The sequence below is a fragment of the Myxococcus sp. CA051A genome (assembly GCF_013336705.1).
Classification (GTDB): domain Bacteria; phylum Myxococcota; class Myxococcia; order Myxococcales; family Myxococcaceae; genus Myxococcus; species Myxococcus llanfairpwllgwyngyllgogerychwyrndrobwllllantysiliogogogochensis.
On sequence record NZ_JABUMS010000001.1, the window covers coordinates 1,322,081 to 1,373,247 of the forward strand.

Sequence of the window (51,167 nt, forward strand, 5' to 3'; positions counted from 1 at the left end):
GTCCTCCTCGTCCTCGTTGCCCGCCACGCTGGGGACTCCGCCGGAGGGCGGGCTCTTCACGGACGTGGAGGAGGACGAGATTGGAGCGGTGTTCGACCAGGTCCTCAGCTCTGGCACGCACAAGATTCCGGCGGGTGAATCCGTCGGAGAGGCCGCGGCGCGCGACGCCACGGCGGAGAACGTGCGCAAGCTGGCCGAGGCCGAGGACGAGCCCGACAAGGACGAGGCGAAGGCCCCGGCTTCTTCTCACGACTGGTACGTGGCCATCGACGAGAAGCAGGTGGGACCGCTCTCCGTCGAGAAGGTGAAGGACGCGTGGGACCGCGGGGAGGTGGGACCGGACAGCCTGTGCTGGCGCTCCGGTTTCAGCGATTGGATTCCCCTGTCGGAAACGGCGGAGCTGGCGTCGGTGCTGGCCCCGCGTCCGTCGAAGCCGACCATCGTCGCGCCGGAGCCGGTGTCGGGCTCTTCGCCCACGGTCCAGCCCGGGCCGGTGCAGTCGGCGTTCAGCGCGGGCAAGGCCTCCAAGGGCGACAGTGCCCCGCCGCCGTCCGCTTCTTCAGAGGCCCCCTCGGGTTGGAAGCCCTCCGCGGCCAGCGTGCTGGCCTCGCTGGTGAAGGAGGAGAACGACGCGTTCTCCAAGCCTCCGCCGACGCCCGCGCCGCCATTGGGCCGGGAGCCCGTGTCCCAGTCGAGGTTGCTCGACGTTCCCATGCCTCCGCCCGAGCCGGTGTCTTCGCCGTCGCTGATGGGCGCGAGCGCGGCCATGGCGGCGCAGATGGCGCCCCCTCAGGCGCAGCAGCCCTACCCGCAACAGGCGATGGCGCCCTACGGGCAGCCCTCGCAGATGCCCTATGGGCAGCAGCCCGCGCCGTATGCGCAGCCCGGTCCCGCGCAGTATTCGCCCGCAGGCTATGCGCCCACGTATGCGCAGCAGGGCGGGACTTCGCAGGGTGGCAAGAATCGGATGGGCCTGATGGTGGGCATCGCCGTCGGGGTGCTGGGGCTCGGTGGTGGCGTGCTTGCGTTCACCATGAAGGGGGATAGCAAGGTCGAGGCTCCGGCCACCTCGCAGGTGGCCTCACCGCCTGTCGCGGCGGCGACTCCTCCGCCGGTCGCGGCTCCCGTGAATCCGCCGCCCGTGGCCGCGCCGGTCCAACCGCCTCCGGTGGTCGCGGGGGCGGCTGCGACGCCAACGCCTCCGCCTGTCGCTGCTGGAACGCCTGAGGCGAACCCGGCCGTTGCCGCGGGGACGCCTGCGCAGCCCGCTGCGACTCCGCCGCCCGTGGCGACGCCTCCAGCGGTCGCACAGGCTCCGGTGTCGCCCACGCCTCCCGTGGAGACGGCGAAGCCACTCGACTCCGCCGTGGCGAAGGTGGAACGGACGACGCCCCGGAAGAACAATGGTTCCTCCGCTGCGGGTCGCAGGGAAGAGCCGGAGGAGCGGCCGGTGGCGCGCGCGGAGAAGCCCGCGGCGAGCGAGGGTGACAGCGACGACTTCGACGAGCTGTTCGGCACGAAGAAGCCGAAGAGCGAGCCGAAGCCGAGCGAGAACCGGCCGCCGACCGCCTACATCCCTCCCGAGCCTGGGGGCGGTGGTGTGCGCGATACCCTTCAGCGTTCCGACATCATGGAGGTGGTGCTGAACAACAAGCCCGCCATCGTGAAGTGCGTGAACGAGCAGAAGAAGAAGGACCCGATGTTGAGTGGCAAGCTGGTGATGCGGTGGACCATCCAGACGAGTGGCAAGACTGCGAATGTCACGTGCAAGACGGATGAGTACCGCACCACGTACATGGCGAGCTGCATTTCGGGGCTCATCAAGAGCTGGGCTTTCCCTCGTCACAAGAAGCAGGGCGAGCCCATCGACTTCCCGTTCACCTTCTGAGTGGGCGAGGGTGTTTCCGGGTCCAGTGCGACACGTGGGTCACGCCTGGGTCCGATGTGAGTGTTCGCTTTCGTGAGGGCTGAATTTCCTCGAAGGCCGAGCGTCAGTGGGCGTGTCGACACTCGTTGACACGTCAGGACGGGCGGGACTAAAGCCGAGCCGCTCGCATGGACGTCGGGGTCTGAAGTCAGTGGCCGGAGGCCCCCAGAGAGACGTTCCAAGCAGACTCACGGAGGGATTCTCAACATGCAGCTTCGCAAGATGATGCTGGTGCTCACGGCGCTGGGCGCGATGAGCGGTTTGATGGCCGGTTGCGGTGACGACGACACGGGCGGCCAGGGCTGCACCTCGAACGATGACTGCGCGGGCACGGAGATCTGCCACCCGTCCGCGGGTGTCTGTGTGACGACGTGTGAGTCTGGTTCCGACTGTCCGGACACCGCCAAGACGTGCGCGCCCCTGGGTGGTACGAGCACCCAGGCCAACACGCGGATCTGCCAGTGCTCCACGGACGTGCTCTGCAATGGTGGCACGGACTCCGAGTCGACCGACCTGGTCTGCTCCGACCTGGACACTGTTTGCGTGCCGAAGTGCGACTCGAACGATGACTGCGGCACCGGTCGCGTGTGCGACACGGCGTCCGGCCAGTGCGAAGAGGACGACACCACGGGCGGCACCTGCACGGGCACCGGCCAGAGCACCTGCCAGTACGGCCAGTTCTGCAGCAGCGGCACGTGCACCGAGGTTCCGGCGCCTACCTGCGCGAACTTCACGCCTGCCCAGGGTGGCAAGCAGCCCGTCTGGACCATCTCGGACACGGGTCCGATCATCTACGACATCACCAGGACGTCCTGGGGCACGGACAGCTTCTGCGCTACGGGCCTCACCACAGTCAAGGCTCGCGTCCGCGCGTACCAGCCTGCGACTGGCACGGCGACCTTCCCGGGGCAGGTCAGCGGTCTGCCCGGCCTGTTCTACGTGCGCGTCAATGGCAGCCAGTTGGATGGCATCCAGACCATTCGTCCTTCTGAGTACTCGACGTCGAACGGTGGGAAGAACGCGGACTTCACCATGAACTTCTGCGTCGACTCCGCCTCGACGACGTTGTCGATCGGCCTTTACTTCACCGATGGCAATGAGATTTGCGCCCAGTTGAACCGCTAGCTTTCTGGCAGCACAGAGCCTGAATCACGTGAGGCCCCATTCCTGTTCGGGATGGGGCTTCATGCGTCTCTGGTGAATTGTGGCAGTCGAGGCGCACTCCCGCAGGCGCACGGCGCGAGAGTGAATAAGGTGCTCAGTCGCTCGTTTGAATGAGGGACGGTGCTCCAGTTACCCGTTGCCACGTGAGAAGGAGAAAGAGATGTCTTTCCGTATTGTTGCCCTGTGTGTGACGTTTGCCGCCTCCCATGCCATGGCCGAGGACACCTCCGTGGGCCGCGAGGTGCGCCTCAACTGCCCTGCGGGAACCCTTCAGAAGGGGACGCGGGTGAGCAAGGACCTTGGCGTCTTCTGCGTGAAGTCGTCGGGGGATGACAAGGGCTCCCACCATGGGCCCTATGTGGACTTCTGGGCCAACGGACAGAAGCAGTCGGAGGGTCAGTACAAGGATGGGCTCCGCACGGGCCACTGGACCTTCTACGACACGAACGGTGTGAAGACGGGGGAGACCCAGTTCGTGAACAACGACTACCATGGTCAGAGGGTTCAGTTTCATCCCAACGGCGCCAAGAAGATGGAGCAGACGTGGGTGAAGGGCCTGCGCGAAGGGGTTGAGGCGACCTACACCGCAGACGGTCAGAAGGTCTCTGAGCTCCGTTATGAGGCTGGAAAGCCGATGGCCTCGAAGTAGTCCTGACAGATTCGTTCCTGCCTGACTCGAAAGGCCCTCGCCTCCTTCTGGAGCGAGGGCCTTTCTTGTTGCTCCCAAGGGACTTTCCCGAATCGTGCTGCTCGGCTAGGAAGCTCAGGCGTGAAGGCTCCTTCGCTAACCCCCGTTCTCCCGGACATCCCTGTTCGCACTGTCGCGGAGATGGGGCTGCGCGAGCTTGAGCGCATCCGCCTCATCCTACGAGGGGGCTCGGTCATCGACTGGAGACGAATGCACTTCCAGGTTCGTGATGAGGTCGACCGATTCCTGCGCCTCTGCCAACTCGATGTCTCCCGCCCTTATGACGAGGACTGGGCCCGCCTCGTGTTGGCGGAGGCGGTGGCGTACCTGCGCAAGACCTTTAATTACCGGGTGGCAGATGCGGTCGCAAAGCCCGAAGAGATCCACGATCTCTTTCTCTTGGCCTCGGGCGCGAAGGGCAATGCTAGGCACCGCCGTATTGCGTGTGTCGTCCTGAAGGTGATGCACGTCATCCAGCATATCGAAGGTCGAGACCTTCTTTTCCGCCTTGCGATTTCGGAGGCAGAGCTGGCTGAGTTGGTGATGGAGAAGGTCCTCGGTGTCGCCCAGGAGATGCAGGCAAAGGGCCTTCCGATTGTGGAGTTCGCGCACTCCATCAAGACGCAGGACTCGCTGGTCACGAAGCTCCTGGCGAAGAAGGAGACGGTTGCAGCCCAGGTTTATGACCGCACTCGATTTCGCATCGTAACCCGCTCACGCGACGACCTCTTGCCCGTGCTGTATTACCTCACGCAGCGACTGTTCCCCTTTCACCTCGTGGTGCCGGGGCAGACTGAAAACACGCTACTCCCCTTCAAGGGAGTGCTTGAGGAACACCCTCACTTTGAGCAGTTCACCTCCAACCTCCACTTGGACCGGAACTATGAGGACCGGGAGGACCGAGGAGGGAACATGTTCTCTGGTAGCAGTTACCGGGCGCTTAATTTCGTGGTCGATATTCCCGTGCGGATGGATGCCTATCTGCCGCTCCCTGAAGAAGACACGCGGCCGCGTAAGGGCCGCGTGGTTATCTCTCTCGTGGAGTTCCAGATTGTCGATGCGGAGACCGCCCATCAGAACGAACTGGGTGAGAACTCTCACGAGTCATACAAGCGCCGTCAGAAGAAGCGCGTGCTGAAGCGATTGAGCCAGGGCTTGGTTGTCCCGAAGCGGCAAGGCTGAACCCTCCCGCTCGTCGGGCAACATTGCTTCTCTGCGCTTACGGATACTCGTAAGTGACTTCCAGTTCAGCCAACTTGGGATCTTCCTCGACATTTGAATCGATGCTGTCGACATTTCCGTCGTTATTTGTCCCAATCTCGAAGCGAAGCCGATACTGGGTTCGCTTGTTTCGAGTTGCACGGTTTGCCCAATCCTGAGCTACCACAGCGGTGACATCGATTCTTCCGGGGCGGCCGAGTGAGTCAGAGGGAACGGGGATTCCAGAGGAGAGGGGCTGAGAATGGTAGGCAGCTTCGAGTCGCGGATCGAAATCGAAACTAGTCGGGAGTTCCTCGCCAACATCCACAGGTTCAAGGAGGAGCCGTCCGAGCTTCCCATAAGGGTCGCCGCGCTGACCAGTCGCCCACCATTTGATTTGTGCTTGGCGGATGAAAACGAGTTCTTCTGGAAGACTGGTCATTTGAAAGCCCAAGAACAGCCGATAACTGAGGTCGCCTGACCAGTCGCCGACGTTGGCCCCATTGTAGAAGGAGGTCTGTCGCGAGAAATCTGGAGCCGACAAGGGACCGCTAGTCCTGAGATCGAAGTCGAAGGTCGTGATCGCCTGACGCATGGTCCGGAAGTTTCGACTCAAGGTTTCCACCAGTGGATTCCCCGCGACGTCACGCGCCGTGGCCGTGACTTGCCAGTGGAGGTTCGTTCCATGAGCAAGGCTCGAGGGCAGGGTGTATGTCATCACCGTTGACGCTGCATTCCATGCGAACGTGCCGGTATTGAAGCCCGCAGGCGATAGAATCGCGAATGCCGTTTCGACGGATCCTCTTTCCATGGGTTCCGAGAATACGACTTCGAGAAGCGTGTTCCGGCCAGCTCCAATGGCTCCATTCACGGGTGTCGTGAACAAGACCGTCGGTGGAGTTGTGTCGGGGGCAGGGCCTTCTGTAGTGAATGAGAGTGAATGAGTCCCGCTCAAGGCATTGCCAACAAGGTCCTCGCCGACGACCGTGACTGTATAGAGAGTGTTTTCACTCAGGGGAGAGGCGACTCCCACGGTGAGCATCGTGCCTTGAAGGCTCCAGGCTGGGTTGCCGAGAGGGTGCTCTGGCTGGAGCGTGACTCGAACGCTGCTCTGCTTCATCGTTTCGGAGAACGTCAGCACCAGGCCCGTATGGATGGAAACCTGAGTGGCTCCTCCTAGCGGTGTTGTCGTCCGAATGGTTGGTGGGAGCGTATCGGCAGGCCCGGCGTCAGGCGTGCCTCCTCCATCCTGTTGTTGGCCGGCATCGGCGGGGGGCTGGCCCGCATCTGGCGGGTCCACGATGTCCGGAACATCGATGCACCCCAAAAGCAGGACGACGGCGGCGAGGGGGACGGAGAGGCGAAGTCGGTTCGTCATGAAGGGCGTCAGTGCAGAGGGCGTTCCACAGCCAGGCACAGTCACGAGTGCCTGGCCCGGCACCCAGATGCCTATCACGGCCGCGTCAGGCCCGCGTGAGCTGGCCAGTTGCCCTCACGGCAGCCCGTCCGCCATCCCGGACCTCCATCCCGCGAACCGCCACACCCCGTGAAACGAGAAGCCCGCGCCTCTCGGACTCCTCCGAGCAGCACGGGCTTCACCGTCGTGGACCTCGAGGCCTCGGTCCTACTTCTTCTTCCGGTTCTTCTTCTTGTTGTCCTTCTCCCGCTTGCGGCGCTCCTTGATGGCGTCGCGGTCCTCGGGCTTCCCACTCGCGGCGGGCGGGGCGTAGCCCATGAGGCGGGCCTTCGCCATGGCGGCCTGCCCCATGGGAGGCGTGTAGCCAGGGGCCACCTGCGGCAACTGCATGGGCATCCCCATGCCGGGCATGCCGCCGCTCATCATCTTCTCCATCATCTTGGGGTCCCCACCAAACATGCTGGAGAGGTCCATGTTCCGCATCTGCGACAGCTGACCCAACTGCTTGAAGCCAGGGATTCGGCCGAGGAGGCCCGGGTTCTGGCCAATGGTCCCCATCACCTGCTGCATCATCCCGAACTTCTGAAGCAGCTCGCGCACGTCCTCCGGCTTGCGACCGCTGCCCTTCGCGATGCGGCCAATCCGGCTGGAGTTGATGAGGTCCGGACGCAGGCGCTCCTTCTCCGTCATCGAGTCGTACATCGACTCAATCTTGGTCAGCTCCTTCTCGTCCGGGTTGAGCTGGTCGGTCAGGTCGCCGAAGAGGGGGAACTTCTCCAGCAGGTCCTTGAGCGGACCCATCTTCCGCACCATGCGGATCTGCTCGACGAAGTCCTTCATCGAGAACTGGCCGGACAGGAGCTTGCGCGCGTCGTCCTCGGCCTTCTTCTCGTCGACGACCTTCTCGAAGTCCTTCATCAGGCCGACGATGTCGCCGAACCCGAGGATGCGACCGGCGAGGCCCTCCGGGCGGAACTCCTCCAGCTTGTCCATCGACTCGCCCATGCCGAGGAACTTGATGGGCTTGCCGGTGACTTCCTTGATGGAGAGCGCCGCGCCGCCGCGAGCATCGCCGTCCAGCTTCGTCAGGATGAAGCCATCCAGGCTCAGTCGCCGGTCGAACTCGGCCGCGGTGCGCACCGCGTCCTGACCAATCATCGCGTCACACACCAGGAGGATGTTGTCCGGGTGGACGTTGGTCTTGATGGACTCCAGCTCGTTCATCAGCGCTTCGTCGATGGCGAGCCGACCGGCGGTGTCGATGATCACCACGTCGCACTTCTGCTCGCGAGCGGCGGCATAACCTCGCTTGGCCAGCTCGGGCGGCTGCACGCCGGGCTCGTGGTAGACGGGCACCTTGAGCCGCTCACCCAGCACCTTGAGCTGATCCACGGCGGCGGGACGGTAGATGTCCGCGGCGACGAGCAGCGGCTTGCGCCCCTGCTGAAGCAGCCGGTTGGCGAGCTTGCCGGCGGTCGTCGTCTTACCGGAGCCCTGGAGGCCCACCATCATGATGCCGGACAGCTGCCCCTTCGGCTTGAGGTTCAGGCTCGTGTCGACCGGCCCCATCAGCGCCTCGAGCTCGTCGTGGCAGATCTTGATGAAGTGGTCCATCGGGCTGACCTTGCGCTTCTGGCCCGAGGCATCGGTGATGGTCGTCTGGACGAGCTCGCCCACGGCCTTCTCGCGGACGCGGGCGACAAACTTCTTCACCACATCGAAGGCGACGTCGGCCTCGAGCAGCGAGACGCGGATGTCGCGCAGCGACTCGTCGACCAGCTCGGGGGTGAGCTCGCTCTTGCCGGCGAGGCGGTTCTTGGCGGCGCGGAAGCCCTTGGTGACGGTCTCAAGCATGGGGGGCGCTTTATAACAGGGGGAAGGTGGGATGCGACCGTGGAGCGCATCCCGGACGTCGAAGAGTGGAGAGCCGGGCACCCGGCCCCGCCCGCCCGGGGCGGCCTGGAGCACGGACCCCGAATTCATCAACGCTCTTGAGGGGTTGGCGCATCCCTGGCCCCCGGAAGGCACCCACCGGGGACCCCATGGGGAAGTGCCCCCGGGTCCGCCGGACCGAGCCTCCACCCTTCGGGCAGGCGCGGATACACCGAGTCCCTTGGGGAGTTCCTCCCGCGCGAAGGCGGTTGTCCCTGTCGCCCGGATGCAGGACTGGGGGGCAAGGGGGCGCGTTCCGGAGCCCAGCCGTCGCGAGGCGGGACTCGCCCTGGGCCAGGTGCGCCGCCGAGCGGAGGGGCGAAGTCCATCCCTCCGCCTCACGGTCGCGCCTGGACGAGCCAGGGGCCTGGTGCTCAGGCGGCGGAGAGCAGGTCCGCCTTGGGGTACTCGCGGACGTACTTGAGGAAGCCGAGCAGTGTCTTGTCCGCTTCGACCATCACCCCTTGGCGGAACTGGATGGTCTGTAGGACACCCTCGTCGTCATCGAGGAAGGCTTGCATGAACTTCGCGGCACGCAGCAAGCGCGGCGCGTCCTTGAGGAAGCTCATCATGGTGCCGCTCACGAGCGCGAACTGCTCCGTGCGGGTCGGCGGCCGGCCCTTGTTCTTGCCTTCCTTTCGAGGCACTCCGGCGAGCAGGTAGGCCCGCGTTCCACCCCCTGGGATGCGCGTGCCGGTGAACATGCCGAAGATGGGGCCCGAGGGCGTGCGGGAGATGGCGGAGAACGTGTTGGTGCCTGTCACCCGGTTCCAGTTCTCCACCTTCAACCCATCACGGGTGGTGTAGTGGACGTCGTGCTCGAGGACGTAGTCCGAGCTGTTCATGTTGATGGGCCCCTCGATGATGCCCAGCTCGTGCAGCGTGTGCAGGTGCTGGTAGTCGTGGGAGTTGCACACCATCACCCAGGGTGGGACGGGGAAGCCCGCCTCATGCACCTTGACGCCGTACAGCAGGTCGCCCTCCTCGTAGCCGCGCACGCCCGGCACGTCGAAAAGCGGCTTCTCGCCGTTGAAGGCCCAGACCATTCCCCACTTCTCCGCCGTGGGAAAAGTCTGGATGCGGGCGCGGTCGGGAATCTTGCAGCCCACGGGGATGTGGGTACAGACGCCCTCCTGGTTGTACTGCCAATGGTGGAAAGGGCAGCGCACCTCGTCGCCAATCACGTCGCCGATGCTCAGGTCCGCGCCAATATGACTGCAATAGGCGCTCATCACCTGCGCCTTGCCGTTCTTCCCTCGAAAGGCAATCACCTTTCCATCCAGGAACCCACGGCCGACAATCTTGCCGGGCTTGAGTTCCCTCGAAAGGCAGACGGCATACCAGTTCTGGTGATAGCCGATGCCGGGGCCTTCGAGGATGGGCCGCGAGTCGCGCACTGCGGGTTCGGTGGCGGGGCGCATCAATGCCGTCATGGGTTCCTCTGGGGGTGGCGGTGGGGGTGGGGAAAGACTGACTGCCGTGGGTCCTCGGCGAAGGCGCGCAGCAGGGCCTGGAGTTCTCGGGCCCAGCCGATGACGGTGTCCGCGTCGATTCGGTCGCTGTCGTGGATGAGCTCTCCACGCAGCCCCGTCGGGGTCTCTTCCAGATACAACGTGAGGTCGAGCAGCGCCGTGTCGTGCGCGAGCGCCAAGGGGGTCGCCTCGAGCGCGGACAGCTCGGGTTGGGGCGCGACGCCCTTCAGGACGAGCATCACGTTGGGCGTCGGGCCTCCAATGGCCTCGGGCGGAACGTCGGGATGGGCATAGGCGCCGAGCGCCACGGCTCGTGCATGCGCGAGCAGCTCCAGGAAGCTCGGTGCGCCCTCGGGGCGCAGGCGCAGCGCCAGTGTGTTGATGAACGTCCCGACGAGCGGCTCGAGGTCCGTGTGGCCCCGATGTGCGGCGGGCGTGCCGATGAGCAGGTCTCGCTGGCCACAGGCTCGCGCGAGGAGCACGTACAGCGAGGACAGCAGCACCATGAAGAGCGTGCTGCCCGCCTGCTGTCCCACCACCCGTAGTCGCTCGACGACCTCGTGCTCCACGCTGAAGTCGACGGAGCCACCGTGGTAGCGCCGCTGCTCCATTCCTTTCGAGCGCGTGGGCCACTCCAGCCGAGGCGGCGGGGCCGCAAGCTGCTGCTTCCAGTACCCGAGCTGTCGTGGAAGGACCTCCTCCTGGACCCATCGCCGTTGCCAGCGCGCGTAGTCCGCGTACTGGAGTCGCAGGGGAGCGAATGGACAGGGCTCGCCCGCGAGGAAGGCCGCATAGAGCACCGTCAGCTCATGCACCAGCGCTCCCCGGGATGCGCCGTCCACCACCGTGTGGTGCATCATCAGCACCATCACATGGTGCTGCTCGGAGAGGAGCAGGAGCCAGGCTCGGAACAGCGGGCCTCGGGCCAGGTCGATTCGCCGCCGATGCTCGTCGTGAAGGAGGCGGCGAAGTGCTTCCTGCTGCGCCTCGGCGTCGAGCGCGCACAGGTCCACGGGCTCCATTGCGGTAGACCCCGGTGGCGCGATGACCTGGACGGGGGTGTCTCCCCGGAGCTCGAACGTCGTCCGCAGCACCTCGTGGCGCTCGACGAGCGTCGCCACGGCACGCGTGAGCGCATCCCGGTTGAGCGGCCCCTCCAGCCGCATGGCGAAGGTGGCGATGTGGGCCGGAGCGAGGTCCGGCTCCCTCACCTCGGCGCGCCACAGACGCTCCTGGGTGAGAGACAGCGGCGGTGGCCCGTTTCGAGGCAAGGGCTCCAGTCGAATGGACTCCGGCGCCCCCCGCGCCTGCTGAAGCAGCTCCAGCAAGCGCGGCTTGTGCTCCACGAGCGCCGAGCGGAGCGTCGCGTCCACGACGCCCTCTTTTGCTCGGACGCGCAGTTGCTGCCCCTCCGCCCAGAGCTGGACGTGGCGCTCCGTGAGGCTGGAGAGGAGCTGCTCCAGGTTCATAGGGTCAGCTCACTCATTCCCGGCGTGGAGTCCGCCGTCAGCGCCTGCGTCGACGCGAGCTGATTGACGGTGAGCTGCTGCTGGGTGAGCTCCGCCAGTTCCTGGAGGCTGGCGCCGTCGATGAACTTCGCGATGGGCAGGTCCACGCCCAGCGCATTCATCAGGTGGTTCTTCAGCTCGATGGCCATCAGCGAATCGAGACCCAGCTCGGTGAGGGGCCGCTCGGGCGCCAGCCGCGATGGATTCTTGATGCGCAGCACCTTGGACAGCCGCTTCTGCAGCTCGGTCACCAGCAGCCGGCGAGCCTCCACGGGGGAGACCTCCGAGAGCTTGCGGAGCAATGCGTCGTCCCGCGCCGAGGCTTTCGCACCACCACCGCCCTCCCGTGCGACGAGCGCGGACAGCAAGAGCGGCACCGCGCCCTGCACTTCGAAGCCACCTCGGGCGATGGGCATGACCGCCACTTGAATCGCGGCGCTCGCCGAGAGCAGCGACGACAGGACGGCGAGCCCCTGGGCCGGACGGATGGGATTCATCCACCGGTCGGCGAGTCGCTCCTGGACGCGCTCGTTCGCCGCGGCTCCCACTTCCGACCAGGCGCCCCAGTTGATGGTCAGCGCGGGCAGGCCCTTGGCGCGTCGGTAATGGGCCAGCGCGTCCTGGAACGTGTTGGCCGCGGAGTGGTTCGCCTGACCGCTGTTCCCCAGCAGCGAGGCGATGGACGAGTAGAGGACGAAGAAGTCCAGCGGCTGTCCCAGCGTCAGTCGATGCAGGTTCCACGAGCCGAGCACCTTCGCCGCGAACACCTTCTTGAAGCGCGCGTGCGTCTGCTGCTCGAGGATGCCGTCGTCGAGCGCTCCCGCGGAGTGGATGACCCCTCTCAACGGAGGCATGCCCTCCAGCCCCGACACCAGGGCCCTGGCAAGCGCGTCTTCCTGCGACACATCCGCGCGGGCCACCACGACGCGCACATTCGCGCTCTCCAGCTCCTGGAGCTGCTCCGAGGCCGCCGCTGTCGGGGCCCCGCGTCCAAGCAACAGGAGGTGACGGGCCCCACGCTCCACGAGCAGTCGGGCCGTGAGCAGGCCCAGTCCGTTGAGTCCGCCCGTGATGAGATACGTCCCATCTTCACGGCACTGGAAGGGCACCTCCGACTCCATCCGCGAATGCCGCATGACGCGAGGCACGCGCCGGATGCCGTCCCGGAAGGCGACCTGCTCGTCGGAGCGCTCCGAGAGCAGCTCGGTCACCAGCCCTTCCAGGTCATCGCGCCGAGGGTCCAGGTCGATGACCGTGCCTCCCAGCTTGGGGTACTCCATCGCGATGCCTCGCCCGAGGCCGTGCAGCGGTGACTGCGCGACGCCCGGGGCTCCATCCCCCAGCACGTCGAGCGCGCCCCGGGTGACGAAGCTCAGCGCGGGTGAGAGCCGCGTGGCCAGCAGCGCCTGGAGCAGGTCGAGCGCGCTGCCACAACCATTGCGGTACGCCGCCTCCAAATCGAGCTGCGCCATGTCGTCCGGTCCCGAGGAGTCGAGGCTCGTGAGGTGGACGACGTGCGTGGGGGCTTGCGTGATTGCGAGCTCTTTCAACAGCTGGGTGAAGTCCGCGACGGTGGCCCCCGTGCCGGAGATCACCGCGCACAGCTCGCCTCGGGCTTCCAGTCGCTCGGCCAGCCTGTACCCCGTGCCTCGCGCGTCCGCGACGATGAGCCACTGACGCCGGCTGGCGCGCGCGTCCTCGTCGGGCAGTCGAGCCAGGATGACCGCCGCCTGGAGACTGGCTTCGTGCTCCTCTTTCGCCAGCGCCGCGCTCGTGGAGAAGCCCTCCTGCGCGAACAGCGTCTTCCACCCCGCGCTCGAAATGAGTGGGTGCGTGGGGCGCAGGTCTGTGTCCGTGTAACGCCACCAGCCAGACGTCAGGCCGAACGTGAGGTCGACCCAGCGCCGCTTGGACGTGGCCTCGACGATGAGCAGCATCCCTGAGGGCGCCAGGAGCCGACGCGCGTTTCTCAGCGTCTCCTTCAAGCTCTCCGTGGCGTGCAGGACGTTGGCCGCGACGATGATGTCGAAGCCGCCGGCCTCGAAGCCCTGGGTGGCCGGGTCCTTCTCGATGTCCAGCGTCCGGTACGTCACGAACGGATGCGCGCGGAACTCCTGCGCGGCGCGCTGGAGGAAGAGCGGTGAGATGTCCGTGAAGACGTACTCGGTGCGCTCCGCGGGCAGCTCGGGCAACAGCAGGGCCGTCGTGCCACCGGTGCCGGCGCCAATCTCCAGCACCCTGATGGTGCGCTCCGCGGGCAATCGCGAGACAGCCTGCGCGAGCGCAGTCTTCGCCTGCGCGTTGAGCTCCCGAGGGCCGGGCGAGTCACGGTACAGGCTGGCCGCGACCTCCATGTCTCCCTTGGGGAACAGCAACTCCAGCGGGTCGCAGCGCCCCCGAAGGGCCTCCGCGAGTCCTTCGCCGCAACGCTGCACCAACGCCTGCTCCGAGCGATGCGCCGGGTAACGCTCCGCCAGGGACGCCATGCGCGCCGCGACGTCCATGGGCGCCGGACAGGTGACGACCTCCAGTGTCTCTCCCGTGGCTCGCAGCAGGCCTTCCTCGGTGAGCATCTCGAGCAGTCGCCGCCACAGCCGTTGGTGCAGTGGAACGACTCCCAGCCGCGCGGCACGCTCATCCGCCTTGAAGCTCGTGCCCGGCGTGAGGTCGCAGCCCAGCCGCTCCATGGCCTGGAGCACGTAGGGGACGCACAGCGACTCCAGCTCCTGGAGGAACACGCCGTAGGCCGCCAGGTCTTCGCGGCCGGACAAGGCCTCCAACTGAGGGAGGACCGCGTCACGCAGCGAGTTCGGCGTGGGAATCCAGGATGGGGGCACGCGGCGCCCATGGGGCAGGGCGGGGTGCCATTCGAGTGCGTAGAGCCACTCCTCGAGCAGCTTGTCACCCTGGCCCAGCAACGCCTCCAGTCGGACCTGACGGAAGCGCAGTCGCTCCGCCTCCGCGAGCAGTCGCCCATCCGTGCTGAACACTCGAAGCGATGCAATCGCCTCCACGCCTTCCTGGCGACGCTGGAGGCTTGCCCAGACCTCTCGCTCCATCGGCGCGTGGAGTCGGAGCCCTTCGACACCGGCGGGGAGATAGGGCACGTCCTTGCGCTTGGGGAACGTCACGCCCAGCGCCTGGAAGCACGCGTCCAACATCACTGGATGCACGGTGTACGGCTCCAGCTTGAGTCCCTCCGGCAGGACGATGCGCACGAGGGCCTCGCCCTCTTGGCCGTACATGGCCTGGAGTGCCTGGAACATCGACCCGTACACCAGCCCTCCGCTGGCCAGATGCGCGTAGTAGTCCGAGGGCGCGATGGCCTCCGTCATCCGCGCTCGCAGGGACGCCAGGGATTCGCCCGCCGCCTTCGACGGTGACGCCGCTCCGAGTCGCCCCGTGGCCACCTGTTCCCAGGTGGTGACCCGGTCTTGCTCCCGACGCATGAACACCTTGAGGACCTGCGTCGCTCCCTCCTCCTTCACCAGCGTCGATTGGAGGACGACGGCGCCCTTCTCCGGCAGGGCGACGGGCCGCTCGAAGGTGAGCTGGAGCAGCTCCAGCGGCTTCTCACCCGCCATGTTGGAGAAGCGACCCGCGGCCAGTGCCAGCTCGACATGGGCCGCCGCCGGCAACAGCGCGGTGCCCGCCGCGCGATGGTGGTCGAGGAAGAAGGGCTCCCTGGCGCCGAGCGCTCCCTCGAAGCGCACATCGTTCGAACCCGCCAGCTCGACGCGCCGGCCGAGCAGCGGATGGAGCACTCCCGCCTGGGAGGGCAGAGGCTGCGCGCCAGCAGTCTCTGGACCTGTCTCCACCCAGTAGCGCTCGCGCTCGAAGGGCGTGGTGGGCAGGCGCACCCGCCCACGAGACGTCTTCCCGTGTACCTGCGACCAGTCGACGGGGACGCCGCGCGTGTGGAGCGTGGCCAGGCTCTCCAGCATCCGTCGACGGTTCCCCATGCCCGTGTGCAGCGACGGAAGCCACTCGCGTGACTCGCCGTCCTCCGGAATGCACCGCTGCGCGAGGCCGAGCAGCACGCTCGCGGGGCCCACCTCCACGAAGTTCCGCACACCCAACGCGTGGATGGACTCCACCGCTCGCGCGAAGTTGACGGGCTGGAGCAGGTGCCGGCACCAGAAGTCCGGCTCCGACAGCTCACCCTCCACGAGCTGGCCCGTCATGTCCGAGACGATGCGCAGCCTCGGCGTGTTGAGCCGCACCCGGGAGAGGTGCTCGCGGAAGCGGTCGACCATCGGATGCATCAGGGGCGAGTGGAACGCGTGCGAGACGTTGAGCTTCTTCGCCTGGATTCCCTCCGCCGCCAGGGCCTCCACCACCGCGTTGACGGCTTCACTCGCACCGGAGATGACCGTGCTCGTGGGGCCATTGATGGCCGCGATGGACAGTCGCTCGCGATAGGGCTCGATGGCCGCCGCCACCTTCGCGTAGGGCGCGAGGAACGAGGCCATCTCGCCCCCCGGTGGCAGCTCATGCATCAGTCGTCCACGCAGGGCGACCAGCGGCAGCACGTCTTCAAGACTGATGACGCCCGCCACGCACGCGGCCGCGTACTGCCCCAGGCTGTGCCCCACCACGACGGAGGGCTCCACGCCCCAGGCCTTCCACTGCTCGGCCAGGGACACCTCCAGCGCCACCATGGCGGGCTGGGTGAATACCGCCTGCTCCAGAGGTGAGCCGCTACCCTCCTCGGCGAACAGCACCTCCAGCAGGGGCTTCGGAAGATGCGGTGCCAGGATGCTCGCGCACCGGTCCATTGCCGCGCGGAACACCGGCTCTCGTGTGTACAGCTCCCTCCCCATGCCCAGGTGCTGCGAGCCCTGTCCGCTGAAGAGGAAGGCGACCTGCGCGGCGCGCGACGCGGCCTCCTCGGAGACGATGAGCCCGTCGATGGGATTGCCATTCGAGAATGCCTGGAGCTGTGCTCGCAGTTCGTCACCCGAGGTGGCGACGGCGGCGAGCCGGTAGGGCATCGTGGAACGGCTCGCGGTCGCGCTGTGACACACGTCGGAGACGTCCTGCTCCGCGTTCCTCGTCAGGTGGGTCGTGTAGCTCCCGGCCAGTGTCGACAGCGCCGAGGCGGTCTTCGCCGAGAGGACCAGGACGTGTTCTCGTCCCGGTTCGGAGGGCGTGGCGCGCTTCTCGGTGATGGGCGCGGCCTCCAGCACCACGTGGGCGTTCGTCCCGCTGTAGCCGAACGAACTCACCCCCACGAAGTTCCGAGGGCCGCCGGGAAAGCCGCGCCGCTCCGTGACGACGGATACGGGCAGCTCGTTCCAGCGAATCTCCGGGTTCGGCGTCTGGAAGTGCAGGTTCTTGGGAATCTGCCGGTGCTGGAGGCTCAGCGCGGCCTTCATCAGCCCCGCCATGCCGGCCGCGATTTCCGTGTGCCCGATGTTCGTCTTCACCGAGCCGATGAGCAGCGGCTCCTCGCGGTGCCGCTCGTCCTGGAAGACGCGGCCCAGCGCTTCGACCTCGATGGGGTCGCCCAGCGCCGTCCCCGTGCCGTGGGCCTCCACGAAGTCGATCTGCGAGGGCTCCACGCCACCGTTGCGGAGCGCGGAGCGGATGACTCGCTCCTGGGCGCTGCCGTTGGGCACCAGCAGACCGCTGCTGTGGCCGTCGTGATTGACGGCGGAGCCTCGAAGCACCGCGATGACTTCGTCACCGTCCGCGAGCGCGTCCGACAAGCGCTTGAGCACCACGACGCCGCAGCCCTCGCCCCGCACGAAGCCGTCCGCCCTGGCGTCGAAGGTCTTGCAGTGTCCCTCCGCGGAGAGCATCCGCATCTGGCATTCGACGATGGTGCTCATCGGCGAGAGCATCAGGTTGACGCCCGCGGCCAGCGCCACGTCGGTCTCTCCGTTGCGCAGGCTCTGACAAGCCAGATGCAAGGCCACCAGCGAGGACGAGCACGCCGTGTCCACCACGAGCGTGGGACCTTCCAGCGCGAGCAGGTGGGCGATGCGTCCCGCCGCCACGCTCAGGCCCGTGCCCGAGCCGGTGTGCGAGTCAATCTCGCCGGAGGCGTGCACCAGGTAGGCGTAGTCGCGGTGCATGATGCCCACGAACACACCGGTGGCCGTGCCCCTCAGTCTCGACGGCGAGAGCCCCGCGTGTTCGAGCGCTTCCCAGCTCGTCTCCAGGAGCAGACGCTGCTGCGGGTCCATCAGCACCGCCTCACGCGGAGAGATGCCGAAGAACAGCGGGTCGAACCGGTCCACCTGGTTCACGAAGGCGCCATGCCGCGTGTACATCTTCCCCGGCGTGCCGGGGACGGGCGAGTAGAGCGCGTCCAGGCTCCAGCGGTCCGAGGGCACCTCGGTGACGGCGTCGCGCCCCGCCGCGAGCAGCTCCCAGTACGCCTCCGGACTGTCCACGTTCCCAGGGAAGCGGCAGCCCATACCGACGAGGGCGATGGGTTCCGCGGGGACGAGCCCCATCTTGTTGCGAAGCTGCTTGGCGGCATACGCGAGCTGCGTCGCGCTCATCTGGGCCAGTTCATGCGCGTTCATCGGTCACCTCGGGGCCCTGCTTCGTTGGACCGCCCGGCGGCGAGCGCCGCGGTCACATCGGCTTCGGACATCTGATTGACCTCCATCAAGAACGATTCGAGCTCGGCGTCTCGCGGGGCCGCGGACACCTCCTGCGCCTCGGGGGCGGGCACCAGCTCGCGCGCGAGGTGATTCGATAGGGCCTGGACACTCGGGTGGTCGAAGATGAGGCTCACCGGCAGCGAGCGACCCAGCGTCCGCTGGAGCGCGTTGCGCAGCTCCGTCGCCATCAGCGAGTCCATGCCCGCCTCGAAGAGGCCTTGCTCCGGGTCCAACGGACGGCTCGCATCCAGCCCGAGCACCCGCGTCGCCACCGAGGCGATGTGCTCCCGCAGGAGTCGAGGCTTGTCACCGGGAGGCGCGCTCTCGAAGCGGCGCAGGAAGTCCGCGCCCGTCGCTCCGCCCGTGGGTGTCACTCCCGCGAGCTCCGAGAAGTACGGCGCCGCGGCGAGCCGCCCCATCGACTGCCAGCCGATGGCCACGACTCCCACCTGGGGCCTTCGCTGACCCAGCAGTTGCTCGAAGGCGGCGAGCCCCTGCTCGGGACTGATGGGGGTGACGCCCATGCGGCGGACTCGCTCCATCACCCGTTCCGTCGCGGCCACGCCCACCTCGGACCAGGGGCCCCAGTTGATGGAGAGCGCCGGCAGGCCCGACGCATGACGGTGATGCGCCAGCGCGTCGAGGAAGGCGTTGGCGGCCACATAGCTGGCCTGCCCTGACTGCCCCAGCAGCGAGGCCACCGAGGAGAAGAGGACGAAGAAATCCAGCGGCTGTCCCAACGTGTGACGGTGGAGATGCCACGCGCCGAGCGCCTTGGGGCCCAGCACTCGCTCGAAGCGCTCCAGGTCCTGCTGCAACAGCATGCCGTCGTCGAGGACCGCCGCCGCGTGGACGATGCCGCGCAACGGAGGCATCGTGTTCGCGAGGTGCGCGAGCAGCTCCGTGACTTGTGCCTCCACGGAGATGTCGACCTGCAAGGTGACGACGCGCGCACCTCGTGCTTCCAACTCGCGCAGGCTGTCCCTCGCTTCAGACGAGGGGGCGCGCCTGCCAAGCAACACCAGATTCCTGGCGCCACGCTCCACCAGGCGGCCCGCGAGCTTCAGGCCCAGTCCGCCGAGCCCGCCCGTGACGAGGTACGTCGCGTCGCCACGGAGCTTGAGCGTCGTGGTGCCTTCCGCTGCCTCGGCGCTCCTCGCGAGTCGCGACACGAGTCGCTGGCCGCCTCGGAGGCAGACCTCGTCCTCGGGTGTGCGTTGCTGGAGCTCCGCGACGAGCGCCTCGACCCCGTCCGTTCCTTGCGCCGGGTCCAGGTCCACTCGCAGGCACCGCAGCTCCGGGTGCTCCTGCGCGATGGCCTTGCCCAGGCCGGACAGACACGCCTGCACGGGCGTTGGAAGGGGGGTTCCCTGCGTCGCCTGGGCGCCTCTCGTGACGAGCACCAGCCGGGGACTGACGCCTGTCTCGGCCGCCGCTCGCACGAGGTGGAGCGTGCTTCCCAGGAGGCTTCGATAGTCCCGGGCGAACGTGTCGGGCTCTCCGTCTCGCGCCGCACGCATGTCCAGCGCCGCGAGGTGGAGCATCCCCGTGAAGGGCCCCGCCTCCGTGAGCAGCCTCCTCGCGTTTGCCGCGAGCGTCAGGTCCACATGTCGCGTCCCGGTGTCCTCGGGGCCTGTTGCTTCTCCTGGCAGGGCCACGATGCAGTCCGACCCCAAGGCGCGCAGGCGGCGTGCGATATCCGTGGCCCGTCCAGCCGTGCCACCGACGATGAGCCACCGCTCGCGAGGCGGCGTGCCCGTGGGGGGCGGCAGGGGCTGAGGACGCCACGCCACCTCGTACATCCAACCGCGCGGCACCCGCTTCGAGTTCCCGAGCAGGGCCTCACGCGGTGCCTGCTGGAACTCCAGTCGCTCCAGCTCCGCGAGGACTCGGCCGTCGGGCGCCAGGAGCGTGAAGTGCGCGGTGTGGACGCGCTGCCCCAACTCCGGCCCACCATCGAGTCGCGCGTGGACGAAGACCTCGCGCCCCAGCTTGTCGTGGACCCGCAGCTGTCCGATTCCCACGGGCAGGTAGATGCTGCCTGGAGGCCCCTCGGGAAACACGGCGCCGAGGACCTGGAAGCAAGCGTCGAGCAGCACGGGATGCAACACGTGCTCGCTTGCTTCGAGCGCGTCCGGAAGCGTGAGCTGTCCGAAGGCTTCCTGTCCTCCTCGGCCGAAGCGCGTGACGGCCCGGCACAGCGGCCCGTAGTCGATGCCGTGCTCACCGATGCGCCGGTAGAAGTCCGCGACGGAGACCTCCTCCGCGCAGCGCCTCGCGAGCACCGTGACATCCTGATGCAGCGAGGCCGAGGGCTTCTCCGTCGAAGACAATCGCCCCGAGGCATGGAGGGTGAAAGCTCCGTCGGACAGGCTGTGCACCTCGAAGGTGCCCTTGCGCGCGCCCTCGCCGTCGTCCGGCGTGACGAGGACCTGGACCGTGCGCGGCTCGCCTTCCTCCAGCCGCACGGGCTTGTGGAAGCGGACGTCCTCGAGACTCAGCGCGCCCTGGCCGAAGACCTCCTGGCCCGCGGCCACGCCCATCTCCAGATACGTCGCACCCGGAACGATGACCGAGTCGTAGACGCGGTGGTCGGCGAGAAAGGCGGGAGACTCGGTGCTCAGCTCGCCCTCGAACTGGATGACCCGGGCCGCGGAGTTCAGCCTTCGTCCGAGCAGCGGATGCCGCGCCTGCTCTTCTTCGCTCCTCGCGGACTTGAGCTTCATCCAGTGGCGCTTGCGCTGGAACGGCTGGTTCGGCAGGGGCACCCGTGAGCGCCGGCCGTGGGTCGCAATCCCCGTGAGCCCACTCGACGCTCCTCGCACCCAGAGCTCCGCGAGACTCGCGCGCATCTGCTCCACGTCCGAGTGCCCGTTGCGGAGGCTCGGCAGCCATACCAGGCGCTCGTCGGGCAGACATGTGCGCCCCATTCCGAGCAGCACGGGGGTGGGGCCGAGCTCCACGATGAGGTCCGCCCCCTTCGCGTGCAGGGCACGCAGGCCCGCCGCGAAACGCACGGGCTCCCGGACATGGCGACGCCAGTAGGCCGGCGTCGTCGGCTCGTCGCGCACCAAGGCGCCGGTGAGATTGGAGATGAGCGGCAGCTCGGGTGGGCGCAGTCGGAGCTTCGCCACCATGCGCTCGAAGGAGTCGAGCATCGGCTCCATCAGCGGTGAGTGGAACGCGTGGGAGACGTTCAGGGGTTTGACCTCCACGCCCTCTCGCTGGAGGACTTCCCCGACGACCCGAAGCCGTTCGCTCCTGCCCGCGATGACCACTTCCGTGGGCCCATTCACCGCGGCGATGGAGAGCTCCCGGGGATGCGCGGCGACGAGGGCCGCCACTCGCTCCTCGGGTGCGCGTACCGCCAACATGCCCCCCACGCGTGGCAGCTCCTGCATCAGCCTTCCGCGCGTCGCCGCCAGCAGGAGCGCGTCCTCCAGCGACAGCACCCCCGCGACATGCGCCGCTGAAATCTCCCCGACGCTGTGTCCCATCACCACTGAGGGCTCGACGCCCCAGTGCTTCCACTGCTCCGCGAGCGCCACCTCCAGCGCCACCAGCGCGGGCTGCGTGTACGCCGTGTCATGCAACGTGCTGTCACCCGGCTCTCCCGCGGATGGGTAGAGCACCGACAGGAGAGAGACGCCCAGATGCGAGCGCAGCAGTTCGTCACACCGGTCCATCACCTCGCGGAAGCGGGGCTCATGGGCATACAGCTCGCGCGCCATGCCGACGTACTGCGAGCCCTGACCCGTGAACAGGAATGCGACCCGGGGTTTCCTTCCCGTGGGCACCACTCCCGCGCTCACCCCTGAAGGCCGCTGACCCGAGGTGAACGCCTGGAGTCGCTCGTCGAGCTGCGCTCCGCTGGAGGCCAGCACCGTCAGCCGGTGCGGAAATGATGCGCGCCCCGTCGCGGCCGTGAAGCAGACATCCGCCAGCGGAACGTCCTTGCCCGGCCCCTGCCTCCAGGTGAGGTAGCGCCGCGTGAGCTCCTGCAGCGCCTCCTCGCTTCGTGCGGACAGCGCCAGCAGCTCGGGACCGGGTCCCGGTGTCTCCGGCACTCTCTGCTGCGTGACAGCGAGTGGGGCCTCCTCGATGAGGACGTGCGCGTTGACTCCAGAGAGTCCGAAGCTGCTGACGCCCGCGATGCGAGGCCGCGTGCCGCGCTTCCACGGCGTGCGCTCCGTCGTCACCGCGATGCGCGCCGGGTCCCACGCAACCTGCGGGTTCGGCGTGCGGAAGTGCAGGTGCGCGGGGAGCTCCTCGTTCTGGAGCGAGAGCACCAGCTTCATGATGCCCGCGACACCGGCCGCTGCTTCCAGGTGACCGATGTTCGTCTTCACCGAGCCGATGAGGAGCGGCGCGCCCGGCGCTCGCTCAGGACCGAAGACCGCGTCGATGGCGCGGACCTCTATCGGGTCTCCCAGCGGCGTCCCCGTGCCATGGGCTTCCAGGTAGTCCACGTCGCGCGGCGACAGCCGCCCCGAGGCCAGGGCCTTGCGAAGCAGCTTCTCCTGGGCCGGGCCGCTCGGAACCGTGATTCCGCCGCTCTGTCCGTCGTGATTGACGGCCGAGCCCCGCACCAGCGCCAGCACCGGGTCTCCCGCGCGCACGGCGTCGGAGAGGCGCTTGAGCACCAACATCCCGCAGCCCTCGCCACGGCCGAACCCATCCGCCGACGCATCGAACGTCTTCGAGCGACCATCTGGCGCCGTCGCGCGCATCTTCGACAGGACGATGCTGGTGTCCGGGAACACCATCAGGCTGACACCCCCGGAGAGCGCCAGGTCGCACTCGCGAGCGCGCAGGGCCTGGCAGGCCAGGTGAGTCGTCGCCAGCGTGGAGGAGCAGGCCGTGGCGATGACCATGCTCGGGCCTTGCAGGCCGAGCACGTACGAGAGCCGACCCGCGGCGAAGCTCATGTCATTGCCCGTGCCCATGTACGGCAGGTCGGGCGGGTCGATGCGCTGGAAGGGGACTCGGCCGTAGTCGCCGGTGATGACGCCCACGTAGACGCCGGTGGCGCTGCCGCCCAGCCGGTCCGGAGCGATGCCCGCGTTCTCCAGCGCTTCCCAGCTCGTCTCCAGCAACAGGCGCTGCTGCGGGTCCAACATGGCCGCCTCGCGCGGCGACATGTTGAAGAACGGCGCGTCGAACAGGTCGATGCGCTGGTCCACGAAGCAGCCGTACCGCGTGTACATCTTCCAGAACCGGTCGGGGTCCGGGTCATAGAGCGCGTCCGCGTCCCAGCGCTCCAGCGGCACCTTGCGCGTCGCGCACTGCCCTTCCTGCAGCAGACGCCAGTAGCTGGCGGGGTCATTGGCTCCGCCCGGATAGCGGCAGGACATGCCGACGATGGCGATGGGTTCTTCCTGGACCGCCTGGAGCGCGTCCAGCCGCGAGCGCATCTCCTTCAGGGCGATGGCGGCCTGTTGAAGCGGCGTGGGGACTTCGCGGGGAGGGGAGGAAACCGTCATGGGTCTGCCTCAACGGGAAACGAGTTGGAACTCATGGGTGATGAGCGCCTCCAGCTCCTGGTCCGACATGCCCTGAATCTCCTGGGCGTGCGGAATGGGAGGTGGGGACGAGGAGGGCGGGAGGTGGGGAGCCGCCACGGGCTCGGGTGGTGGGAGCACTCCCAGCACGTCGCGTCCCAGGTGCTCCACCAGCGCGTCGATGCGCGGGAAGTCGAAGACGAGCGTCGAGCGCAGCGGGCGTTCGAGGCTCGTGGACAGCCGGTTCTTCAGCTCGACCGCCGTGAGCGAGTCCATGCCCAGGTCGAACAGGCGGTGGTCTCCATCGACGGAGTCCAGGCTGCTCATGCCCAGCACGCGCGCGAGCTGGCTCCGGACGTGCTCGTCCAGCAGCACCCGTCGCTCGTGCACGGAGGCGACCTGGAGGCGTGCCAGCAGGCCCTCTCGCGCCGGCTGCTCCGGCTCCGCCTTCGTCTCGGCGAGCAGTCGCGACAGATAGGGACTGGCGCCGACCTTCCGTGCGAACTCCGACCAGACGATGGGCATGACACCCAGCTGCGCGGCCCTGGACGCGAGGATGCGTTCGAGCAGCTCCAGGCCTCGCTCGGGGCTGATGGTGCTCATGCCCAGCTCGCCCATGCGCGTGCCTGCCTCCGCGCGGTTCGCGGCGCCGACTCCCTCCCACGCGCCCCAGGCGATGCAGGTGCAGGGCAGTCCGAGGGCCTGCCGATGGTGGGCCAAGGCATCGAGGAAGGTGTTGGCGGCCGTGTGGTTCGCCTGTCCCCAGGCGCCCAGCAGCGACGTCGCCGAGCCGTAGATGACGAAGAGGTCCAGGGGCTTCGTCCGGGTGAGCACATGGAGGTTCCAGGCTCCATCGACCTTCGGCGCGAGCACCGTGGCGAAGCGCTCCCAGCTCAGTCCCGAGAGGACGCCATCCTCCAGCACACCCGCGGAGTGGAAGACGCCTCGCAGCGGCGGAAGGCGCCGCTCCAGCTCGGCCAGTGCCTGTGTGAGCGACTCTTCGCGCGAGACGTCGCACGGCAGGGCCAGCACGGTGGCTCCTCGCGCCGTGAGCTCCGCCATCGCCGTCCGGGCTTTGGGTCCCGGCGGCCTGCGCGAGAGGAGCGCGAGGTGGCGTGCTCCCCGCTCAACGAGCCAGCGTGCCGTCAGCAGACCCAGTCCACCGAGCCCACCCGTGATGAGGTACGTGGCATCAGGGCGGATGGACACGCTGTGCGTTGGCGCGAGCTGGCCGGCGCGCACGAGGCGGGCCACCCTGCGCTCCACACCTCTCAGCGCGAACTCCTGCTCATCGCTCGGGTCCAGCACTGCGTCGAGCAACGCCTCGGGCTCGGAGGTCGTCGGCGTGTCTTCCAGGTCGATGATGCGGCAGCGCAGCTCCGGATGCTCACGGGCAATCACGCGGGCCAGCCCCCAGAGCGTCGACTGCGCCACCCCTGGCACCGCGCCGCCCGCGGGCTGGGCTCCTCTCGTGATGAGCGTCAGGGGTGGAGGCGGTGACTGCGTTCCCTGCGTGATCGCCTGGACGCACTGCAAGACGCTGCCGCAGCCTGCCTTCGAGGCTTCGCGCAGTTGTTGCGTGGACAGGTGGGCGGCGGACGTTCCATCCAGCGACCACAGGTGGATGACGCCCCGAACGTTGGCGACCTTGGCTTGGAACAGGGCGAGGGATGCGGCGGAACGAGGGTCAATGTTGGACCCCGTCTCGTGAACGAGGAAGCACTCGCCTCCCTGGGCTTGGAGCTGATGGGCCAGTGCCTGCCCCACGCCCCCTCGATCCGCGAGGATGAGCCATGCGCCAGACGCGCGAGTCTCCTTCGGAGTTCGAGGCGTCTGCGCGACGATGACGGCCTGCTGTCCCAGGAGGGGCGGCAGAGCGTCGCTCGGAGATGCGATGTCCGCGTGAGCGAAGCCTTCTTCCTCGAGCACTTCACACCAACGCGCTGCTGGGAGAAGCGGGCAGTCGGTGCGCAGGGCGGTGTCCTCGAAGCGCCACCAGCCGTCCGTGAGCCCGAAGGTGAGGTCCACCCAGCGCAGCGCGACGGTTCCTTCCAGCAGGACGAGTGTCCCTCCCGGTGCCAACAGCTCGCGGAGGTTGCGCAGGGTTCGTCGCGCATCCCGCGTCGCGTGCACCACGTTGGAGGCGAGCACCAGGTCGAAGCGCTCCTTGCCGACCGGGGTCCGCTCGACGTCCAGCACCTCGTAGCGGACGAAGGGAAAGTCCGTGAAGCGCTCCGCCGCCCGCTCCGTGAAGAACGCGGAGACGTCCGTGAAGAGGTAATCGCTCCGCTCGGCGGGCAGTCGCGGCAGTACCCAGGCCGTGGTTTCACCTGTCCCCGCGCCGACCTCCAGGATGCGCAGCCGACGCTCCGGTGGTGCACCCGCGAGCGCGCGCGTGACGACCTGCTGCGCCACGGTGTTCATCATCCGGATGACCGGAGTGCCTCGGTAGAGCTCCGCCACCGCGTCTGGGTTGCCATCGGGGAAGAGCAGCTCGAGCGCGTCGCGCTCGCCGCGAAGCACGGCCGCGAGCTCCATTCCGCAGCGCTCCAACATCGCGAGCTGGGCCCGTGTGGAAGACGAGTCCTCCTCGGAGACGGGCAGTCGCTCCGCTCGTGCGTGCGGGAGTTCCTGGAGGACATGCCAGCCCTCTCCGGTGCGCTCCAGGACGCCTTCCTCGGAGAGAATGGCGAGCAGTCGCCCGAGCAGGCGCTGATGGGGCGGGGCGACCCGGAGCCGCTCCGCCAGCTCGCGGGTGCTGAAGCGCTGGCCGGGCTCGAAGCCCGCTCCCAGTCGGTGGACTGCGGCGAGGATGTAACCGAGGCTCGCGGCTTCGAGCCGCCCGAGGACCGCCGTGTACCGCGTGACGTCGTCCTCGGGGATGATGGAGCCCAAGCCCTCGCGCACGGCGTCACCGAGGATGCGCGGCGCGGGGATGAAGTCGGCTTCGGCGTCGACCTGGGGCGCAAGAGGCCAGTCGACTGTGTAGAGCCAGTCGGAGGCGGGCTGTCCTCCCAGGAAGGCCTCGCGACGTGCGAGGCGCAGCTCCAGTCCCTCGACGACGACGAGCACCCGGCCGTCTTCCGCGCGGAGACACGCGTCGACCTGGAGGCGACCCTTCCCCAAAGAGGGGCGCTCTTGTGTCTCGCAGAAGGCGGCCTCGCGGGGGGACTCGTGGACCGTCAGTCGCTCCAGGCCCACGGGCAGCCACGCCTCGCCCTCCACTGCGTCACCGAAACCCACACTCAGCGCCTGGAGACAGGCATCCAGCAGGGCAGGGTGCAGGACGTAGTTCCCCGCTCGATTCGGAAGGACGACATGCGCACCCCCTCCTCGCTCGGTGCGCCAGAGCGACTGGATGGAGCGGAAGAGTGGGCCGAGCGCCAGGCCGTGCTCGCGGGTCCGCTGGTAGTGGGACTCGACGGAGAGCAGGGCTTCCCGTGCGGGAGGAACGACGACAGTGGCTTCGGGGCGGCGCGTGTCGTCCCGACGAACCTTGCACGTGACGTGGAGGCGCCATGCCCCCTCGGCTCGGCTGAAGATGCGCACCCCACGCCGTCCCGGACCTTCGGGCGCGAGCACGGTGTGCACCACGGTGGTGCCCTCTTCGGGCAGCAAGAGCGGCTGAGAGAGCTCCAGCGCCTCCACGCGCAGGGCTCCCTCGCCAAGCGTCCGCTGTCCGGCCGCGAGCGCCAGCTCGATGAAGGCCGTGGCGGGGACCACAGCGCGCCCGAAGACGCGATGCTGTCCCAGCAGTGGGGGTGAGGCAGGTCCCAGGTGTGCCTCGAAGTGAGCGTCATCAGGACCCTGCACGGGTGAGTGCAACCGATGTCCCAACAGGGGATGGGTCGTCGGTGTTTCGCCGGAAGCTGGCGTGCGGCCGGACCTGAACTGGAAGGTCTCCTCCTTGAGCCAGTAGCGGCGGCGCTCGAAGGGGTACGTCGGCAGGGTGATTCGGCTCCGGGCTCCACGGGCTTCGAGCGCCGCCCACCGCACGGGAGCACCGCGCACATGAAGCCGCGCCAGTGTCTCCAGGAGCCCGCGTGAATCGGACGAGCCTTTCATCAGGCTGGGCAGGTACAGGCCCCCGTCGTCTGGCAGGTTGCTCTTCGCCAGGTCGAGCAGCGCCGACCCCGGGCCCACCTCCAGGAAGACCTCGCAGCCGGTGGCACGAAGCGCGCGCATTCCGTCCGCGAAGCGCACCGGGCTGCGCACGTGCCCGACCCAGTGGTCAGGTCGAGTGACCTCCGAGCCCATGGCCCGGCCCGTCACGCTGGAGATGAAGGTGACCCGAGGGTCCGTCGTCCGAAGCCTCGCGGCGACGGCTCCGAGGCCCTGCAGCATCGGCTCCATCAGCGGGGAGTGGAACGCGTGGGACACGTCGAGGAGCCGGGACCCGGTGCCTTCCGCGAAGATGGCGGCCATATGTCCCTCGTCCATGAGGGACTGCATGATCCGGCCTCGCTCGGAGACGAGCGTCAGCCCGTCCTCCAGCGAGAAGACTCCGGCGGCACACGCCGCGGCGAGCTCACCGACGCTGTGACCCAAAACCGCCGCCGGCTCGATGCCGAAGGACTTCCACAGTTCAACCAGCGCGTACTGGAGCGCGAAGAGCGCGGGCTGCGCGTAGGCGGTTCGTGACAGCGGCGTAGACCCCGCGTCTTCGTCGAAGAGCACCGAGAGGAGGGACCGCTCCAGGCGCGACGCGAGGACGGAGTCACAGCGCTCCAGCGCCTCACGGAAGCGCGGCTCGGAGGCGAACAGCTCCTTGCCCATGCCCGCGTACTGGGCGCCTTGGCCACTGAAGAGGAAGGCGATGCGCGGAGGCTCATCCGGGATGACTCCTCGGATGACGGACTCCCCTCGCTGGAGCTGGCTCGTGAGCTCCTCGGTGTTCCGGGCGATGAACGCGGCACGGTGACGGAAGTGGGTGCGTCCGCTGTTCGCGGTGGCAGCCACCTCGCAGAGTGGCAGCTCGGGATGCCGAGCGAGGTGACGCTGGTACTGGTCGACCTGGGCTTCCAGCGCCTCCGGTGTGGCGCCAGACAGCGTCAGGAGAGACCAAGGACGCTCGGGAGCGGTGGGCTGTTCCTCTCGCGCGGGGGCCTGCTCCACGATGACGTGGGCGTTCGTTCCCGAGAAGCCGAAGGAGCTGACTCCACCGATGCGCCGGCCATCGATGAGCGGCCAGGGAGTCGGCTCCGTCACGACGCGCACCCCGAGGGAGTCCCAGGCGATGCGCGGGTTGGGCGTGGTGAAGTGGAGGTGGGGCGGGAGGGTGCCGTCCTCCAGCGAGAGCACCAGCTTCATCAAACCCGCGATGCCGGCCGCCGCCTCCAGGTGCCCGATGTTGGGCTTCACGGAGCCAATCAACAGCGGGGTTTCTGGCGCGCGCTCCGTGGACAGCACGGCGCCCAGGGCCTCCACCTCGATGGGGTCTCCGAGCGAGGTGCCCGTGCCGTGTGCCTCGACGAAGCCGACCTGCTTCGGTGCGAGGTCGGCCTGCTCCAGGGCCCGGCGGATGACCGCCTCCTGCGCGGAGCCGTTCGGCACGGTGAGTCCCGCGCTGCGACCGTCCTGGTTGACCGCCGAGCCTCGGATGACCGCGAGGATTCGATGGCCTGCCCGCTGAGCGTCGGACAGCCGCTCGAGCACGACCACTCCGCAGCCCTCTCCCCGCACCACTCCATCCGCAGCCGCGTCGAACGTCTTGCACCGCCCGTCCGGTGCGAGCATGCGCGTGCGCGACTCAATCATCGCGAGGATGGGTGCGAGCATCAGACTCACGCCGCCCGCGAGCGCCAGGTTGCATTCGCCCAGTCGCAGCGACTGACAGGCGAGGTGGACCGCGACCAGGGACGACGAGCAGGCCGTGTCCACGGAGAGCGCGGGCCCTCTCAAGCCAAGGACGTACGAGAGTCGCCCCGCCGCCACGCTCAGCGCCGTACCCGAGCCCGTATAGGCGTCGATGGACTCCGGCGCGCTCGTGGACATCTCGAAGTAGTCGTGACTGGCGACGCCCACCATCACCCCGGTCGCGCTTCCCATCAGCGAGTCCGGCGCCACGCCTGCTCGCTCCAGCGCCTCCCAGCTCACTTCGAGCAGCAGCCGTTGCTGCGGGTCCATCCGCGCGGCCTCGCGTGGACTGATGCCGAAGAAGGCCGCGTCGAATTGGTCTGGCTGGTCGATGAAGCAGCCCTTGCGCGCGGTCAGCGCACCTTGCGCATCCGGGTCCGGGTCATGGAGCGCTTCCGCATCCCAGCGCTCGACGGGCACGTCGCGCACGGCGTCGCGCCCCGAGGCCAGCAGCTCACGAAAGGCTTCGGGACTCGTGGCCCCACCCGGGAAGCGGCAGCTCATTCCGATGATGGCAATGGGCTCGCGCTGGCCTCGCTCCAGGGTGTGGAGCTTGGACTCGGTTTCCTCCAGCTTGCGCAGTGCGCGCCGCAGGAGGGCTTCCTGACCGCCACTGGGAATTGACGTGCTCATCTAGCCCATGTCCTCGAGCTTTCGCTCCAACCGGCGGACCACTTCGTCGAGCGGCAACTCCTCGCCGGCTTCTTCCTGGGGGCGGGGTGTCGCCGAGGCGAGTCGCAGCACTTCGGTGGCGAGATACGTGGAGAGTTGGTCGACGCTCGGGTGCTTGAACACCACGACGGACGGCAGCGTGCAGGGCAGCGAGGCCTGGAGGCGGTTGCGAATCTCCAACGAGCCGAGCGAGTCCAGGCCGAGGTCGAACAATCCCCGGTCGACGCCGACGGCGGACGAAGTCAGGCCCAGGACCGCGGCCACCTGCTCACGCACGTGGGCTCGCAGGAGCGGTTGTTGCTCCGACGCTGGCGCGGCCTCGATTCGCTGGCGGAAGCCTTGCTGCGCGGCGCCGCTCTTCCGGAGGGAGTCACCTCGGCTGACAAGCTCCATGAGGAACGTGGAGGACACAGTGCCGCTGATTTGCTTCCAGTCGATGGGCACGACGGCGATGTTGGGACGAGCGTGGGCCCACAGTCGGTGCAGCGCGGTGAGGCCGTGCATGGGTGAGAGCAGGCCGAGTCCCTGTCTGCGCAGACGCTCCGCGAAGACGTCGCTCGCGGCCGTGCCCTCTCCGGACCACGGGCCCCAGGCGATGCTCAGACCCGACAAGCCGAGCGAGCGGCGGTGTCGCGCGAGGCCATCCAGGAAGGCATTCGCCGCGGCGTAGTTCGCCTGTCCCGCATTCCCAAGCAGGGAGGACACGGAGGAGAACAGGGCGAAGAAATCGAGCGTGTGTCCCCGGGTCGCGGTGTGGAGGTTCCAGGCTCCCTGGACCTTGGGGGCAAGGACCTGGGCGAAGGACTCCCACGACTGTGTCCGCAGAGGCCCATCGTGGACGGCGCCCGCCGCATGTACGACGCCTCGAAGTGGCGGAAGCAACCCGCGCACCTCGTCGAGCGCCGCGCTCACGCTCTCCAAACGGCTCACATCCGCTTCGAGGCAGAGGATGCGCGCGCCCGCGGACCGGAGCGCGGCGATTCCCGCGTCATCATCAGAGGGCACGTGTCTGCCCAGGAGGGCCAGGGAGCGCGCGCCCCGGTCGACCATTGACTGCGCGACGAGACGACCCAGGCGCCCGAAGCCTCCGGTGATGAGGTAGGTGGCATCGGGACGCAAAGCGCCCTCCGCGCGGGAAGCCTCCGCGACGCGCAGTCGTGCGACCTGTCGTGACCCACCTTCGAGCCGGACCTGCGCCTCCTGGCTCTCACAGCGAAGCTCCGCGAGGAGTTCGCGGCTCGCCTCGGGCCCTGTTGACGGCGCGAGGTCTACCCGCCGACAGCCAAGCTCCGGATGCTCCAGGGCGATGACCTGCCCCAGTCCCCACAGCAGCGAGCCAGTGCCAGGATTGCCTTCCTGGACGCCTCGCGTGACGAGCTGGAGGACCGGAGGGGGTTCGTTCCGCGCGACCAACGCCTGGACGAGATGGAGCACGCCGCCACAGGTCCGGTGAAGGTCCTCACCCAGTGTCTCCGTTTGGAGTGGCTGGTCGGACGGCGAGTCGAGCGAGCCCAGGTGGATGACCTGACGCAACGGTCGCTCCTCGTGGGCCAGCTCCGCTAGCAACCGCGTGAAGTGCTCTGGGTTCGTGGGGTCGAGCTGGAAGCGATGGGCTTCATGTCGCTCGTAACGTGGGCCGACGCGGGCGATGACGCAGGCGTCTCGTCCATCCTCTTCCACGCGTGCACGGAGGGCTTCGGCGACACCCTGTTCGTCCGCGATGAGGAGCCATGTCGAGGGGCGATGGGTGACCTCGCTGACGGGACGAGGTTGCTCGCGCCAGGCGGGCTCATAGAGTGCGTCCTCGAGCCCCGGCCGAGCGCCTTGGAGGAAGGCTTCTCCCCGGACGCGCTTGAGCTCGAAGCCCTCGACGCGGAGCACTTCGTCGCCTGTCTCGTCGTAGACGAAGACGTCCGTCAGGAGGGACGAGCGGGGGATGACCCGACTCACCAACCTGTTGGGCAGTGACGCTCGGTGGACGCGCACCCGGCCGAAGCTCGCGGGCAGCATCCATTCGCCTTCCTTCAGCTCCGGGCCCACCGCGCCGACGAGCTGGAGGCATGCATCGAGCACGGCGGGATGGACGTGATGGGGCTTGGGCTCGTCGCGCAGTTGCTCCGGGACTTCGATGCGCGCGCAGGCTCCCGCGTCGTTACTCCACAGCTCGACGAGGCCTCGGAACGACTCTCCAAACTCCGCCCCAAGCTTTCGGGCCCGCGTGTAGTGCGCTTCTCCAGCCTGCGTCCCGAGGCCGGAAGGCTGAAGGAGTGAGGCTTCGAGCCGTGTCGGCACCAGCGTCTCGGCGCCTGTCGGCCGTACCTTGCCGGAGGCATGGCGTATCCACCGGGACTCTCCCTCGTGGGTCTCCTCGCGTCGGAAGACCTCGATGGAGAGCACCTGCTCGCTCGTGGTTCGCACCACGGTCTGGAGGGTGACTTCACCTTGCTCCGGCAGGATGAGCGCTTGTTCGAGCGCCAGGTCCTCGACGACGAGCGCCTGATTCGGAAGGGCGACCGCGCCGGCCGCGAGGGCCAGCTCCAGATACGCCGTGCCGGGCAGTAGGGCCGTTCCGAGCGCGCGGTGGTCGCCCAGATAGGAGGGCGAGGTGGCACCGACTCGCGACTCGAACAACAGCTCTCCCGGCTGCAGGGTCGCCGCCGCCACGCGTGCTCCGAGCAGCGGATGTGTGGTCCGGGTGTCGTCGCGGCGCGCGGTGCTTCGCGGACCGGCCTCGTCGGACCAGAACCGCTGTCGCTCGAACGGGTACGTGGGAAGCGCCACGCGTCGGCGTTCCTCCGCCTGCTCGTAGCCGCGCCAGCTCACCGGTGCGCCGTGCGTGTAGAGCGCCGCCAGGCACTCCAGCAACTGGTGCCAGTCTTCATGTCCCTTGCGCAGGCTCGACAACCACTGTGCCTGGGCCACGGGCAGACACTCGCGCCCCATCCAGACCAGGGTCGGCTTCGGGCCGATCTCCAGGAACACCTGCGTCCCCTGTTCGGCCAGGGTCCGCATCCCCTCCGCGAGTTGCACGGGCTCACGAAGGTGCCGCACCCAGTACTCGGGCGTCGCGACCTCCGCTCCTGCGAGCCGGCCCGTCAGGTTCGAGATGAGGGTCCGCTTGGGCGAACGGTAGGTGACGGTTCGCGCGACCTTCTCGAAGGCCGGCAGCATCGGGTCCATCAGGTGCGAGTGGGCCGCGCGCGAGGCTTCCAGCTTCTTGACCTCGATGCCCTGCGCCACCAACTCGTCCGTGAGCTGCCGCACGGCGGGTCCTTCACCGGAAACGACCAAGTTCTGGGGCGCGTTGATGGAGCCGATGGATGCGCGCCCACCATGCTTCGTCAGGGCTTCGCGGACGCGAGCCTCGTCCGCGAGGACGACGATGGTCTCGCCCTCCAGCGCGAACTGCTCCATGAGCCGTCCGCGTGCCGCGACCAGTCGCACGGCATCTTCCAGCGAGAAGACACCCGCGTTGAGCGCGGCGACGTACTCGCCCAGGCTGTGTCCGAGGACAGCGTCCGGCTCGATGCCCCAAGAGCGCCACAGCTCCGTCAGCGCGTACTCCACCGCGAAGATGGCGGGCTGGGCATAGGCCAGCTCCGTGAGCCGGTGGGACTCACTCCCGTACAGCACCGCGAGCAGGGGTGTTTCGAGTTCCGTGCGAAGCAGCGCCGCCACCCGCTCCAGGGCCTCGCGGAACACGGGACTCGCGTCATGGAGCGCTCGCCCCATGCCCTCGTACTGCGCTCCGTGGCCGGTGAAGAGGAACGCGACGCGAGGGGGTTGCTCGGCCTGGGCCTGACCTCGGGACACACCCGGTGCCAGGGCCCCATCGAGGCTCGCTCGCAGTCGCTCCCGCAGCTCCTCGGCGGTGCGTCCCACGACGGCCAGTCGATGGGAGAAGTGCGACCGGACCAGGCCCGCCGTGTAGCAGATGTCCGCGAGCTCGGAGTCCGAGGCGCTCGCGAGGAAGCTCTCGAAGCGTCTGCCCAGGGCTTCGAGTGCGCGAGGACTGCGCGCTGAAAGCGGCAGCACATGGACGGGGCGTCGGGACGGCGAGGTGTCACGCCTGGGCGCTGCTTCAAGCACGACGTGCGCGTTCGTCCCGCCCACGCCGAATGAACTCACACCCGCGCGACGCGGATGCGGACCCTCCGGCCACGGCTGGAGCCGCGCGTTGACGTAGAACGGGGTCTGCTCGAAGCCGATGGCGGGATTCGGGCGCTCGAAGTGGAGGGTGGGCGGGATGAGCCCGCGCTCCACGGTCAGCGCGGCCTTGATGAGCCCCGCCACGCCCGCCGCGGTGTCCAGGTGGCCGAAGTTGGACTTGGCCGAGCCCACCACGCAGAAGCCCTTCGCCGGAGTTCCCAGCCGGAAGGCCTGGGTGAGCGCGGCGATCTCCATCGGATCTCCGAGCGGCGTCCCCGTGCCGTGCGCCTCGATGTAGCCGACCGTCTCCGGAGGGATGCCCGCCATCGCCTGGGCGCGAGCAATCACCTCCGCCTGTCCGTCGCGATTCGGCGCGGAGAAGCCGACCTTGTCCCCGCCGTCGTTGTTCACCGCCGCGCCGAGGATGACGGCGTGGATGGCGTCCCCGTCGGCGAGCGCCTCGTCGAGCCGCTTGAGCACCACGACCCCCGCGCCGCTCGCGGGGAGGATGCCTTGCGCCTGGGAATCGAAGGGGCGGCAGTGGCCGTCTGGGGAGAACATCCCCGAGCCGGGCTCCGCGAGATATCCCAGGTGGTGGGGCACCTTGATGGAGACGCCGCCCGCGAGGGCCATCTCGCAGTCGCGGTTCCACAGGGACTGGCAGGCGAGCGTCACCGCGACGAGCGACGTCGAGCAGGCCGTCTGCAGCGTGATGCTGGGGCCCGTGAGGTTGAGCTTGTAGGAGACCTGTGTGGCGACGAAGTCCTTGTCGTTGCCGAACAGCCGCTGGAAGTAGGGCAGGGGCTGGGTGAGGTCGAGCTCGGGATAGATGTAATTGCTCAGGCTCTTGCCGGCGAAGACGCCGACCTTCTTCCCTGTCGCGTCAGGGCGGTAGCCCGCGCGCTCTAGTGACTCCCACACGCATTCGAGGAACAGCCGTTGCTGCGGGTCGGTGAGCAGCGCCTCGCGAGCGGTGAGTCCGAAGAAGTCCGCGTCGAAGCCGGCGATGTCGTCGAGGACCGCGCCCGCCTTCACGTAGTGCGGATTGCCAATCATCTCCCGGGCAAGGCCCTGCGCCCGCAACTCCTCGTCCGTGAAGAAGCGCACCGACTCGACGCCCTCGACGAGGTTCTTCCAGTACGCCTCCACATCAGGCGCGCCCGGGAGCCGTGCGCTCATGCCGATGATGGCGATGGGGCTTCGCTCGAGGGTGTCCGCGCGGGCCTGGGTCACCCGCTCGGAGGGGGCGCCGGAGTCTCCGCGTCGCACCCGTCCCAGGTGCGCGGCCAGCGCGGCGAGGTTCGCGTTCTGGAACAGCTCCACGGTGGGGATGTCCGCACCCAGCTCCTGTCGGATGCGGGCGTTGATGCGGACCAGGTGGACGGAGTTGGCGCCCAGCTCGAAGAAGTTCTTCCTCCGCTCCACCTCTGGGAGTTGAAGGACGTCGCGGACGATGGCGGCCAGTGCGGCCTCGGCTTCGTGCGCGGGCGCTCCGTCATCGATACGCGATTCGGTGAGGACTCGCAGGGCCTCCGGCCTGGGCAGTGCGGCGCGGTCCACCTTGCCCGTGGGGCCGAGTGGGAGCTGCTCCAGGAACACCACGATGGAGGGGACCATGTGGTCCGCGAGGCGCTCCCCGAGGAAGCGTCGCAACGGCTCCTGAGACAGCATGGCCCCTGCGCGCCGCACCACGTAGGCGAGGAGGCGAGGCGCGTGGCGGTCTCCATCCGCCACGACGACAGCAGCAGAGACTTCCGGGTGGAGTCGGAGCGCGGCCTCGATTTCACCGGGCTCGACGCGATGGCCGAGGATGGAGAGCTGGAAGTCGACGCGCCCCAGAATATCGACGGTGCCGTCCGGCAGCAGTCGTCCCAGGTCGCCCGTGCGGTACAGGCGCTCGCCCGTCACGGGGTGGGTGACGAACCGCTCTCTCGTGCGGGCCTCGTTGCGCCAGTAGCCCTGGGCCACGCCGACGCCCGAGCAGCACAGCTCGCCGGGGACCCACAGGGGACGCTCCCTGAGCGTCTCGTCCATGACGTGGTAGCGGGTGTCCGCGATGGGCCGGCCGTAGGGGATGCTCTTCCAGTCGGGGTCGACCTTCCCGATGGGGAACCAGATGTTCCAGAGGCTCGTCTCGGTGGGCCCACCCACGCTGACGGGTTGCACACCCGGCACGAGCGCGCGGAGTCGCTCCGGCAGGTCCAGGGGAATCCAATCGCCGCCCATGAAGGCGAGGCGCAGCGCGGGAGCGAGCGGCTCGGGACGCCCGCTGGCGTGGGCCAGGAGCATCTCCATCATTCCAGGGACCGAGTTCCAGACGGTGATGCGCTCGGTGCGCAGAAGCTCTGCCCAGCGCGCGGGCTCCTTCCGCGCCGTGGCCTCGCAGAAGACGATGGCGCCGCCCGCCGACAGCATCCCGAACACGTCGAACATCGACATGTCGTGGTGCAAGGCCGTCAGCGCCAGGACCCGGTCCTCTGGACCGATGGAGAACTCGCGCAGCGTCTCATCGAGCGCGTGTACGAGCCCTCGGTGCGCGAGCATCACTCCACCGGGGCGGCCCGTGGAGCCGGACGTGTAGATGATGACCGCGAGGTCATCCGCGCCCTGAACCGGAGCCTCTGGCAACGCAAGGCCGGAGGTCGGCTCCAGGGGCTCCACCGTGAAGCGTCGTGGGGTGGAGGGCCATTCGAGGCGCGGCTCCAGCCATGGCTGGGTGACGAGGTGCTCACAGGTGCTGTCCTCGAGGAGTTGCTTCAGTCGCTCCCCGGGAACACCCGCGTCGATGGGGAGATAGGGCGCGCCGGCGATGGAGCAGGCGAGGGTGGCCACCACCTGCTCCCAGCCCTTCTCCATCACCACGGCCACGGGGTGGTTCTTCCGCGCGCCCGCCTGGGTGAGCGCGTGGGCGAGCGCGGTGCTCCTCTGCAGCAGCTCGCCGTAGCTCAGCGTGCGCCCGGGGGCGATGACCGCGGGCCGGTCGGGTTGTGCGGTGGCCTGCTCCACGAAGCGCGAGTGCAACAGGCGTTCGGAGCGTTCGCCGTCACGCCGTGGTCCGGCCGCGACCTGGGGCGTGGACAGGCGAAGGGGCTTTTCGTGGACGACGTCGGGCTCGTCCACGAGCCGGTCGATGAGCCGCTGGTAGGACGCGAACATCGCGTCGAGGAGGCCCGGAGCGAACAGCTCATCCGCAGCGTCCCAGTTGTAGAACACGCCGCCGTCCTGGAAGACGAGCTGGTGGTCAATCCACACCTGCGGCGTCTGCGTGACGGAGTGGACGACACGGCCGAAGGCGCGGCCCAGATGGTCCACCCAGCAGGAGTCCCAGCCCTCGACGCCGCTGGCGAAGCTGGTGAGCACCACGGGCATCAACGCGCCGCTGATCTTCCCGCGCTCGCGGAACATCTGGCGGAGGATCTCCACCCCGCCGATGTAGCGGTGCTCCAAGTCCTTGAAGAGCTGCTCCTGGAGCGCTCGGGCCCGCTGCTGAAAGGTACCGCCCGCGCGGTGGTCCACTTCGACGAGCAGGAACGAGGAGAAGGTCCCCACCATCTTCCCCACGTCCTCGTGCAGGGGAAGTCGGTTGTAGAGCGGCACGTTGAGCGTGAAGTGCGGGCTCTTGCTGAAGTGGGCGATGACCTCCGCGTAGCAGGCGAGCAGCAGCCCCGTGGGCGTGAGCTGAAGCTCGCGTGCGCGCTCCACCAGGCGTTCCCAACGTGCTCGCTCGATGCGGGCTTCACGGCGCACGAAGTGCGGATGACGGGGCGCACCCACCTGCTGGACCCTGGGCAGGTCGGGCGCGGGGGGCAGGGTGGCAATCCTTCCGCGCCAGTAATCCACCGAGCGACGGTAGAGCTCCGTCTCCTGGAGGGCGCGCGTGGCCAGGACGTAGTCGCGGAACGACTGACCATGCTCGCGCGGGTCCAGCGTCGCGTCCGGGTTGGCGTAGAGCTGGATGAGCTCCCGGAAGAGGACCTGCACGCTCCACGAGTCGACGAAGGTGCAGTCGATGCTGAAGTAGAGCCGGTGGCCTTCCTCCAGCCGCACCGCGCGAATCTCGAACAGGGGCCAGGTGTCGAGCGGCAGGATTTGCTGCGCCAGCCGCTCGCGGTGGGCGTCCAGGCGACGCTGACGTTCCTCCGGGGACAGCGCGCGGTAGTCCTCGACGGCCACTTCGTAGTCGGGGACGTCGCGGAGGATGCGCTGCGTCCCGTCGGGCAGGGCGACGGCGCGGAGCATCTCGTGGCGTTGGATGAGGCGTCGCCACGCTTCACCGAAGCGCGCGGGGTCCAGCGTCTCGCTGTCTATCTCGACGTAGACGTGGATGGCCGCGCCCAGCTCGAAGTCGCCGCCACGGCCGACCCAGTAGGCCTGCTGGATGTCGGTGAGCGGGAAGGGCTCGTCCCGTTCCTCGGGGCGGCAGATGAGCGCGGGCAGCTCCGCCGCGCGCGCATCCCCCATGCTGTCGTCGAGCAGCGCGATGAGCTCCGCCTTGCGTGCGGAGAGCTCCGCGCGCAGCTCCGCGGTGAGCGCGCCTTCCGGTGCATCCACCGCGAGCCTTCCACCCTCCACCCAGAGACGAATCCCCAGGTCGAAGAGGCGCGTGAGCAGTGCCGTCACCCCGCTGTCCCGACTCAAGTCTTCCCCTCCTCGTTGATGGTGAAGCAGGGGAAGTAGTTGGTGTGACCGGCGCGGTACGCCTCCGCCAGCTCGGGCAGCTCGTCGAAGGTGTGGATGCGCGGGCCGACGTCGGGCATCCAGCCGTGGGCCTCTCCGAAGGCCACCGCGTCCACGCCCTCCTGATAGCGCGCGTAGTGGGTGTGGATGTGCTGATGCCGGGTGATGCACTCGCGGGCGCGCAAGAGGGAGATGGACATGCCTTCCTTCCAGCCGGCGGTGGCAATCACACCCTGTCGGGCCAGGGCCTTGATGGTGGCCCGGTAGACGGGCGTGCCGATGTAGTCGAGGAACAGGTGGACCATCTCTCCGTCGGTGCGACGAGAGACCTCCGCGAGGAACCCGGCCTCCGCGGCCTGATAGCGGGCGCGGTAATCCGGGTCGGAATCCCAGCGCTCCGGCTCGTAGCTCAAGCCGCTGAAGGCGCGCCGGTCGATGACCTCCAGGCCCGCTCCTCGAATCTCATCCAGGTGCCGGTGCGCGCCGGACAGCATGACGACGCGGCAGCCCTGGAGTCTGGCGAGCGCCAGCTCCGCGAGCGTCGTTCCTCCGCCCCAACCCCAGACATGCGGCGACGGGCACTCCTGCTCCGTCATCTGGGTTCGGAAGACCGCCGAAGCGACGCGCCAGTTCGCCCACGCGGTGACATAGCGGACGCTGAAGGCCGCCCACTGCGCCAGCGAGTGCCGCGTGTTCTCCGGAATGGGAATGACCTGCCGGCCCTTGAGCTTCATCAGCGTGGCCATGCAGCCCATCTGTCGCGGGGCCTCGTAGCCCAGGGCCTTCACGGTGTAGCCGTAGGCATCCGTCTCCCCGCTCGGGAACATCATCGCGAGCTGGCCGCCCTGGACCTGGGTGACGCCCTTGCCCGTCTCGAGCACCCGGACGACGCCCGCGTTGCCGAGCACGATCTCCTGCTCCTGGCGGACCTTGCAGATGTCGATGGGCTTTCGTTCGAGCGCGTGCTCGTTGTTTCCCTCCCAGCAGCCGTAGAGCGGCGCCGCGAGGACCTCGTCTTCCTGGATGGCGTCAACGGTGACGCGCGTGCGCGTCAGTCGGGCGCGCCGTGGCTCATCGGTGCCACCCTCGCGAATGACCCAGGCGTCGGCTTGATAGCTCATGTTTGGAGTCCCCCTGTGCGCGTGGTGTGGCTACAGCGTGAGAAGCTCTCGTCGCCCACCGACCGCGGGGGCTCGGGGCTCCGTCAACTGCGCGCGCAGCCACCGCGTGAGCAGCTCATCCGCCAGCACATCCACGCTCGTCGCCTCGAAGAAGTGGGAGACGGGCATGTCGATGGACAGCTCGGTGCGGATTCGTCCCGTCAGCTCGATGAGCCGGAGCGAGTCGAGCGCGAGCTCCTGGAGGGATTGGAACGCGACGTCCGGCGGCTGTCCTCGGAGCGCGACGCGGATGACCGTGCCCCGCAGGTAATCCCTCATCAAGGCCCGGCGCTGCTCAGGCCTGGCCGCGCCCAGCGCCGCGAGCACGTCCGTGGACGGTGGCGGAAGCGGAGCCCGTGCGGGCTCTGGGGTGATGGGCTCCGGCGGCGTGTCGGCGCGGGGCACGATGAGGTCGGGAAGGAAGGTCGAGAGCGCCTGCCCCGGCGCGGATACGGCCCGGCTCAGGATGGTCTCGAAGTCGCGGAGCAGCCTCGCCGCCTCATCCGTCTCGAAGCGCTGGCGGGAGAACTTGAGCGTGCCCGAGATGACGCCTTTCTCCTCGTGAAGCGCGAGGAACAGGTCGAAATCACACGTGCCGCCCTCGAGCTCGACGGGAGCGACGTCGAGCTTCGTGAGCTGGAGCGGGTAGCGAGGGGTGTTCTCGAAGGCGAAGAGGGCCTGCGACAGGGGCTCGCCGCCCAGGTCGACTCCGTCGAGGAGCTGCACGGGGAGGTCCTGGTGCGCCAGCGCGCCCGCCACGACACCGCGCACCTGCTCCAGCAGTTGCTGGAAGCTCGGGTCACCGCGCAGGTCCGCCGGCAACACCAGCAGGTTGACGAAGTAGCCGATGAGGCGCTCGGTCTCCGCCTGCGGACGATTGGCGATGGGGCTGCACACGAAGTGCCGCTCCTGCCCGCCGGAGTGCCGATGCAGCAGGACGTGGAACGCGGCGAGCAGCACCATGTAGACGGTGGCGCCCGCTTCCCGGGTGAACTGGAGGATGGCGTTGGAGAGCTCTGGAGAGAGCGTGATGGGCAGCCGTCCCAGCTCGCGCAGGCCCGGTGCGGTCACGTTGCCAGCCCGCGTCCGCGAGGCGAGGCGGGGGCCGTGCAGCCGTTCCTTCAGGTGCTCCCGCCAGTACGCCTGAAGCGCTTCGCGAGCGCTGCCCTGGAGCCACTTGCGCTGCCAGAGCGCATGGTCCGTGCAACGCACGTCCAGCTCCGGCAGGGGCGCGGGGCCCCCTTTGTGGAAGGCCGTGTACAGCTCCGAGAGGTCCCGGAAGAGCACGTCCTGGGACCAACCGTCGTAGATGATGTGGTGGAAGTTGAGCAGGAGGACATGCTCCCGCGCGCCCAGGACGAACAGCGTCGCGCGGAACAGGGCCTCCCGGTGGAGGTCGAACGGGCGCCAGGCCTCCCGGTTCAGCGCCTCTCGCAGCCGGGCCTCTTGTTGCTCGGGCCGTTGTGCCTCGTCGCGCAGGCTGACGGTGGGGAGCACGAAGGCGCCGGGCGCGCGGACGCGCTGGACGACCTTGCCACGGCTGGAGTCGAACGAGGTTCGTAGGGACTCGTGCCGGTGTTCGAGCGCCTCCAGGGCCAGGCGCAGCGCTCGCCAGTCCAGCGGACCGGAGAGACGGAAGGCCACGGGCAGGTGGTACGCCGCGCCGCCCGGGTTCGCCTGGTCCAGGTACCACAGGCGCTCCTGCTGAAAGGACGCGGGCGGGTCCTCGATGTGCTCGCGCAGGACCAGCGGTGGAGCCTCCGAGCGCAGCGCATGCAGCTGCTGGAAGGCCCTCCAGATGTCCGGATGCATCAGTCGGTCTCCTGCCCGTCACGGCCGCGAAGCCGCGTGACGGTGAACGCCCGGATGGCCTGGAGGCTGCGGAAGTTCTCCATCACGATGTCGGGCGGACTGACGGAAATCTCGAACCGCTGCTCCAGGAAGTTGACGAGGCGGAAGATGCCCATCGAGTCGATGACTCCGCGCGCGATGAGGCTGTCGTCATCAGCCAGTCCGGAGTCCTTGGTCCGGAAGAGGAACTCCTGGTCGATGTGGGCGCGGATGATTTGCGCGACCTGCTCTTCGGTGTAGCTCGCCACTGTCTCGTTCACGGACGCTCACTCCGGCTTCAGGGAATACGAATCCCCTCGGGTCGGTGACCCGATGAGGCAAACACTGTCTTCGAGAGAGGGCTCACACGAGCTGTCGTGCCTGCTCCTGGAGCCGGACCTTGTCTTTCTTTCCTGTCGTCGTCTTCGGCAGGGCGTCACACGCGTCGATGCGCGTGGGGACCATGTAGCGGGGAAGGTAGTTGGCGCAGTGCTGTCGCAGGTCCTGCGGGCTGGTGCTCGCGTTGTCGCGCAGCACGACGAACGCGCGCAGCTCATTGCCCGTGAGATCGTCCGGGAGTGTCAGCGCCGCGCTCTCCTCGACATCCGGATGGCGCAGGAGCACCTCTTCCACGGCGCTCAGTTCGATGCGGTGACCCCGGACCTTGACCATGTCATCCCTGCGGCCCAGGAAGCACAGCGCGCCGCCGCTCTCCCGGATGACGCGGTCTCCGGTCCGATAGGCGAAGGCGTGGCCCGGAATGGGCCCGAGCACCTGACGTGTGCGCTCCTCCATGCCCCAGTACCCGCTCATCAGCGTGGGGCCCGCGACGCACAGCTCTCCCTCTTCTCCATCTCCCGCGAGGATGCCGTCATCGCGGATGACGAAGACCTCGTCCCCACAGCAGACCTGGCCAATGGGCAGGGGCTCGGAGCGCGCGAGGTCCGCGGGGGTGACGAGGTGGAATGTGCAGACGTTCGTCTCGGTGGGGCCGTAGAGGTTGAGGTAGCGCGGCCTGGGCAGGGTGAGGACGAGCTGGCGCAGATACTTGAGCGGGAAGACCTCACCGGCGAAGAGCACGGTGCGCAGGTTCGGAAAGCCGTGCCGCGACAGCTCGCCCCGGGCCACCAACTGCGTGAGCACCGAGGGCACCGAGTACCAGATGGCGATGTGCTTGTACGCGATGAAGTCCGCCAGCTCGCGGGGGAAGACGGAGAGCGAGGTGGGGACGAGCACGAGTGTCGCGGCGCCCTTCGCGGTCGCGAAGACGTCGAAGACCGACAGGTCGAAGTGGAGGGGTGCGTGGCTGGAGACGCGGTCCCCGGGGCGCACTCCCGCGACGTTGAAGGCCCAGTCGACGAAGGCGTGCCCGGCGCGGTGGCTGAGCATGACCCCCTTGGGCTGCCCCGTGGAGCCGGAGGTGTAGAGGATGTACGCGAGGTCCTCGGGGGAGGACTCGGCGAGCGGCTCCACCGGGGCGCTGGACTGGGCTCGCACGTCGGCCCAGGTGAGCGTCACCGGGGCGCCCGGTTCCTGGGGGAGGCGGAGCGTGTTCGTCGGGCGGGCCTCCACCAGGATGATGCAGCGCAGACTCTCCACGGCGCGCAGGGAGGCATGCCAGGTGGGGATGGTAATGACGCCCGAGAGCGCGCAGTCCCGGGCGATGAAATTCAGCCGCCACTCGGGCGAGGCGGGGTCGATGGGGACGTAGGCGGCACCGGCCTTCAGGATGCCGAAGAGACCGATGATGGCTTCGAGGGACTTGTCGAGGTGCAGGCCCACGCGGTCGCCCCGGCCGATGCCCTGGTTCCTGAGCGTGCGGGCCATCTGATTCGACGCCGCCTCGAGCTCTTCGTAGGAGTAGGTCCGCTCTCCGTCGATGACGGCGATCCGGGCGGAGTGGGCCCTGGCGCTGTCTTCAAGATACTGGAACAACATGGCTGTGGTTCTCCGTCACAGGCCCATGGAGCGGGCCACGAGCTCTCGCTGGAGCTCCGAGGTGCCGGAGAAAATCCGGCTCCCCAATGCGTCACGCACTTCCCGCTCCAACTCCGTCTCGGTGAGGTAGCCCAGCCCGCCGTGGAGCTGCACCGCCTCCATGCTCGTCTGGACCCAGGACTCGCTGACGTGGAGCTTGACGAGGGAGGCCTCGAACATGGCCGAGCGGCCCTGCTGCTTGAGCCAGGCGAAGCGGTACAAGAGGCCCCGCGCCGTCTCCAGCCGCAGCTTCATCTCCACCAGCTTGCTGGAGATGGCCTGGAAGCCACCGATGGGCCTGCCGAACTGCTGGCGCTCACGGGCGCGGCGGATGCAACGCTCCAGCGTGCGCTCCATCGCCCCCAGCGCGGGCGCGAGGATGAGGCCGCGCTCGTACTCCATCATCTGCGAGAAGAGGGCAAGCCCGCCGCCCTCTTCACCCAGGCGGTTGCTCGCGGGGACCTCGCAGTCGTCGAGCCGCAGCTCGCCCATGCTCGCCGTGCGCAGGCCCATCTTCGGGACGGTGCGCTCCACGTGGAGCCCGGGCTGGCCCTTCTCCACGAGGAAGGCCGTCAGGCCGTCGCGTCCCCGTGAGGCGTCCACGGTGGCGAAGACGAGCAGGAGGTCCGCCACGGGGCCGTTGGTGACGAAGACCTTGCGCCCCTGGAGGACGTAGCCTTCGCCCTTGCGCGTGGCGGTGGTCTGCAGGGCGGCGACGTCGGAGCCGGCCTCGGGCTCCGTCATGGCGTGGCCCCCCAGCATCTCTCCGCGCGCGAGCGCCGGCAGGTAGCGCTCCTTCTGCGCCTCCGTGCCGAAGAGCAGGATGGGGAGCGCACAGGCCCACAGGTGGGCGCCCAGCGCGAAGAGCAGCCCGTTGTCGGCGCAGCCGTACCCGAGCCCCTCCAGCGCCTGGGCGGTGATGGGCACCGGGTGCTCCGCGCCGCCATACCGGCGCGGAATGGGAAAGCCCGCGGCGCCGAAGCTGGCGAGCCGGTGCCACCCTTCGCGGTTGAAGGTGCCCTCGGCGTCGAGGGTGACGACGTCGAAGTCGAGGCGCTCGCGGCCGAAGGCGACCGCCGCGGCCTTCATCCGACGCTCGTCGGGTGTCCACGCGAAGTCCATGACGGCTCAGCCTCCGCTTCCCGTGAGCGCGGGCACGGGAGCCCGTGGACGCGGTGACATGACCTGGGCGAGCAGCTCCGGGGGGACGGTGAAGTCGTCGAACCAGCGGCCTCCGAAGGGGCGCTGGATGGGGATGATTTGATCGCTGGAGTAGGAGAGGACGCGGCGGTTGTAGGAGCGGATGACGTCGCGCAGGGACGAGGGCAGGGCGCCATCCAGGGTGATGGCGCGCTCCATGTCCGCGAGCAGCTCCTGGGTGTCGGAGATGGCGGTGAGGATGCTCTGGCTGATGGCGCGAGGGAGGACTCCCGCCTGGCCCTTGGCGCGAACGAGCGCGGCGACGGCGCTGTACGTCGTGTCCTGGAGCTGCTTGCGGGACAGCCAGCGCGTCTCGTAGTTGAGGCGCCGGTGCCAGAGCGGCTCCACCATGGCCTGACGGTGCTCTTCCAGGGTGCGGTGGAAGATTCGGTAGCCGTGCTGCTCGGGCTCGACGAAGAAGCGCGAGCCCGGGTCGAGGAAGGGGACCATGGGGCACAAAAGCGGCAGGACGCGCTGGCCCTGGAACTTCTCCATCAGCCGGATGCTGTAGTCCACCGTGTCGAAGATGGACTGCGGCGTCTGCTGGGGCATGCCGATGAAGAACCAGATCATGACGCCGGCGATGCCCGCGTCGAGGGCGCGAGGAATCCACGCCTCCATCTGCTCCATGGTGTACGTGCCGCGCCCGGCGAGCTTGCTGATGACCGGGTCATGCGACTCGGGGGACAGCATGATGTACGACTGGCTCGACTCCCCCATCTTCTTCAGCGTCTCGTCCGGGGTGAGGTGGAACTGCTCGACGAAGAGCTGGCGGTAGCCGCTCTGCTTCACGGCGTCGAGGTACTCGTGGAATCGCGGACGCGTCTCCGAGTAGCACTGGAGCGCGTAGATGCCCGTGGTCGCCGCTGCGGGGCCCATGGACTTCAGCTCGTCGACGATGCGCGAGTGGTCCTTGGAGATGAGCGTCTTCTTGACGCCCATGATGTTGCGATAGGCGGACCGCGAGCCGCCGCACCAGGGACAGTCATAGGCGCAGCCGGTGTTGGGCAGCGTCATGATGAGCTTGGTGGTCGCGACGTCGTCCACGGCGTCGCGGTAGTAGGACCAGTCGACCGTGGCGTCGTTGTAGTTCGTCGCGGGCTTGTGGCTGAAGCCGGTGCGTTCCACCTGCTGGGTGCGGCGCTTGTAGAGGAGGTTGGGGATGTCCACGAGGCGCCGCTCGCCGGACTTGATGGTCTCCACCAGGCGTCGGACGGGTTCCAGCGTGTCGTAGCCCTGCACGACGATGTCGATCTCCGGATACTGGATGAGCTGCTCCGCGTAGAACGTCGCGGAGATGCCACCGCAGATGATGACCGCGTCGGGGTGGACGAGCTTGATGCGCTTGGCCAGCTCGATGGTGCCGTGGCACTGCGCCATCCAGTGCAGGTCCAACCCGAAGACCGGGGCCTCGAGCCGCCCGAGCAACTGGTCCACGTCGAGCTCGGGGTGCTTGAGCATGAGCGCCGCGACGTTGACGATCTTCACCGACAGGTCGTGCTTGCGCAGGTGCTCCTGCATGGAGAAGAACCCGATGGGGTACATCTCGTAGATGGACGTGACGTTGACGCTGTCCGAGTCGCTGAGATAGGCGAACAGCAGGTCGTCGCGCTCACGAAAGTCATACACGCTGGGCGCGTGCAGGAGAAAGAGGTCTGCTCGTAGCGTACTGGACGACGTGCTCATGAGCAGCGTTCTCCGGGGGTGGAGCTGCGATGAAGCCTGTCTTTGAACGCCGCCGAGAATGGACGGGTGACCGGTGAAAGTCGTTCGTCCCCGGGTCTGGGACGTGCGCTTCCTTCAGGACAGTGAATTCCGGAATTCTCGCTGAATCTGAGAGCGAGGCGGCGCGCGTGAGTTGTGAGGAGGACGTGGCGTGTGCGGGGAGGGCAGGAGTGTCCGAGCGCTCACAGGTGGGATGCGGGGTCCATCGGGAGTGCGGGCCGGGGAGCGGTGGATGGCCGCGGCGCCGCCCGCCCCTGTCCGACCTGCCGGGTCGACGTGCCTTGACGTGTCAGGCGCTGGCTTTGACACGTCAAAACATCTGGCTGACGCGTCAGTATCCGGGGTGCAGTGATTGCGCGAGGGGGCGTATGGATTGGGATGGCTTTGCACGGGGCTCATCCGTGCCGGCTCCACATCTACTCCGGATCGAGCGCCCAGGTGCCGTCCTTCCAACGTCGCAGAGTCATGATCGCTCCGATGGCGGCAATCCCTCCCTCGTTCGCTGCCGCTTCCAATACCGCCTTGGCTTCCGCCGTCCTGTAGCGGAGCAGAAACGCAGCCGCCATGGCTCGAACGTCCGTACGCGGATGCTTCATCAGCACGGCGAGGGCGTCTCGCCCAGTATCCCCCTGCTCGCGTAGCGCCTGAAGCGCGGCGGTGTACTGCTTGGCGTGCTTGTTCCCCGTCTTGGAATCTCCTCGATGAATGGCATCAGTCTGGGCCGCGACATTCCGAGCGAACTGCTCGACCAGTTCTTCCAAATTCATCACCAGACCCTCAGCTTCACGTTCTCAATGGCCAACAGCCCGAACTCGCGTTGGGCCTCATAGGACTGTGTACTCATCCACTGCCGTACGGTCTGCGTGAGCGACTGAGTAATGTCGTAGCGGATCGACGAGTAGAGGGAACTGACCTTGGTGTGCAGGCTCTTGTCCAGCGGGATGACGTTCTCGGTGTTGTGGAGGGACTGGGGGCCGAAGCGCGTCACGTTGCCCGGGGTCTGCTCGACGATGTGGTGCCACTCCTTGTTCTTGCCCGCCGGCCCCATGGCCTTCTTGAAGCCACTGAACGAGCCCCAGGCCCTGTAGCCCATGGGCCGCGCCTTGGCGGAGGCGCCGCCGCCCGTGCCGCTGGCCGCCATGGCCACGGCACCGGGTGCGAGGGCGATGGTGACGGTCTCGGCGCTCACGGTCACCGCTCCGACGTCCGCGACCGCCGCGAGCCTGAGGCCCACCTGCGCTTCAGCCTGCACCGCCGCCTGCGCGGCGCCGGGAAGCCTTGGCACCTTCGACCCCAGCCCCGCCGCCGTGTTTCCAATGGCGGCCACGGCCAACATGGCGAACGCACGCGCCGCGTTGCGGCCCATGACCCGGCCGTAGCGCTCGCCCGCCTCGCGGAGTTCGTCAAACGTGGTGGCTCGCTCCGCCTCCTCCACCAGTCGCTTGAAGCCCACGATGAGGGTCCAGAACGTATCGACCCCCACGTAGGCAATGAGGGTGGCGGTCATCACGGCGGCCACGCCCTTCGAGAAAGGCTCGGGCACCGCGAGCAAGATGCAGTACGTGGTCCACGTCCAGAGAACCGCCGACATCATGGCCTGGGGATCGGCCATGTCCTTGAATGCATCCATCATCTCGTTCAATACGACGCCCTGTGCCAAGGCCATGGCCAGGGCGTAACGGCCATCCCCGGTGACCGTGGGGTTCTCCACCAGGAGGCGCAGGCAATCGCCGGGCTTGTTCGCGCGCTCGCACCAGCGCAGGTATGTGCGCGTCAGCTCCACCTCTGTCGCGGATTGTTCACCCTCCAGGTGTTCGCCCGGGCCCAGCGGGATGACGCGGTGGCCGTGTGGCTCGTACAGGTACGAGCCACTGCGCGAACCCACCTCGAACAACCGCCGGGCCACTTCCTGGGGACGAGTGGACGGCCGCACGCTCCGGGCGAGCGCTTCTACGGCTTCAACGAAGTCGTCTTCGTCCAGCTCCACCGGTGAGGCATCGCCGCTGCGTGGGGTGAGGACGATGGGCTTGCCCAGGTCCGTGTGCAGGCGCACGGACTTCGTGGTGCCACTGCATCGGGCCAGCATCACGAGCAGTAGCGGAATCAACCATCGCGGCGACATGCGGAGCCCTCCTGGCACTGGCCGCTTTTACTCGGGAGCACATCTGCGGTGCAGGGCCAGGCAATATCAGATAGAGCTGATAGGTGTACCCGGCCGAATCGGGCGCCAGGTCGAGCGTGGGGCCGACGGAGTGCTCCGGGACTTCACGCCGCGGAGCGTGACCGAGCGCGGCTCGCTCGTCCCTCCTCGCCATCTACACATTGATAGGGACACGCCCCCCACCAGTAGGCGCAAGAGGGGCCGAGTTGCGGACGACTCTCCCCCTGCGCTGGGAGGGGCGTGCCCTTCGTGACACTGGTACGCTTTGGAGTCGGTTGCGTGTAGGGTAGAGAGTGTGGGGGTCGCAGCGGAGGGATGGGTAGGGGCATCGTAGGACGCGCTTTGGTTCCTACTATTTCCCTGCTGACGAGGTCCAGGCAGGGCCAGTAAGGGCCGGAAACGACTGGGCACGAGTGGCGGAACTGGCAGACGCAGCGGACTTAAAATCCGCTGGCCCGAAAGGGCCGTCCGGGTTCGATTCCCGGCTCGTGCACTTCTAACTGGCGAGAGTCGTTGAGGAAATTCTTCCGATTCTAGCCAGGTGCCCCCAATGTGCCCCTCGGACGCTGCTCCAGCACGCGAACCGCATCCTTCTTCACGTCTGGACTCAGGTGCGCGTATCGCATCGTCATCTCAATGGACGCGTGTCCCAAGAGTTCTTGCACGGCTTTGAGCGGCACTCCCCTCATGACCAGATGACTGGCGAAGGTGTGTCGCAAGACATGCCATCCGATAGTCCGTCTCGGCCCCTCTCCGAACCTCACCCTGAGCGTGCAGGAGGTGGAGCGCATCGGCTGAGCCCTCTCACGTGATATCTACCTTGACGCTCACCGCCACCTCGATTTCGTCGGCGAGTTGCCCCTGTCGATGTCTGTTCCGCATGCTCTTGGCTTCAGGCTGGCTGATGCGACGAAAATCAGGAGTATACTCACACGGGGAGACAAATTCAGGGAACAGGTGTAAGGTTTCGAGTACTTCTTGTTTTGAAGGAGTCTTGCTTATGAACTCTTGCAATCGTGCCCTCGTTGTTCTGCTGTTCTCTGGCTTGCCGGGCATTGCTTGGGCAGCCGCAGCGTGTGTTTTTGAAGGGCGGGAAACTGTTTGTGGATCGACGACGCCGTCTATTTGCTTGAAGCCCGATTCGAGTAAGTCGATAAAAGCACTTATAGCGAGCGAGTGGGCCAAGGAGTGGGTTGAGGCGCACAATCGAGTTCGTGCGTCGGTGGTTGATGCGAAGCCTCCGTTGCCGAAGGTTGTCTGGTCCGACGAACTGGCTCAGGCTGCTCGGGGCTGGGCTTCGCAATGTAAGTTCGCGCATGACACGTGCCGAGTCACCCCTGGCTTCTTGAGTTATGTAGGGCAGAATTTGTATATGAGTGCATCCAGCGACCCGAATAGCAAAGCTACTACTGCGCTTGTGTCTCAGGCAGTCAATGGTTGGGGGAACGAGCGCAGGTTTTTTCCGCAGAGCAGCATCAATCCTTTTGTGTTCGATGCTGCTTATGGCCACTACACGCAGTTGGTCTGGCGCAAAACAACGGCCATTGGCTGTGCAGTCGCGAGCTGCTCCAGTGCCAGTCAGCCCTTGGCGGTGTCGCATATCATGGTGTGTAATTATGGTCCCGGTGGGAATATGGTTGGCGCAAAGGCATACTGAGGCGTTTGTGGGGAACGACGTTTCTGCCAACCTTGCACCCCGGTATCACGAGCGGCAGCAGGAGGTCGACCGGGGTCTTCCCGTGCACCACGCCGATAGGGAAGAGCCCGCCACCTGCGCTCGCGGATTCCAGGAGGGAAAGGCGCTGGATGGGTAGCAACGAAGACGGGCACCGCTTCCCGAGCGTCTTGACCTGCCTGGATCCTTCGGACCACTGATTACGAGAGAGGTGCCGGCCGGGATGGGTTGGGTACCACTGCTTCGCACTGCCGTCGAAATTCCAGAGGCGTGAGGTAGCCGAGGCTCGAGTGTGGCCGGACCAGGTTGTAGTGCTGCCTCCACGCCTCGATGACAACCTTCGCCTCTACCCTGGAACGAAACCATTCCATGCTGAGGCACTCGTCGCGAAAGCGTCCGTTGAAACTCTCGTCGGTGCCGTTCTGCCAGGGCTTGCCCGGCGCGATGTGCGCCAGCTCGATGCGCGCCTCCGCGGCCCACCGCAGGATGGCCGAGGCGACGAACTCCGGCCCGTTGTCACTGCGCATGTGCCGGTCGTGTCCCTATAAGTGTGTAGTCGGCGAGCAGGGATGAGCGTGAAAGAGGGAAGCTCCTCGGTGAAACCAACCGAGACGGTCTCCCCCTGGCAGGGGAGCCGAGGAGTTCCCGCCGTGGACGAT

At 67.7% G+C, this 51,167-nt stretch carries 23 protein-coding genes, 1 tRNA gene and 1 pseudogene (1 of these 25 cut by a window edge); 6 read left to right on the forward strand and 19 right to left on the reverse strand.

All coding sequences use genetic code 11. The features are described from left to right. The 4 genes from gltJ to HUA74_RS05355 form a co-directional block, all read left to right on the forward strand. Positions 1–1,888, forward strand: partial view of an adventurous gliding motility protein GltJ gene (gene gltJ, locus HUA74_RS05340; protein ID WP_174453619.1) — the 3' portion only. It extends 236 nt beyond the left edge of the window; only the last 1,888 of its 2,124 coding nucleotides appear in the window; the start codon falls outside the window, past its left edge; its stop codon occupies positions 1,886–1,888. A gap of 246 nt (positions 1,889–2,134) precedes the next feature. Further along, entirely contained in the window at positions 2,135–3,052 is a 918-nt protein-coding gene (locus HUA74_RS05345; protein ID WP_254624890.1) for a hypothetical protein, read from the forward strand. Positions 3,053–3,251: 199 nt separating this feature from the next. After that, positions 3,252–3,740: a toxin-antitoxin system YwqK family antitoxin gene (locus HUA74_RS05350; RefSeq protein ID WP_174453620.1), complete on the forward strand. Its 489-nt coding sequence runs from the start codon at positions 3,252–3,254 to the stop codon at positions 3,738–3,740. Between the two features lie 120 nt (positions 3,741–3,860). Next, positions 3,861–4,961, forward strand: coding sequence for a TIGR04552 family protein (locus HUA74_RS05355; RefSeq protein ID WP_174453621.1), 1,101 nt, complete (start codon positions 3,861–3,863; stop codon positions 4,959–4,961). A gap of 37 nt (positions 4,962–4,998) precedes the next feature. Here HUA74_RS05355 and HUA74_RS05360 read toward each other — a convergent pair whose 3' ends face one another. The 16 genes from HUA74_RS05360 to HUA74_RS05435 form a co-directional block, all read right to left on the reverse strand. After that, positions 4,999–6,357 carry an Ig-like domain-containing protein gene (locus tag HUA74_RS05360; RefSeq protein ID WP_174453622.1) on the reverse strand — a complete coding sequence of 453 codons (1,359 nt, stop codon included), beginning with the start codon at positions 6,355–6,357 and terminating at the stop codon, positions 4,999–5,001. Between the two features lie 246 nt (positions 6,358–6,603). After that, a complete protein-coding gene (gene ffh / locus HUA74_RS05365) occupies positions 6,604–8,250 on the reverse strand; it encodes a signal recognition particle protein (RefSeq protein ID WP_174453623.1) in 1,647 nt (548 codons plus the stop codon). A 452-nt stretch (positions 8,251–8,702) separates the two neighbouring features. Next, positions 8,703–9,761 carry a Rieske (2Fe-2S) protein gene (locus tag HUA74_RS05370; RefSeq protein WP_174453624.1) on the reverse strand — a complete coding sequence of 353 codons (1,059 nt, stop codon included), beginning with the start codon at positions 9,759–9,761 and terminating at the stop codon, positions 8,703–8,705. Continuing rightward, positions 9,758–11,269, reverse strand: a complete 1,512-nt coding sequence (locus tag HUA74_RS05375; RefSeq protein WP_174453625.1) for a condensation domain-containing protein — start codon at positions 11,267–11,269, stop codon at positions 9,758–9,760. Before HUA74_RS05375 ends, HUA74_RS05370 begins: the two co-directional genes overlap by 4 nt. Beyond that, positions 11,266–17,844, reverse strand: coding sequence for a type I polyketide synthase (locus tag HUA74_RS05380; protein WP_174453626.1), 6,579 nt, complete (start codon positions 17,842–17,844; stop codon positions 11,266–11,268). The genes HUA74_RS05375 and HUA74_RS05380 overlap by 4 nt, the downstream gene beginning before the upstream one ends. Further along, positions 17,841–23,408 (reverse strand): type I polyketide synthase, encoded by a 5,568-nt coding sequence (locus HUA74_RS05385; RefSeq protein ID WP_174453627.1) that lies wholly within the window; start codon positions 23,406–23,408, stop codon positions 17,841–17,843. Before HUA74_RS05385 ends, HUA74_RS05380 begins: the two co-directional genes overlap by 4 nt. A gap of 9 nt (positions 23,409–23,417) precedes the next feature. Beyond that, positions 23,418–29,915, reverse strand: a complete 6,498-nt coding sequence (locus HUA74_RS05390; protein ID WP_174453628.1) for a type I polyketide synthase — start codon at positions 29,913–29,915, stop codon at positions 23,418–23,420. Continuing rightward, entirely contained in the window at positions 29,916–38,741 is an 8,826-nt protein-coding gene (locus HUA74_RS05395) for a non-ribosomal peptide synthetase/type I polyketide synthase (protein WP_174453629.1), read from the reverse strand. Continuing rightward, positions 38,738–39,901, reverse strand: coding sequence for a zinc-binding alcohol dehydrogenase family protein (locus HUA74_RS05400; RefSeq protein WP_174453630.1), 1,164 nt, complete (start codon positions 39,899–39,901; stop codon positions 38,738–38,740). Before HUA74_RS05400 ends, HUA74_RS05395 begins: the two co-directional genes overlap by 4 nt. A gap of 30 nt (positions 39,902–39,931) precedes the next feature. Continuing rightward, positions 39,932–41,752, reverse strand: a complete 1,821-nt coding sequence (locus HUA74_RS05405; RefSeq protein WP_174453631.1) for a condensation domain-containing protein — start codon at positions 41,750–41,752, stop codon at positions 39,932–39,934. Next, entirely contained in the window at positions 41,752–42,051 is a 300-nt protein-coding gene (locus HUA74_RS45410; protein WP_141642387.1) for an acyl carrier protein, read from the reverse strand. The genes HUA74_RS05405 and HUA74_RS45410 overlap by 1 nt, the downstream gene beginning before the upstream one ends. Positions 42,052–42,133: 82 nt before the next feature. Beyond that, positions 42,134–43,708 (reverse strand): amino acid adenylation domain-containing protein, encoded by a 1,575-nt coding sequence (locus tag HUA74_RS05415; RefSeq protein ID WP_174453632.1) that lies wholly within the window; start codon positions 43,706–43,708, stop codon positions 42,134–42,136. 15 nt (positions 43,709–43,723) lie between these two features. Then, positions 43,724–44,869: an acyl-CoA dehydrogenase family protein gene (locus HUA74_RS05420; RefSeq protein WP_174453633.1), complete on the reverse strand. Its 1,146-nt coding sequence runs from the start codon at positions 44,867–44,869 to the stop codon at positions 43,724–43,726. A gap of 6 nt (positions 44,870–44,875) precedes the next feature. Next, on the reverse strand, positions 44,876–46,633 hold the full coding sequence (locus HUA74_RS05425) for a B12-binding domain-containing radical SAM protein (protein WP_141642384.1): 1,758 nt from the start codon (positions 46,631–46,633) through the stop codon (positions 44,876–44,878). Positions 46,634–47,088: 455 nt separating this feature from the next. After that, on the reverse strand, positions 47,089–47,439 hold the full coding sequence (locus HUA74_RS05430; RefSeq protein WP_174453634.1) for a DUF2019 domain-containing protein: 351 nt from the start codon (positions 47,437–47,439) through the stop codon (positions 47,089–47,091). Further along, on the reverse strand, positions 47,439–48,794 hold the full coding sequence (locus HUA74_RS05435; RefSeq protein ID WP_174453635.1) for a hypothetical protein: 1,356 nt from the start codon (positions 48,792–48,794) through the stop codon (positions 47,439–47,441). Before HUA74_RS05435 ends, HUA74_RS05430 begins: the two co-directional genes overlap by 1 nt. Before the next feature lie 446 nt (positions 48,795–49,240). Here HUA74_RS05435 and HUA74_RS05440 point away from each other — a divergent pair. After that, positions 49,241–49,326 (forward strand) — tRNA-Leu (locus HUA74_RS05440). A 40-nt stretch (positions 49,327–49,366) separates the two neighbouring features. Here the strand turns inward: HUA74_RS05440 and HUA74_RS46365 are convergent. After that, positions 49,367–49,624, reverse strand: coding sequence for a tyrosine-type recombinase/integrase (locus tag HUA74_RS46365; RefSeq protein ID WP_174453636.1), 258 nt, complete (start codon positions 49,622–49,624; stop codon positions 49,367–49,369). 13 nt (positions 49,625–49,637) lie between these two features. Further along, positions 49,638–50,018, reverse strand: a complete 381-nt coding sequence (locus tag HUA74_RS45420; protein WP_254624241.1) for a hypothetical protein — start codon at positions 50,016–50,018, stop codon at positions 49,638–49,640. On the opposite strand from HUA74_RS45420, the gene HUA74_RS46780 reads away from it, so the two are divergent. After that, on the forward strand, positions 49,963–50,490 hold the full coding sequence (locus HUA74_RS46780; RefSeq protein ID WP_371817199.1) for a CAP domain-containing protein: 528 nt from the start codon (positions 49,963–49,965) through the stop codon (positions 50,488–50,490). The two genes, HUA74_RS45420 and HUA74_RS46780, sit on opposite strands and share 56 nt — an antisense overlap. A gap of 218 nt (positions 50,491–50,708) precedes the next feature. Here the strand turns inward: HUA74_RS46780 and HUA74_RS05455 are convergent. Then, positions 50,709–51,035: pseudogene (locus tag HUA74_RS05455) on the reverse strand (integrase core domain-containing protein); the annotation flags it as partial. Positions 51,036–51,167 lie beyond the last annotated feature (132 nt).

Bases quoted from the DNA above. Each gene is read 5' to 3' on its own strand.
- HUA74_RS05390 (WP_174453628.1), bottom strand. From the start codon at position 29,915: ATGAGCACGTCAATTCCCAGTGGCGGTCAGGAAGCCCTCCTGCGGCGC.
- HUA74_RS05435 (WP_174453635.1), bottom strand. From the start codon at position 48,794: ATGTCGCCGCGATGGTTGATTCCGCTACTGCTCGTGATGCTGGCCCGA.
- HUA74_RS05420 (WP_174453633.1), bottom strand. From the start codon at position 44,869: ATGGACTTCGCGTGGACACCCGACGAGCGTCGGATGAAGGCCGCGGCG.
- HUA74_RS05430 (WP_174453634.1), bottom strand. From the start codon at position 47,439: ATGAATTTGGAAGAACTGGTCGAGCAGTTCGCTCGGAATGTCGCGGCC.
- HUA74_RS05405 (WP_174453631.1), bottom strand. From the start codon at position 41,752: ATGCATCCGGACATCTGGAGGGCCTTCCAGCAGCTGCATGCGCTGCGC.
- ffh (WP_174453623.1), bottom strand. From the start codon at position 8,250: ATGCTTGAGACCGTCACCAAGGGCTTCCGCGCCGCCAAGAACCGCCTC.
- HUA74_RS05360 (WP_174453622.1), bottom strand. From the start codon at position 6,357: ATGACGAACCGACTTCGCCTCTCCGTCCCCCTCGCCGCCGTCGTCCTG.
- HUA74_RS05345 (WP_254624890.1), top strand. From the start codon at position 2,135: ATGCAGCTTCGCAAGATGATGCTGGTGCTCACGGCGCTGGGCGCGATG.
- HUA74_RS05350 (WP_174453620.1), top strand. From the start codon at position 3,252: ATGTCTTTCCGTATTGTTGCCCTGTGTGTGACGTTTGCCGCCTCCCAT.
- HUA74_RS05370 (WP_174453624.1), bottom strand. From the start codon at position 9,761: ATGACGGCATTGATGCGCCCCGCCACCGAACCCGCAGTGCGCGACTCG.
- HUA74_RS05400 (WP_174453630.1), bottom strand. From the start codon at position 39,901: ATGAGCTATCAAGCCGACGCCTGGGTCATTCGCGAGGGTGGCACCGAT.
- HUA74_RS05425 (WP_141642384.1), bottom strand. From the start codon at position 46,633: ATGAGCACGTCGTCCAGTACGCTACGAGCAGACCTCTTTCTCCTGCAC.
- HUA74_RS05380 (WP_174453626.1), bottom strand. From the start codon at position 17,844: ATGAACGCGCATGAACTGGCCCAGATGAGCGCGACGCAGCTCGCGTAT.
- HUA74_RS05385 (WP_174453627.1), bottom strand. From the start codon at position 23,408: ATGACGGTTTCCTCCCCTCCCCGCGAAGTCCCCACGCCGCTTCAACAG.
- HUA74_RS05415 (WP_174453632.1), bottom strand. From the start codon at position 43,708: ATGTTGTTCCAGTATCTTGAAGACAGCGCCAGGGCCCACTCCGCCCGG.
- HUA74_RS05375 (WP_174453625.1), bottom strand. From the start codon at position 11,269: ATGAACCTGGAGCAGCTCCTCTCCAGCCTCACGGAGCGCCACGTCCAG.
- HUA74_RS46365 (WP_174453636.1), bottom strand. From the start codon at position 49,624: ATGCGCTCCACCTCCTGCACGCTCAGGGTGAGGTTCGGAGAGGGGCCG.